Annotated in this window: 59 protein-coding genes, 1 tRNA gene, 1 pseudogene and 1 riboswitch (1 of these 62 cut by a window edge); of the genes and pseudogenes, 17 read left to right on the forward strand and 44 right to left on the reverse strand. The window is 74.4% G+C overall.

The features are described from left to right. Positions 1-174: 174 nt before the first annotated feature. Positions 175-1173 carry a tyrosine-type recombinase/integrase gene (locus ACFY3U_RS23970; protein ID WP_387205570.1) on the forward strand — a complete coding sequence of 333 codons (999 nt, stop codon included), beginning with the start codon at positions 175-177 and terminating at the stop codon, positions 1171-1173. A gap of 33 nt (positions 1174-1206) precedes the next feature. Continuing rightward, a complete protein-coding gene (locus tag ACFY3U_RS23975; RefSeq protein WP_387205572.1) occupies positions 1207-2052 on the forward strand; it encodes an LLM class flavin-dependent oxidoreductase in 846 nt (281 codons plus the stop codon). Positions 2053-2151: 99 nt separating this feature from the next. Here ACFY3U_RS23975 and ACFY3U_RS23980 read toward each other — a convergent pair whose 3' ends face one another. Both ACFY3U_RS23980 and ACFY3U_RS23985 read right to left on the reverse strand, forming a co-directional pair. Then, entirely contained in the window at positions 2152-3351 is a 1200-nt protein-coding gene (locus tag ACFY3U_RS23980) for a hypothetical protein (protein WP_387205574.1), read from the reverse strand. Between the two features lie 12 nt (positions 3352-3363). Next, positions 3364-5070, reverse strand: a complete 1707-nt coding sequence (locus ACFY3U_RS23985) for an acyl-CoA dehydrogenase family protein (RefSeq protein ID WP_387205576.1) — start codon at positions 5068-5070, stop codon at positions 3364-3366. Positions 5071-5181: 111 nt separating this feature from the next. On the opposite strand from ACFY3U_RS23985, the gene ACFY3U_RS23990 reads away from it, so the two are divergent. Beyond that, the gene (locus tag ACFY3U_RS23990) at positions 5182-5640 is read left to right on the forward strand and encodes a hypothetical protein (RefSeq protein WP_387205578.1); all 459 of its coding nucleotides are present in this window, start codon (positions 5182-5184) and stop codon (positions 5638-5640) included. Between the two features lie 15 nt (positions 5641-5655). Here ACFY3U_RS23990 and ACFY3U_RS23995 read toward each other — a convergent pair whose 3' ends face one another. The 5 genes from ACFY3U_RS23995 to ACFY3U_RS24015 form a co-directional block, all read right to left on the reverse strand. Continuing rightward, positions 5656-6372 (reverse strand): thymidine kinase, encoded by a 717-nt coding sequence (locus tag ACFY3U_RS23995; protein ID WP_387205579.1) that lies wholly within the window; start codon positions 6370-6372, stop codon positions 5656-5658. Between the two features lie 42 nt (positions 6373-6414). Further along, entirely contained in the window at positions 6415-7800 is a 1386-nt protein-coding gene (locus ACFY3U_RS24000) for an MFS transporter (protein WP_387205581.1), read from the reverse strand. A gap of 17 nt (positions 7801-7817) precedes the next feature. Next, positions 7818-8585, reverse strand: coding sequence for a glycerophosphodiester phosphodiesterase (locus ACFY3U_RS24005; protein ID WP_387205583.1), 768 nt, complete (start codon positions 8583-8585; stop codon positions 7818-7820). Positions 8586-8684: 99 nt separating this feature from the next. Next, a complete protein-coding gene (locus ACFY3U_RS24010; RefSeq protein WP_387205585.1) occupies positions 8685-9527 on the reverse strand; it encodes an SDR family NAD(P)-dependent oxidoreductase in 843 nt (280 codons plus the stop codon). A 45-nt stretch (positions 9528-9572) separates the two neighbouring features. Then, positions 9573-10343, reverse strand: a complete 771-nt coding sequence (locus tag ACFY3U_RS24015) for a lysophospholipid acyltransferase family protein (protein WP_387205586.1) — start codon at positions 10341-10343, stop codon at positions 9573-9575. A gap of 174 nt (positions 10344-10517) precedes the next feature. Between ACFY3U_RS24015 and ACFY3U_RS24020 the strand changes: the two genes are divergently transcribed. Together ACFY3U_RS24020 and cydB are read left to right on the forward strand one after the other, a co-directional pair. Further along, complete coding sequence (locus tag ACFY3U_RS24020) at positions 10518-11933, forward strand: cytochrome ubiquinol oxidase subunit I (RefSeq protein ID WP_387205588.1); 1416 nt, start codon at positions 10518-10520, stop codon at positions 11931-11933. Positions 11934-11947: 14 nt separating this feature from the next. Beyond that, on the forward strand, positions 11948-12946 hold the full coding sequence (gene cydB / locus ACFY3U_RS24025; RefSeq protein WP_387205590.1) for a cytochrome d ubiquinol oxidase subunit II: 999 nt from the start codon (positions 11948-11950) through the stop codon (positions 12944-12946). Between the two features lie 85 nt (positions 12947-13031). Here the strand turns inward: cydB and ACFY3U_RS24030 are convergent, their stop codons facing one another. The 3 genes from ACFY3U_RS24030 to ACFY3U_RS24040 form a co-directional block, all read right to left on the reverse strand. Then, positions 13032-13730, reverse strand: a complete 699-nt coding sequence (locus tag ACFY3U_RS24030; RefSeq protein WP_387205592.1) for a hypothetical protein — start codon at positions 13728-13730, stop codon at positions 13032-13034. A gap of 70 nt (positions 13731-13800) precedes the next feature. Continuing rightward, positions 13801-14253: a peroxiredoxin gene (locus tag ACFY3U_RS24035; RefSeq protein ID WP_387205594.1), complete on the reverse strand. Its 453-nt coding sequence runs from the start codon at positions 14251-14253 to the stop codon at positions 13801-13803. 56 nt (positions 14254-14309) lie between these two features. Then, complete coding sequence (locus ACFY3U_RS24040) at positions 14310-15143, reverse strand: patatin-like phospholipase family protein (protein ID WP_387205596.1); 834 nt, start codon at positions 15141-15143, stop codon at positions 14310-14312. Between the two features lie 79 nt (positions 15144-15222). Between ACFY3U_RS24040 and ACFY3U_RS24045 the strand changes: the two genes are divergently transcribed. Next, positions 15223-15951 carry an SDR family oxidoreductase gene (locus ACFY3U_RS24045; RefSeq protein ID WP_387205598.1) on the forward strand — a complete coding sequence of 243 codons (729 nt, stop codon included), beginning with the start codon at positions 15223-15225 and terminating at the stop codon, positions 15949-15951. A 52-nt stretch (positions 15952-16003) separates the two neighbouring features. On the opposite strand, the gene ACFY3U_RS24050 is transcribed toward ACFY3U_RS24045, so the two are convergent. The 3 genes from ACFY3U_RS24050 to ACFY3U_RS24060 all read right to left on the reverse strand — a co-directional run bounded on the left by ACFY3U_RS24050 (position 16004) and on the right by ACFY3U_RS24060 (position 18296). Then, positions 16004-16129, reverse strand: coding sequence for a hypothetical protein (locus tag ACFY3U_RS24050; RefSeq protein WP_387205600.1), 126 nt, complete (start codon positions 16127-16129; stop codon positions 16004-16006). Beyond that, positions 16126-17541, reverse strand: coding sequence for an OFA family MFS transporter (locus tag ACFY3U_RS24055; RefSeq protein WP_387205602.1), 1416 nt, complete (start codon positions 17539-17541; stop codon positions 16126-16128). Before ACFY3U_RS24055 ends, ACFY3U_RS24050 begins: the two co-directional genes overlap by 4 nt. A gap of 182 nt (positions 17542-17723) precedes the next feature. Continuing rightward, positions 17724-18296 (reverse strand): GNAT family N-acetyltransferase, encoded by a 573-nt coding sequence (locus ACFY3U_RS24060; protein ID WP_387205604.1) that lies wholly within the window; start codon positions 18294-18296, stop codon positions 17724-17726. Between the two features lie 84 nt (positions 18297-18380). Between ACFY3U_RS24060 and ACFY3U_RS24065 the strand changes: the two genes are divergently transcribed. After that, positions 18381-19376: a tyrosine-type recombinase/integrase gene (locus ACFY3U_RS24065; protein ID WP_387205606.1), complete on the forward strand. Its 996-nt coding sequence runs from the start codon at positions 18381-18383 to the stop codon at positions 19374-19376. Here the strand turns inward: ACFY3U_RS24065 and ACFY3U_RS24070 are convergent. Further along, positions 19373-20401, reverse strand: a complete 1029-nt coding sequence (locus tag ACFY3U_RS24070) for a beta family protein (RefSeq protein WP_387205608.1) — start codon at positions 20399-20401, stop codon at positions 19373-19375. The two genes, ACFY3U_RS24065 and ACFY3U_RS24070, sit on opposite strands and share 4 nt — an antisense overlap. A 244-nt stretch (positions 20402-20645) precedes the next feature. Here ACFY3U_RS24070 and ACFY3U_RS24075 point away from each other — a divergent pair. Next, positions 20646-20843 (forward strand): annotated as a pseudogene (locus tag ACFY3U_RS24075) (bifunctional 5,10-methylenetetrahydrofolate dehydrogenase/5,10-methenyltetrahydrofolate cyclohydrolase); the annotation flags it as partial. 9 nt (positions 20844-20852) lie between these two features. Here the strand turns inward: ACFY3U_RS24075 and ACFY3U_RS24080 are convergent. Further along, positions 20853-21632, reverse strand: coding sequence for an endonuclease/exonuclease/phosphatase family protein (locus tag ACFY3U_RS24080; protein WP_387205610.1), 780 nt, complete (start codon positions 21630-21632; stop codon positions 20853-20855). A gap of 190 nt (positions 21633-21822) precedes the next feature. On the opposite strand from ACFY3U_RS24080, the gene ACFY3U_RS24085 reads away from it, so the two are divergent. Then, the gene (locus ACFY3U_RS24085) at positions 21823-22596 is read left to right on the forward strand and encodes a sulfite exporter TauE/SafE family protein (protein WP_387205612.1); all 774 of its coding nucleotides are present in this window, start codon (positions 21823-21825) and stop codon (positions 22594-22596) included. A gap of 31 nt (positions 22597-22627) precedes the next feature. Here the strand turns inward: ACFY3U_RS24085 and ACFY3U_RS24090 are convergent, their stop codons facing one another. Next, positions 22628-23242, reverse strand: a complete 615-nt coding sequence (locus ACFY3U_RS24090) for a malonic semialdehyde reductase (RefSeq protein WP_387205614.1) — start codon at positions 23240-23242, stop codon at positions 22628-22630. A 93-nt stretch (positions 23243-23335) separates the two neighbouring features. Here ACFY3U_RS24090 and ACFY3U_RS24095 point away from each other — a divergent pair, with 93 nt between their 5' ends. Both ACFY3U_RS24095 and ACFY3U_RS24100 read left to right on the forward strand, forming a co-directional pair. Continuing rightward, positions 23336-23692, forward strand: a complete 357-nt coding sequence (locus tag ACFY3U_RS24095) for a winged helix-turn-helix transcriptional regulator (RefSeq protein WP_387205616.1) — start codon at positions 23336-23338, stop codon at positions 23690-23692. A gap of 3 nt (positions 23693-23695) precedes the next feature. Beyond that, on the forward strand, positions 23696-24484 hold the full coding sequence (locus tag ACFY3U_RS24100; RefSeq protein ID WP_387205618.1) for a GNAT family N-acetyltransferase: 789 nt from the start codon (positions 23696-23698) through the stop codon (positions 24482-24484). Between the two features lie 16 nt (positions 24485-24500). On the opposite strand, the gene def is transcribed toward ACFY3U_RS24100, so the two are convergent. Further along, positions 24501-25010: a peptide deformylase gene (gene def, locus ACFY3U_RS24105; RefSeq protein WP_387205620.1), complete on the reverse strand. Its 510-nt coding sequence runs from the start codon at positions 25008-25010 to the stop codon at positions 24501-24503. An 11-nt stretch (positions 25011-25021) separates the two neighbouring features. Next, positions 25022-26254, reverse strand: a complete 1233-nt coding sequence (locus ACFY3U_RS24110; RefSeq protein WP_387205622.1) for a chorismate-binding protein — start codon at positions 26252-26254, stop codon at positions 25022-25024. 123 nt (positions 26255-26377) lie between these two features. Here ACFY3U_RS24110 and ACFY3U_RS24115 point away from each other — a divergent pair, with 123 nt between their 5' ends. Continuing rightward, positions 26378-26578, forward strand: coding sequence for a DUF5999 family protein (locus ACFY3U_RS24115; RefSeq protein ID WP_088962150.1), 201 nt, complete (start codon positions 26378-26380; stop codon positions 26576-26578). Positions 26579-26697: 119 nt separating this feature from the next. On the opposite strand, the gene gcvP is transcribed toward ACFY3U_RS24115, so the two are convergent. Next, a complete protein-coding gene (gene gcvP / locus ACFY3U_RS24120; protein WP_387205624.1) occupies positions 26698-29523 on the reverse strand; it encodes an aminomethyl-transferring glycine dehydrogenase in 2826 nt (941 codons plus the stop codon). A gap of 77 nt (positions 29524-29600) precedes the next feature. Next, positions 29601-29693: riboswitch (glycine riboswitch) on the reverse strand. Positions 29694-29743: 50 nt separating this feature from the next. Then, positions 29744-30631, reverse strand: a complete 888-nt coding sequence (locus tag ACFY3U_RS24125; protein ID WP_387205626.1) for an NAD-dependent protein deacetylase — start codon at positions 30629-30631, stop codon at positions 29744-29746. 97 nt (positions 30632-30728) lie between these two features. On the opposite strand from ACFY3U_RS24125, the gene ACFY3U_RS24130 reads away from it, so the two are divergent. After that, entirely contained in the window at positions 30729-31382 is a 654-nt protein-coding gene (locus ACFY3U_RS24130) for an SDR family oxidoreductase (RefSeq protein WP_387205628.1), read from the forward strand. Here ACFY3U_RS24130 and ACFY3U_RS24135 read toward each other — a convergent pair. The 15 genes from ACFY3U_RS24135 to ACFY3U_RS24205 form a co-directional block, all read right to left on the reverse strand. Continuing rightward, positions 31379-32032: a hypothetical protein gene (locus tag ACFY3U_RS24135; RefSeq protein WP_387205630.1), complete on the reverse strand. Its 654-nt coding sequence runs from the start codon at positions 32030-32032 to the stop codon at positions 31379-31381. The two genes, ACFY3U_RS24130 and ACFY3U_RS24135, sit on opposite strands and share 4 nt — an antisense overlap. Further along, positions 32029-33258 carry a globin domain-containing protein gene (locus tag ACFY3U_RS24140; protein WP_387205631.1) on the reverse strand — a complete coding sequence of 410 codons (1230 nt, stop codon included), beginning with the start codon at positions 33256-33258 and terminating at the stop codon, positions 32029-32031. The genes ACFY3U_RS24135 and ACFY3U_RS24140 overlap by 4 nt, the downstream gene beginning before the upstream one ends. 2 nt (positions 33259-33260) lie before the next feature. Beyond that, a complete protein-coding gene (locus tag ACFY3U_RS24145) occupies positions 33261-34454 on the reverse strand; it encodes a nitric oxide synthase oxygenase (protein WP_387205633.1) in 1194 nt (397 codons plus the stop codon). A 359-nt stretch (positions 34455-34813) separates the two neighbouring features. Further along, positions 34814-35407, reverse strand: coding sequence for a MerR family transcriptional regulator (locus ACFY3U_RS24150; protein WP_387205635.1), 594 nt, complete (start codon positions 35405-35407; stop codon positions 34814-34816). Between the two features lie 185 nt (positions 35408-35592). Next, positions 35593-36057 carry a bifunctional nuclease family protein gene (locus ACFY3U_RS24155; protein WP_387205636.1) on the reverse strand — a complete coding sequence of 155 codons (465 nt, stop codon included), beginning with the start codon at positions 36055-36057 and terminating at the stop codon, positions 35593-35595. 169 nt (positions 36058-36226) lie between these two features. Continuing rightward, a complete protein-coding gene (locus tag ACFY3U_RS24160; protein WP_387205800.1) occupies positions 36227-36925 on the reverse strand; it encodes a MerR family transcriptional regulator in 699 nt (232 codons plus the stop codon). A 50-nt stretch (positions 36926-36975) separates the two neighbouring features. Beyond that, positions 36976-37428, reverse strand: coding sequence for an FHA domain-containing protein (locus tag ACFY3U_RS24165; protein WP_088962138.1), 453 nt, complete (start codon positions 37426-37428; stop codon positions 36976-36978). A 217-nt stretch (positions 37429-37645) separates the two neighbouring features. After that, positions 37646-38023, reverse strand: a complete 378-nt coding sequence (gene gcvH / locus ACFY3U_RS24170) for a glycine cleavage system protein GcvH (RefSeq protein ID WP_387205638.1) — start codon at positions 38021-38023, stop codon at positions 37646-37648. A gap of 58 nt (positions 38024-38081) precedes the next feature. Beyond that, entirely contained in the window at positions 38082-39089 is a 1008-nt protein-coding gene (locus ACFY3U_RS24175; RefSeq protein WP_387205640.1) for a DUF881 domain-containing protein, read from the reverse strand. Between the two features lie 10 nt (positions 39090-39099). After that, positions 39100-39432 carry a small basic family protein gene (locus tag ACFY3U_RS24180; protein WP_387205642.1) on the reverse strand — a complete coding sequence of 111 codons (333 nt, stop codon included), beginning with the start codon at positions 39430-39432 and terminating at the stop codon, positions 39100-39102. Next, positions 39429-40397, reverse strand: coding sequence for a DUF881 domain-containing protein (locus ACFY3U_RS24185; protein WP_387205644.1), 969 nt, complete (start codon positions 40395-40397; stop codon positions 39429-39431). The genes ACFY3U_RS24180 and ACFY3U_RS24185 overlap by 4 nt, the downstream gene beginning before the upstream one ends. Then, positions 40394-41023, reverse strand: a complete 630-nt coding sequence (locus tag ACFY3U_RS24190; RefSeq protein WP_387205646.1) for a CDP-alcohol phosphatidyltransferase family protein — start codon at positions 41021-41023, stop codon at positions 40394-40396. The genes ACFY3U_RS24185 and ACFY3U_RS24190 overlap by 4 nt, the downstream gene beginning before the upstream one ends. Positions 41024-41306: 283 nt before the next feature. Next, positions 41307-41777: a MarR family winged helix-turn-helix transcriptional regulator gene (locus ACFY3U_RS24195; RefSeq protein WP_387205647.1), complete on the reverse strand. Its 471-nt coding sequence runs from the start codon at positions 41775-41777 to the stop codon at positions 41307-41309. Positions 41778-41825: 48 nt separating this feature from the next. Further along, the gene (locus ACFY3U_RS24200; RefSeq protein WP_387205649.1) at positions 41826-43010 is read right to left on the reverse strand and encodes a PP2C family protein-serine/threonine phosphatase; all 1185 of its coding nucleotides are present in this window, start codon (positions 43008-43010) and stop codon (positions 41826-41828) included. A gap of 76 nt (positions 43011-43086) precedes the next feature. Beyond that, positions 43087-43833, reverse strand: coding sequence for an SAM-dependent methyltransferase (locus ACFY3U_RS24205; protein WP_387205651.1), 747 nt, complete (start codon positions 43831-43833; stop codon positions 43087-43089). Positions 43834-44009: 176 nt separating this feature from the next. On the opposite strand from ACFY3U_RS24205, the gene ACFY3U_RS24210 reads away from it, so the two are divergent. From ACFY3U_RS24210 to ACFY3U_RS24220, 3 genes are all read left to right on the forward strand, one after another. Beyond that, the gene (locus ACFY3U_RS24210; RefSeq protein ID WP_387205653.1) at positions 44010-44891 is read left to right on the forward strand and encodes a universal stress protein; all 882 of its coding nucleotides are present in this window, start codon (positions 44010-44012) and stop codon (positions 44889-44891) included. 61 nt (positions 44892-44952) lie between these two features. Then, entirely contained in the window at positions 44953-45162 is a 210-nt protein-coding gene (locus tag ACFY3U_RS24215; protein WP_387205655.1) for a phosphatidylethanolamine-binding protein, read from the forward strand. Continuing rightward, a complete protein-coding gene (locus ACFY3U_RS24220; protein ID WP_387205657.1) occupies positions 45159-45635 on the forward strand; it encodes a hypothetical protein in 477 nt (158 codons plus the stop codon). The genes ACFY3U_RS24215 and ACFY3U_RS24220 overlap by 4 nt, the downstream gene beginning before the upstream one ends. Here the strand turns inward: ACFY3U_RS24220 and ACFY3U_RS24225 are convergent. After that, complete coding sequence (locus ACFY3U_RS24225; protein ID WP_387205659.1) at positions 45632-45883, reverse strand: hypothetical protein; 252 nt, start codon at positions 45881-45883, stop codon at positions 45632-45634. The two genes, ACFY3U_RS24220 and ACFY3U_RS24225, sit on opposite strands and share 4 nt — an antisense overlap. Before the next feature lie 84 nt (positions 45884-45967). On the opposite strand from ACFY3U_RS24225, the gene ACFY3U_RS24230 reads away from it, so the two are divergent. Then, complete coding sequence (locus ACFY3U_RS24230; RefSeq protein ID WP_387205661.1) at positions 45968-46624, forward strand: hypothetical protein; 657 nt, start codon at positions 45968-45970, stop codon at positions 46622-46624. A gap of 4 nt (positions 46625-46628) precedes the next feature. Here the strand turns inward: ACFY3U_RS24230 and ACFY3U_RS24235 are convergent, their stop codons facing one another. From ACFY3U_RS24235 to ACFY3U_RS24270, 8 genes are all read right to left on the reverse strand, one after another. Beyond that, positions 46629-46802 (reverse strand): amidophosphoribosyltransferase, encoded by a 174-nt coding sequence (locus ACFY3U_RS24235; RefSeq protein ID WP_387205802.1) that lies wholly within the window; start codon positions 46800-46802, stop codon positions 46629-46631. A gap of 83 nt (positions 46803-46885) precedes the next feature. Beyond that, complete coding sequence (locus tag ACFY3U_RS24240; protein WP_387205663.1) at positions 46886-48151, reverse strand: hemolysin family protein; 1266 nt, start codon at positions 48149-48151, stop codon at positions 46886-46888. Between the two features lie 50 nt (positions 48152-48201). Further along, positions 48202-48399: a hypothetical protein gene (locus ACFY3U_RS24245; protein ID WP_387205664.1), complete on the reverse strand. Its 198-nt coding sequence runs from the start codon at positions 48397-48399 to the stop codon at positions 48202-48204. 59 nt (positions 48400-48458) lie between these two features. Further along, positions 48459-50222 (reverse strand): selenocysteine-specific translation elongation factor, encoded by a 1764-nt coding sequence (gene selB, locus ACFY3U_RS24250; RefSeq protein WP_387205666.1) that lies wholly within the window; start codon positions 50220-50222, stop codon positions 48459-48461. 1 nt (position 50223) lies between these two features. Next, entirely contained in the window at positions 50224-51516 is a 1293-nt protein-coding gene (selA, locus tag ACFY3U_RS24255) for an L-seryl-tRNA(Sec) selenium transferase (protein WP_387205668.1), read from the reverse strand. A 24-nt stretch (positions 51517-51540) separates the two neighbouring features. Further along, positions 51541-51636 (reverse strand) — tRNA-Sec (locus tag ACFY3U_RS24260). Positions 51637-51681: 45 nt separating this feature from the next. Then, positions 51682-52974, reverse strand: coding sequence for an NrfD/PsrC family molybdoenzyme membrane anchor subunit (nrfD, locus tag ACFY3U_RS24265; RefSeq protein ID WP_387205669.1), 1293 nt, complete (start codon positions 52972-52974; stop codon positions 51682-51684). Further along, positions 52971-53932 carry the 3' portion of a 4Fe-4S dicluster domain-containing protein gene (locus ACFY3U_RS24270; RefSeq protein WP_387205671.1) on the reverse strand. The gene runs 181 nt beyond the window's last position, so only the last 962 of its 1143 coding nucleotides appear in the window; its start codon lies off the right edge, out of view; the stop codon is at positions 52971-52973. The genes nrfD and ACFY3U_RS24270 overlap by 4 nt, the downstream gene beginning before the upstream one ends.

Raw genomic sequence — 53932 nt, forward strand, 5'->3', positions numbered from 1 at the left:
CCGGGGGGCCCCCCCCGCGCCGGCCCCCCGCCCCCCCCGCCCCCCCGCCCCCCGGCCCCCCCCCCCCCCCCCGGGCGCCGGCGGCGGGGGCCCCCCCCGGGCCCCCCCCCCCCCCCCCGGCGGCCCCGGCGCGCCTGGTGGCCAATCGGCGCGCCGACTGAGAGCCTTTCTCACATGCTTCGCTCCGACGTCCCGGTCCTGTCACGCGCGCCCGGCCGGCCCGCCCTGCCCAGCGCCCCGGTCGACTTCACCGAGGCGTGGCTGCGTAACCGGAGGCTGTCGGAGCACACCCGCGACGCGTACCGGCGGGACGTCGCCGGCTGGCTGGCCTGGTGCGACGGCCTGCGGTTGGACCCGCTGGCCGCGAACTTCCTCGACGTCAACGCGTACGCCCGGCACCTGGAGTCCACGGTGGGCGCCCGCAGCGGCCGGCCGCTCACCCCCGCCACGGTGGCCCGCAAGCTTTCCGCCCTGTCCAGCTGGTACGAGTTCCTGGTCAAGCTGCGGGCCGTCGACGCGAACCCGGTCTCCGGCGCGGACCGGCCCCGCATCGACCGCGACCACTCGGCGACGGTCGGGCTCACCCCGGAGGAGGTGGACCGGCTGCTGGCCGCGGCGGAGGCCGACACCGGCCCGACCGCCGCCCGCAACCGGGCCGCCGTCGCCCTCCTCGCCGACCTGGGCCTGCGCGTCGGTGAGCTGGTCTCGCTCGACCTCGACGACCTCGGCGCCGAGCGGGGGCACCGCAGCGTCCGGTTCGTCGGCAAGGGCGGCAAGCCCCGCCGCCGCGCGCTCACCCCCGGCACCGCGTACGCAGTGGACGCGTACCTCGCCGACCGGGCCGCCGCCCAGGGCGTCGGGGTGGACGCGCTGACCGGGCCGCTGCTGGTCACCACCACCGGCGGGCGGCTCGACCGGCACTCGGTGTTCCGGCTGGTCCGCCGGTTGGCGCTGGCCGCCGGCATTCCCGCCGCGGCGAAGCTGTCCCCGCACTCGCTGCGGCACGCCTTCGCCACCACCGCCCGCGCCGAGGGGGTGCCGCTGGAGGACGTGCAGGACGCGATGGGGCACGCCGACCCGCGCACCACCCGCCGGTACGACCGGGACCGGCACAACCTCGACCGCGACCCGGCGTACGTGATCTGGGCGGCCCGGGCCCGTCGGCGCGGCTGACGGCTGTCGGTGCCCGCCGCTACGGTGGCCGGCGTGCGACACGGACTGGAGATCTGCTGCGGCGGCCCCGGGATGACCGCGGCCTTGCTGGTCGAGCTCGGCGAGCTCGCCGAGCGGTCCGGCTGGGACGGGGTGTTCTTCGAGGACTACCTGATCCACTACGACGGCGACGACCCACCGACCTACGACCCGTGGCTGCTGCTGGCGACCATCGCGGCGCGGACTGACCGGGTCATGCTCGGCACCACGGTGACCGGCCTGCCCCGGCGTCGGCCGGCGAAGCTGGCCCGGGAGGCACTCACCCTCGACCACCTGTCGGCCGGGCGGGCACGCGTCGCCGTCGGCGTCGGTGACCCCGGCGACCGGGGGATGGCCGCGTTCGGCGAACAGACCGACCTGAAGACCCGGGCGGCGATGCTCGACGAGGGCCTGGACGTGCTGGTCGGCCTGCTCTCCGGCGAGCGGGTGGCGCACGTCGGTGCCCACTACCGCGCCGACGGGGTGGCGCTGCGGCCCGCGCCGGTGCAGTCGCCCCGGGTGCCGGTGTGGGTGGGCGGGAGCACCCAGGCGAAGGCGGTGCTGCGCCGGGCCGCCCGGGCCGACGGCATCGTGCCGTACAAGCTCACCGACACCACCGACTGGGCCGACCTCACCCCGGACGAGGTGCACGACCTGGTGGTGGCGCTGCCGGCGACCCGGGCCGACGGTGAGCCGTTCGACGTGGCGGTCGGCGGCCGGCGGCGCCGCGCCGACGAGCGCGCCGAGCGGGCCCACCTGGCCGCTGTGGCGCAGGCAGGGGCCACCTGGTGGTTGGAGTTCGTCAAGGCCGGCGACCCGGCGGCGATGCGCGCCGCGGTGGCCCGCGGCCCACTGCGCTGACCCCGGTCGACCCGCCGGCGCGACGGACACGGAGGCGCGCCGTGGCCGACAGCCTGCCGACGCCGCCCGGGGTCGGTGAGGCGTTGAGGCCGGCCGGGGTCAGCGGCGGGTCGGGGCCGACCAGGAGGTCGGGGACCACAGCGCCACCCGGCCGCCGGGCGCCCGGCAGACCAGGCCGGCCGGCACCGCCCGGCAGCCGGTGGCGCCGGCCGGCAGCACCCCGCCGACGCGTACCCCGGACCGGTCGGCCACCGCGACGAGCCGCCGGTCGCCGTCGGCGGCGGGCCGCAGCAGCAGCGCCGGGCCCGGGTGGTCGGGCCGGGCGGGCGGGACGGCCCGCCACATCCCACCGGCCGGCCACGTCCACGCAGGCGCGCCGGTGCCGGGCAGCAGCGCCCGCCGGCCCTGCTGGTCGTGCACGCAGACCAGCCCGTCGCAGCCGGACACGGTCACCTCGCCGGCGCCGACCGGCGCCTGCCAGCGGCGGGTCAGCCCGGGCAGGTCGTACCCGGCGACGACCGGCCCGCCGGGCGTCGGGTGGCGCAGCACCAGCCGGCCGCCGATCACCTGCGGGTTGTCCGGCGCGTAGTCGGCGGGTGGGAGCCGCCCCTGCGCCACCGGCGCGCCGTCGCGCAGGTCATGCAGCCGCACCACCCCGCTGTCGTGCACCACCAGCAGCCGCCCGGTGCCCGGTGGTAGCTGCACCACGGCCGTCGACGGGATCGGCATGGTCCAGCGGTTGCGCCCGTCGGCGAGGTCGACGCCGCGGACGGCGCCCTCGACCCGCCGGCCCGGGTCCAGCACGCTGCGCGACTCGGTGACCCCGACCGCGCCGCCGTCGGACGCGTGCACCCGGTCGGCGCGCCGCCAGCGGGCGTCGCCGGTGCGCGCGGAGCGGGCGGTGGTGGTCAGCACCCGGCCCAGCGCGTCCCGCTCGCCGATCAGCAGCAGGTCACCGGCGGCCTCGGCGACCCAGCCGCCGGCCGGGGCGACCCGGTGACGCCACCGGGGCGGCCCGTCGGGCGCGGTGACGTCGTACGCGGACATGGTCGGCGGCGCGGTGGCCGGGTCCACGACCAGCAGCGTCGCGTCGGTGACCAGCAGGCTGCCCCCGGGCGGCACCGGCGGCCCGGCGACGGTCGCCGGTACGGCGGGCGGGGCGGAGCCGGCGAGCAGCGCGCAGGCCAGCAGCACGCTCAGCAGCCGCACCCACCCGCCCGGCGCCCGGTGGGGCGGCGGGCGGCGTCGGGGCTGGGGCTCGTCCCGGGTGTCGCCCAGCTCGATCAGCGGCTCGGTCATCGCGCCGGTGGGTCAGCCGAGCAGGTCGAGGTGGTGGTGCGCGTCGACGGCGACGTCCTCGTGCCGCAGCCACCGCCGCGCCCACAGCCGGGCGGCCAGCTCGGCCTGGTCGTCGCCCCACGCGGCGTGCTCGACCAGCAGCGCCGCCGCGAGCGCGTACGCCATCCGCAGCGCCAGCCCGCGGGCGCCGGCCAGCACCGCGCCGGTTCCGGGGTCGGCGGTGACCTCGGCGAGCGCGTCCCGCAGCTGCCCGGTGACCTCGGCCAGGGTGTCGGCGAGCGCCGGGGACAGCGGCCGGGCCAGGTCGGTGGCGGCGGCCAGGCGGCGCAGCAGCGGCCGGCCGGCGTCCTCCCGGGCCACCGCGCGCAGCACGTCCAGGGCCAGCACGTTGGTGGTGCCCTCCCAGATCGGCAGCACCTGGGCGTCGCGCAGCAGCCGCGGCACCCCGGTGTCCTCCACGTAGCCGGCGCCGCCGAACGCCTCCACGTACTCGGCGGCCGAGGACACCGCGAGCCGCCCGGTGGCCAGCTTGGCCAGCGGCGCGACGATCCGCAGCTCAGCCACCGCGTCCGGGTCGGCACCCACCTCGACCCGGCCGAGCAGCGCGAACGCGTGCCCGGCCAGAGCGAACGCGCCGGCCGCGTCGACCGCCAGGGCGCCCAGGGTGGCCCGGTGCAGCGGGTGGTCGGCGAGCGCCCCGCCGGCGACGTGCCGGGCCCCCGCGTACGCCCGGGCGTACGCGAGGCCGCGGCGCATCCCGGACGCCGCGGCGGACGCGTTGTGCACCCGGGTCACCACCACCAGGGTCATCGCCCGCGCCAGACCGGGCACGGCGGGGTCGCCCAGCGGCAGCGCGTACGCGTCGCGCAGCCCGATCTCGGCGGTGGGCAGCGCTCGGGTGCCGAGCTTGTCCTTGAGCCGGTGCACGGTCACCCCGGGGGCGGGGGAGTCGGCGGCGGCGCTCGCCCCGGCCAGCGGTGAGTCGGCTGCGTAGCGGGGCACCAGGAACGGGGCGAGCACCCGGCTGCCCCGGCCGGCGCCGTCGGGCCGGGCCAGCGCCACCGCGATCGGCGCGTCGGCGGCGGAGCAGAACCACTTCTCCCCGGTCAGTCGCCACGACCCGTCGGCGGCGGGCCGGCCGGTGGTGGTGGAGCGGGACAGGTCGGAGCCGCCGGTCGACTCGGTCATCCACTGGCCGCTGACCACCGCGGTGTCCGGGTCGACGCTGGTGAGCCGGGGCAGCCAGGCGTCCCGCACGCCCGGGTCGACCTCGGGCAGGCTGAGCAGGGCGGCGGCGCCGTCGGCCATCGCCACCGGGCAGGAGAAGGTGGCCGACTCCGGGCCGTACAGGTGCAGCAGGGCGTGCTGCACGACCCGCGCGGCGGCCCCCCAGGTGCCGCGCGCGTCGGGCAGGTAGGGCAGCGCGACCACCGCGTGCCGGGCGGCGGCGGCCCGCTGGGCCCGCCAGCCGGCGGAGGTGTCGATCCGGTCGACCCGGGCGCCCCAGCCGTCGTAGCGGAGCAGGGTGGGCGGGTGCGCCTCGGCGTCGGCGTGCGCGGCGCGCAGCGGCCCGGTCACGTCGGCGGCCAGGTCGGCCAGCCGCCCCTTGGCGGCGGCGTGCCCGTCCGGCCCGAGCTGCCGGTCCAGCCAGGAGCGCAGCAGCGGGTCGGCGGTGTACGGGTCGTCCAGGGTCGGTACCGGCTGCACGTAGCGGCTCATCGCTGCTCCTCGGGGGGGCTCTGTGCGCCGACGGTAGACGATGCCGGGCCGGCCGCGACAGGGGGCGATGTTCCTGCGCGTTGGTCGGTGCGGCGCTTACCGTCGGGGGTGATGGGTGGGGACGGGGGGTGGCGCCGGCCGGCCCGGCGTGGCCGGCCGGTGCGGACCGGCCTGCTGCTCGGTGGGCTGGGGATGATCATGTGCCTGGTGGGGGTGGCCGGGTTGGGCGTGTACAACGCGCAGGTGATCACCCAGGCCAGCGGGCCGGTGCGGGAGACCGCCGACGGGTTCTTCCGGGAGCTGTCCGCCGGGGAGGTGGATCAGGCGTACGAGCGGTTGTGCGCGCAGGCCCGCAGCCGGTGGAGCCAGGTCGGCTTCGCCGGGTGGGTGCGCACCCCGCCGGTGGTCAGCGGCTACGAGATCGTGGACGTGTCGGTGCGCACGAAGGCCGGCCGGCCCAACGGTGAGGTGGTCGTGCGGGTCACCCGCGACGGCGGGGCCAGCGAGCAGCGCACCCTGCCGGTGGTGCGGGAGAAGGGCGGCTGGCGGGTCTGCGGCGACCCGTTCTGACCCGGGCCGGCGCGTTCAGCCGCGGGGGCCGAGGTCGCCGGAGCGGTAGTGCCGGCGGCAGAGCACCTGGTAGCGCACGTCGGCGGTGTCGGCGGTGTCGCCGATGACGACCTGCGCGCCCTCGCGGACCACCCGGCCGTCGACGACCCGGGCGTTGAGCAGGCCCTCCCGGCCGCACCAGCAGAGCACCTCGATCTGGATCCGGGCCACTTCGTCGGCGAGCTCGAACAGCCGCTGCGCGGCCGGGAACAGGCAGGACCGGAAGTCGGTGGCCAGGCCGAACGCGTACACGTCGACGTCGTAGTGGTCGACCAGCTCGGCCATCTGCTCGACGTGCTCCACGTTGTAGAACGACGCCTCGTCGCAGATCAGGTAGTCGACGCGGACCCCCTCGGCCCAGGTGTCGCGCACCAGCGTCCGCAGGTCGAGTGCGTCGGTGACCTCGACGGCGGTGTGCGCCAGGCCGATCCGGCTGGTGACCTGCGGGCCGAGCGACCGGTCGATGCGGGTGGTGACCAGGCCGCGGCGGCCCTGCCGGGCGTGGTTGTAGTTCATCTGCAGGGCCATGGTGGATTTGCCGCAGTCCATCGGCCCCCAGAAGAACTTCAGCGCGGCGGCGTGCAGCGGCCGCCCGTCGACGCCGCGGGCGGCGGCGCAGCCGACCCCGCCCTCGTGCGGGCCCGGGAGCGGGCGGGCCAGGCAGGTGGGGGTGGCAGCGTCGTCGTCGGTCACGTCGGGGCAGCCTAGTCCATCGAGGCGCCCCGATCGGCCGGGTCAGAGCACCCGGGGCGGGGTGTTGCCGGCGGCAACGATCGCGCGGCGGATCGGCACGGCGGCCAGCAGCGCGAACCCGACCACGAAGAAGATCAGCAGGGAGACCAGGCCCACCCGGTAGGAGGCGGTGAGCTGGAACACCAGGCCGAAGGCGAGCGGCCCCAGCCAGCTGGTGCCCTTGTCGCTGATCTCGTAGAAGCCGTAGTACTCGCCCTCCCGGCCGGCGGGGATGAGCTGGCTGAACAGCGACCGGCTCAGCGCCTGGCTGCCGCCCAGCACCAGGCCGATCGCCCCGCCGAGGATCATGAACGGCAGCGGCGCCTCGGCGGGCAGCCGGAACGCGGCGAGGATCACCCCGGTCCACAGCACCAGCGACAGCAGCACCGTCTTCCAGGCGCCGATCCGCCGGGCCAGCGCGCCGAGCGCCAGCGCGCCGCCGAAGGCGAGGAACTGCACCAGCAGGATCGTCACGATCAGGGTGCTCTGCCCGAGCCGCAGCTCCTCGGTGCCGTACTGGCTGGCCAGGGTGATGACGGTCTGGATGCCGTCGTTGTAGACCAGGAAGGCGAGCAGGAAGAACAGCGTCAGCGGGTACGCCCGGATCTCCCGCAGGGTCCGGCCGAGTTGCCGGAACCCGTCGGTGAGCACGTTCCCGCCGCCGGCCAGCGCCACGGTGGAGGGGTGTTCCCGCAGCCAGCGCAGCGGTACCAGGGTGAACACCGCCCACCACACGCCGGCGGACACGATGGACCAGCGGGCCAGGTCGAGGGTGCGTTGCGGGTTGCCGTCCTCGCTGAGCAGGGTGACCGCGACCAGGTTCAGCGCCAGCAGCAGGCCGCCGCCGAGGTAGCCGATGGCCCAGCCGCGGCTGGACACGGCGTCCCGCTCGTCGGGGCCGGCCAGTTGCGGCAGGAACGAGTTGTAGACGACGATCGCCGCGCCGAAGCTGATGTTCGCGACCAGGAACAGCGCCCCGCCGAGCAGGTACCGCTCGCCGGTGACGAAGGCGAACGCGACGGTGGCGGCGGCGCCGGTGAACGCGGCGGCGGCCAGCAGCCGCTTCTTGTGCGCCGACCGGTCGGCGACCGCGCCGACCACCGGCAGCACGAAGACGGTGAGGAACACCGACAGGGAGATCAGGTACGGGTAGAACGAGCCGGCGGCGACCCGTACGCCCAGCGGGCGCACGTACCCGTCGCAGGTGTCGGCGCCGAGCTGGCAGCCGGCGGCGAGTTCGGTGACGGTGGTGAGGAACGGGCCGAGGAAGACCGTGATCACGGTGGTCTGGAACGCCGAGTTGGCCCAGTCGTAGAGGTACCAGCCGGTGCGTTCCCGGCGGGTGCTGGTCGGCGCGTCGGCGGTGGTGGGGGTGACCGTGTCGGCCATCGCGGTCCTCGGTGGGCTCAGGCGGCCCAGTGGCCGCGGCTGCGGTAGACGTCGCGCAGCACGCCGACGTGATCGGTCATGATGCCATCCACACCGAGGTCGAGTAAGTCGTGCATCTGGTCGGGTTCGTCGATCGTCCAGACATGCACCTGCAGGCCGAGGCGGTGGCAGTAGTCCAGGAACCGGCGGTCCACCACGGGCACCCGACCGTAGTGCGGCGGGACCTGCGCGGCGACCACCGACTCCGGCAGCCGCATCGGCCGGCCGTGCAGGGAGGCCAGCCGCAGCCGGGCCACCCCGCGCATGCCGAGGCTGGTGGCGACCCGCCCCTCGGTGAGGGTCCGCATCCTGCTGAGCCGGGCGTCGCTGAACGAGGCGAGCAGCACCCGGTCGGCGGCGCCGGCGCGGGTCACCGTCCGCACGGTCGGCGCGACGCCTCCGTCGGCCTTGACGTCGATGTTGAATCGGACCTGCGGCCAGGCCTCCAGGATCTCGTCGAGCCGGGGTACGACGGCGGCGCCGCCGACCCGCACCGAGGCGAGGTCGGCCCAGCGTAGGTCGGCGATCCGGCCGCGTTCGCCGGTGACCCGGTGCAGGGTGCTGTCGTGGAACACCACGGCCACCCCGTCGGCGGTGCCGTGCACGTCGGTCTCCACGTACCGGTAGCCGAGGCCGACCGCCCGGGCGAACGCCTCGGCGGTGTTCTCGTCGCCGTCGGCGGCCCCGCCGCGGTGCGCGAAGGCCAGCGGGGCGGGGCCGTCGAGGTAGGCGTATCGGGTCGGCACGCCGGGCAGTATGCCGGCCGGTGGTGACCGGCGGGTGACCGGCGGGCGATCTGCGCCCGTCCGGTGGTCGTCGCCGCTCGGGCCGGCCCCAGCCTCGGGTCAGCTCAGCCAGCCGCCGGTGAGCCGGGTGACGGCGCTGCCGTCGAGGTCGGCGAGTTTCACGCCGACGAACTGCCGCGCGGAGTCGGAGGTCTGCAGCCGCGGCGGCGGGGTGGGCCCGGTGACGGCGGTGACCACGGTCGCGGCGGCGTCGGCGGAGGACTGGGCGGCGGCGAACGCGCCGGCACTGCGTTCCAGGTACGCCCGCATGGCCGGCCCGTACGCCCCGGCCCGCTCGACGGCGGTGTCCCGGTCGATCCGGACGTTGGCGACGAACTCGCTGGCCACCGCGCCGGGCTCGACCAGGGTGACGGTCACCCCGACGGTCGCGGCGAGCGGCGTGAGCGACTCCATGAACCCCTCGACGGCGAACTTCGCCGCGCAGTACGCCTCGTTGAACGGCTGCCCGACCACCCCGCCGACGCTGCTGACGGTGACCAGTCGGCCCCCGGCGGCCCGCAGGTGCGGCAGGGCGGCGCGGCTGACCTGCAGCACCCCGAAGAAGTTGACCTCCATGACGGCGCGGATGTCGTCGAGGGTCTCCTGTTCCAGGGTGCCGACGTGCCCGGCGCCGGCGTTGTTGACCACCGCGTCGAGCCGCCCGTACGCCTCGACGACTCCGCCAACGCAGTCGGCGACCTGGCCGGCGTCGGTGACGTCGAGCCGGCGTACGTCGATCAGGTCGCCGACCCCGGCGGCGTCGGCGGCCTCGCGTAGGGTGCCCGCCCGGCCCGGGTCGCGCATGGTGGCCACGGTCCGCCAGCCGGCCTGGGCGCAGCCCAGGGCGATCTCCAACCCGATGCCGGTGGACGTGCCGGTGATCAGTACGGTCTGCTCGCTCATGCCGCGACGGTCTCACATCCGGCCGGTCGGGGCGGCGGCAACCCGTCAGTCCGGCCGGTGCCGGTGGTGCTGCCGGCTGGTGTCGACCGGCCGGCCGGGGTCGACGTGCCGGGGCCGGTCGGGTTCGTCGGCGCGCAGCGGCGCCAGGGTGTCGGTGATCGCGTCGGTGATCCGGTCGGTGCCGCGCCGGGCGGCGCCGGGGGCGTGCCGGTCGAGGTCGTGCAGGTCCAGCGGGGGACCGAAGCGGACCCGGACCACCGGCCGGCGGCGGATCGCCCGGGCGACGCCGCGCAGCAGTCCCTGGGGCGCCCGGTAGGGGAGCACCTCGTGGGAGCCCCACTGGGCGACCGGCACGATCGGGGCGCCGCAGGCGATGGCGAGCCGGGCGGCGCCGGTCTTGCCGCGCTCGGGCCACAGGCCGGGGTCGAGCCCGATGCGGCCCTCGGGGTAGACCAGCACCACCGAGCCGGCGGTGACCGCGGCGGCGGCGTCGTCGAGGGCCCGGTGCACGGCGGCGGTGCCGCGGTCGACGCGCAGGTGCCCGGCGCGGCGCATCAGCGACCCCAGCACGGGGGCGCGGAACAGACCACCGGTGGCCATGAACCGGGGCGCGACGCCGCGGGCCCGGCAGGCGGCGGCGAGCACCACCGGGTCGAACGGGCTGATGTGGTTGGCGGCCAGGATCAGCGGCCCGCCGCGCAGGTGCGCCGGCACGTCGCCGCTGACCTCCAGCCGGGCGAGCGCGCCGACGAGCAGCCGGGCGAGGGCCTGGGCGGCCCGCCAGAGCGTCGGCGGTCGCCATCCGGTGGTGTCCATCAGTGCTAGATCGTGCCACGCCGGCCGCTCGGCGCGCGGTCCCGCGCCGGGGCCCGCGGGGGTGATCAGGGTCATTGGTCCCGAGCCGGTTCGGGCCCGGAGACCCTGCCGCAATCTCTACGACGAGCAGTAGTATTTACTACGTCCCGTAGTACCAATGGTTGGGGGTTTCAGGTGGACGCGTTGGACGTCGCCCGCTGGCAGTTCGGTGTCACCACCGTCTACCACTTCCTGTTCGTGCCGCTGACCATCGGCCTGTCCGTGCTGGTCGCCATCCTGCAGACCCGCTGGCACCGCACCGGCGACGAGAAGTACCTGAAACTCACCAAGTTCTACGGCAAGCTCTTCCTGATCAACTTCGCGATGGGCGTGGTCACCGGCATCGTGCAGGAGTTCCAGTTCGGCATGAACTGGTCCGACTACTCCCGCTTCGTCGGTGACATCTTCGGCGCGCCGCTGGCCATCGAGGCCCTGGTCGCGTTCTTCCTGGAGTCGACCTTCATCGGGCTGTGGATCTTCGGCTGGGACCGGCTGCCCAAGAAGCTGCACCTGGCCAGCATCTGGGCCGCCGCGATCGGCAGCAACCTGTCCGCGTACTTCATCCTCGCCGCGAACTCGTTCATGCAGAACCCGGTCGGCTTCCGGATCAACCCCGACACCGGTCGCGCCGAACTGACCGACTTCGTCGCCGTGCTCACCAACAAGGTCGCCCTGATCACCTTCCCGCACACCCTCGCCGGGTCGTTCCTGGTCGCCGGCGCACTGGTCACCACCGTCGGCCTGTGGCACGTCATGCGCCGCCCCGCCGGCCCGGACACCCCGGCCTACCGGACCGCCACCCGGTTCGGCGCCTGGGTGGTGCTCGTCGCCTCCACGCTCGTGCTGATCACCGGCGACATCCAGGGCAAGATCATGACCCAGGTGCAGCCGATGAAGATGGCCGCCGCCGAAGGCCTCTACACCACCGAGAGCCCCGCCTCGTTCTCCGTGCTCACCGTCGGCAGCCTCGACGGCAGCCGCGAGGTCTTCGCCATCAAGATCCCCTACCTGCTGTCGTACCTGGGCACCGGCGACCCGAACGGCACCGTGCACGGCATCAACGACCTGCAGGCCCAGTACGCCAGCCAGTACGGCCCCGGCAGCTACACCCCGATCATCCCGGTCACCTACTGGAGCTTCCGCTTCATGATCGCCTTCGGGCTGGCCGCCGCCGCGATCGCCCTGCTGGTGCTCTGGAGCCAGCGCAAGGGCCGCACCCCCACCAACCGGTGGTTGCTGCGCGCCGGCCTCGCCATGCCGGTGCTGCCGCTGCTGGCCAACTCCTTCGGCTGGATCTTCACCGAGATGGGCCGCCAGCCCTGGATCGTCTTCGGCGAGATGCTCACCCGCAACGGCGTCTCCCGCAGCGTCTCCCTCGCCGAGGTGCTCACCTCGTTCACCGCGTTCACCCTCATCTACGCCACCCTCGCCGTCATCGAGGTCAAACTGCTGCTGCGCTACGCCCGCGCCGGCGTACCCGACGTCACCACCGACACCACGCCCACCGACGACAGCGACGACGCCGAGCGTCCGCTCGCCTTCGCCTACTGACCCCGGAGCCTCCCGTGGAACTGACCACCATCTGGTTTCTGCTCGTGGCCGTGCTGTTCACCGGCTACTTCATCCTCGAAGGCTTCGACTTCGGCGTCGGCATGCTGCTGCCCGTCCTCGGCCGCGACGACCGGGAACGCCGCGTCCTGATCAACACCATCGGCCCGGTCTGGGACGGCAACGAGGTCTGGCTGATCACCGCCGGCGGCGCCATGTTCGCCGCCTTCCCCGAGTGGTACGCCACCCTCTTCTCCGGCTTCTACCTGCCGCTGCTGCTCATCCTGCTCGCCCTGATCGCCCGCGGCGTCGCCTTCGAATACCGCCACAAGCGCCCCGAGGCCGCCTGGAAGCGCCGCTGGGACGCCGCCATCTTCTTCGGCTCGCTGCTGCCGGCGTTCCTCTGGGGCGTCGCCTTCGCCAACATCCTGCGCGGCGTGCCCCTGGACGCCGACCACGAGTACGTCGGCGGCCTGCTCGACCTGCTGCACCCGTACGCCCTGCTCGGCGGCCTGACCACCCTCGCTCTCTTCCTCACCCACGGCGCGGTGTTCATCGCCCTGAAGACCACCGGCGACATCCGTGAGCGCGCCGGCGCCCTGGCCGTCAAGCTCGGCGTCGGCACCGCCGTGGTGGCGGTGGCCTTCCTGACCTGGACGCTCACCATCCGCTCCAGCGCCGCCGCCGTCGTGCTCGCCGTCGGCGCCGCCCTCGCCCTGGTCGCCGGCCTGGCCGCCGCCCGGGTACGCCGGGAGGGCTGGGCGTTCACCGGCACCGCCGTGGCCATCGCGCTGGCCGTGGCGACCCTGTTCGCGGCGCTGTTCCCCAACGTCATGCCCTCGACCCTGGACGCCGCCGGCACGCTCACCGCCACCAACGCCGCGTCCACCCCGTACACCCTGAAGATCATGACCTGGGTGGCCGTGGTGTTCACCCCGATCGTGCTCGCCTACCAAGGTTGGACCTACTGGGTGTTCCGCCGCCGAATCGGGGTACAGAACATCCCGCAGCACTGATTGACGCGCATGAGGGGCGCGAGGGGAAGCGGGGCCGGTGCGAGGGGGTCGCACCGGCCCCGCTGGGCGTCCGCGGCAGATCACCTCAGCGGGCCTCGCGCAGCTCCGCCAGGCGCGCCTCGATCTCCGCCAACTCCGCGCGCAACTTGTCCGCCTGCTGCTCCGCCTCCGCCCGCTCCGCCGACAGGATCTGCTCCACCGCCTCCTGCACCCCCGGCACGTCCACCAACGCCACCATCCGCAACGCCTCCGCCGGCTTCACCACATACGGCTTCGCCAACGCCTTCGCACCCTGCTGCGCCGCCACCGTCCACTCACCGTCCGCGTACGCCAGGGTCACCGTCAACCCCGCCGGACCCTTCGGCTTCACCGCCTTCACCGCCCGCCGCGCCGCCGGCTTCGCCTCCGCCTGCTGCTCCACCCTCGGCTCCTCCCGACGCGGCGCCGGCACCCGCGGCGTGTCCAACACGAACTCCGGCTCCGCCGGCGCGGCCGGCGCGGCCGGCGCGGCCGGCTCCTCGGCCACCGGCTCCGGCGCCGGCTTACGACCCGCGCCCCGCGGCGCCACCGCCACGTCGGCGGGGGAGAACGGCAACTCGTCCCGACCGAACCGCACCACCACGAACTCGTCCGACACCTCCGGATCGGTCAGCCCCACCACCTGACCCACCTGCCCGGCCACCTGACCCGCCGAGGCGGTGAACACCACCCGGGGCTTACGACCCGCCGCCAGCGCCTCCCGGATGCTCCGCACCTCGTCAGTGGACAAACCCTGGCCCGCCATCACAGCCCTCTTCCGTCGTACACCTGTTTGATTCCTGCCTTGATACCAGGCCGCCACCGCCGACGGAAGATCAACCCCCGAGGATCCGCAACGCCTGATCCGCGTGACCGTTCATGTCCAACTCGCTGTGCACCACCCCGAGCACCCGCCGATCCGAACCGATCACGAACGTCATCCGCCGCATGCTCAACGGCCCCAACGGCAACCGCCGCCGCACCCCGAACGCCTCCGCCACCGACCCGTCGGAGTCCGACAACAACGGAAAGTCGAACCCGTGCCGGCGCGAGAACTCCGCCTGCTTCGCCACCGGATCCCGACTGATCCCCACCCGAGACGCACCCACCGCCGCGAACTCCGCCGCCAGATCCCGGAAATGACAACTCTCCGCCGTACACCCCCGGGTCATCGCCGCCGGATAGAAGAACACCACCACCGGCCCCGCCGCCACCAACTCCGACAGCCGCCGCGGCGCACCCGTCTCATCCGGCAACACGAAATCCTCGACCAGGTCACCCACGCTCACGCCCACCACGCACCTCCACCACCCGACCGCGAACCCGACGCGCGGAGCCTAGGCGATCACCCCCACACCGCCGCCACCTCCTCCACCGCCGACCCCGCCTGCGCGAACCCCGCCCGAGCCGCCCCCGCCCGCCGCGCCGGATCCAACACGTTCCGACCAATCGCCGCCCGCGCCGCCCGATCCGGCGACACCACCACCACCCGCGCACCCCACCGCCGCAACGCCGCCACCTGCGCCGACAACCGCGGCATCGACCCGAACGACGCCGTCGTCGGCGCCAACACCACCACCGACCCCGCACCCCGCGCCAGATCCGCGTTCACCGCCGACCGCACCCCACCATCCACATACCGGCGGTCACCGATCGTCACCGGCGGCCACACCCCCGGCACCGCGCAACTCGCCCCCACCGCATCCACCAACGACACCCCACTACCGGCGTCGAACACCACGAACCCACCCGACACCGCATCCACCGCCGTCACCAGCAACCGCCGCGCCGGCCACTGGTGCACCGGCAACCGCGCCTCGATCACCGCCCGCCGCGACGCCTCCGACGGCGTACCCGCCGCCAACGCCATCGCCCCCACCCGGGCCCGCGCCCGCACCGCGTCCCGCCCCCGACCACCCGCCCACACCAACCGCGCCACCGCCGCCACCCCGAACCGCGCCGCCAGCTCACCGTCCGCCGGCGCCAACTGCCGCTCGTACGACTCCGCCACCGGCCGTCCCGAACACAACTGCGCACCCACCACCGAACCCGCCGACGTGCCCACCACCAGCTCCGCTTCCGCCAGCACCACCCCCCGCTCCGCCAGCCCCGCCACCACCCCCCACTCCCAGGCCACCCCGGTCACCCCGCCGCCACCCAGCACCAACGCCCGTACCATCGCCGACCACCCTTCGCACACCCCGACCCGTCCCCGAGACGGTAACGTCGGCAGCCACCACAACGGGGGGAGTGGACCATTGAAACCGGTCACCGTCATCACCGGCGGCAGCCGCGGCATCGGCGCCGCCACCGCCCGCCGGCTCGCCGCCGCCGGCCACCACATCGCCATCGCCTACCGACGCGACCACACCGCCGCCGCCCGCGTCCTCGACGACCTCCGCGAACACGGCAACCAGGCCGTCGCCGTACCCGCCGACACCACCGACCCCGACCAGGTCCAGCACCTCTTCGACACCGCCGCCGAGCTCGGCCCGCTCACCGCACTGGTCAACAACGCCGGCGTCACCAGCCTCATCGGCCCCTTCACCGACCTGCGCGCCGACGACCTGCGCCGGGTCGTCGACGTCAACCTCATCGGGTACGTCCTCTGCGCCCAACAGGCCGCCCGCCGCCTCGACCGCGGCGGCGCCATCGTCAACATCTCCTCCGCCGCCGCCACCCTGGGCAGCCCGGGGGAGTACATCCACTACGCCGCCGTCAAGGCCGCCACCGACACCCTCACCATCGGCCTCGCCAAGGAGCTCGCCCCCCGCGGCATCCGGGTCAACGCCGTCGCCCCCGGCATCATCCGCACCGACATCCACGCCGACTCCGGCGTACCCGACCGCGCCGACACCGCCGTCGGCCGCATCCCACTCGGCCGCGCCGGCGAACCCGACGAGGTCGCCGGCGCCGTCGCCTGGCTGCTCGGCCCCGACGCCACCTACACCACCGGCGCCGTGCTGCGCGTCGCCGGCGGCCTGTAGACAGCACGGCGGCCCGGAGCCGATCCGCTCCGGGCCGCCGTGGCCGTCCGCCTCAGCTGGTGAACAGCTTCGCCGCCGTGATCAGCGTCTGCACCACCCCGTACCCCAACAGCACCGCCACGACCAGCCACGAGATCCACAGCCGGGCCGTCTGCCCCACCTGCCTGCCCTCGTTCACCGCGCACCCCTCTCCGCCGCAACCGGCTCCGCACCCGCACCGTCCCGGCCCGCCGCCGGCTCGTGGAAACGCTCCGGCACCGGCCGGACCAGCAGGTTCGCCACGAACCCGACCGCCAGCACCCCGACCATCGTGAACAACGCCGGCCGGTACGCCGACGCCGTCAACGTCCCCGGCTTACCCTGCGCGTCCAGGAACGCGTTCACGATCAACGGCCCCGCCACCCCGGCCGCCGACCACGCCGTCAGCAGCCGCCCGTGGATCGCACCCACCTGGTACGTCCCGAACAGGTCCCGCAGGTACGCCGGCGCGGTGGCGAACCCGCCGCCGTAGAACGACAGGATCACGCACGCCAACAGCACGAACAGCGCCGTCGCGGTCTGCCCGAACAGCGCCAGCAGCGCGTACAGCACCATGCCCACACCCAGGTACACCAGGTAGATCGGCTTGCGGCCGATCAGGTCCGAGGTGGACGACCACACGAACCGGCCCGCCATGTTGAACAGCGACAGCAGCCCCACGAAACCGCCCGCCGCGGCCACCGTGACCGCGGACGTGCCGTTGTCCCGGAAGAAGTCCTGGATCATCGGGCTGGCCTGCTCCAGGATGCCGATCCCGGCGGTCACGTTGCAGAACAGCACCACCCACAGCAGCCAGAACGACCGGGTCTTCACCGCGTTCGCCGCCGACACGTTCGCCGTGGTCACCATCGGCTTGGCCGCCACCCGCGCCGGGTCGAACCCGGCCGGCCGCCAGTCCGGCGCCGGCACCCGCACGTTGAACACTCCGAACATCATGATCAGGAAGTAGCCGACGCCCAGCGTCACGAACAGCCACACCAGCGCCGACCCGGAGGCCGTCGACCCCGCGTTCGACGGGTCGTACCCGGAGTCGAAGTACGACAGCAGCTGCCGGGACAGGGGAGAGGCCACCATCGCGCCGCCACCGAAGCCCATGATCGCCAGGCCGGTCGCCAGGCCCGGCCGGTCCGGGAACCACTTGATCAACGTGGAGACGGGGGAGATGTACCCGATCCCCAGGCCGATCCCGCCGAGCAGCCCGTAGCCCAGGTACAGCAGCCACAACTGCTTCGTCGCGATGCCCGCCGCGCCCACCAGGAAGCCGGCGGCCCAGAAGCACGCCGAGACGAACATCGCCTTGCGCGGCCCGTTCGCCTCCACCCAGGTGCCGGCGACCGCCGCGGACAACCCCAGCATCACGATCGCGATGCTGAAGATCACCCCGATCGCCGTCTGGCTGGCGTCGAAGTGCGCGATCAGCGAGTTCTTGTAGACGCTGGTCGCGTAGACCTGACCGATGCACAGGTGGATGGCCAGGGCCGCCGGCGGGATGAGCCAGCGGCGGTAACCGGGCGGCGCGACGGTGCGCTGCCGATCGAGCGCGGAAAGCATGGGCTGCTTCCTCTCCGGGATACCGAGAAACGTTCCGGTCTCTCTGCCCACCCACAAGGGCACCGGTAAACCCGACCGCGCCGGACGGTCGATCCGCTGAGCCGAACGGTCGTCCGCCGCGCCGATTCGATAATGCACATTATGTCAAGTAAGCGCTGAGAGGGGCTCCCCGACGGGCGCGGTCAGGCGTCGTACGCCAGGCGGGCGTGCAGGTGCGTGTCGTGCCAGCCGTCCGCGTGCCGGCCCTCGGCGCGCTTGGTTCCCTCCACGGCGAAACCAGCCCGGCTGGCCACCCGACAGGAGGCGGCGTTACGCGTCGAGTGGTTCAGCTCCACCCGGTGCAACCGCGCCGGTCCGAAGCACCACGCGGTCAACGTGGACAGCGCCCGCGCGGCCACCCGTCGTCCGCGCGCCTGGGGCAGCACCCAGTACGACACCTCGGTGAGCCCTTCGACGAGGTCGAGCCGGCGCAGGCCGATCTGGCCGGCGACGATCCCCTCCCGCAGCACCGCCCAGCCGGCGCCGGTCTCGGTGCGCCACCGGTGCGGCCAGCCGGCGATCCAGGCGTCTGCCTCGTCGTCGGTCATGGACCGGCAGTGCCAGCGCTGGATGGCCGGGTCGGCGTACGCGGCCACCACGGCGGCCCGGTCGGCCGGTCGCCACGGGCGCAGGGTGATCTCGTCGCCGGTCAGTTCGGGTTGGTCGAGGGCGGCCAGTGCGCCGGGTGACACGGCGGGTGCGGCGAGCATCGGCATGCGGGGAACGGTAGTGCGCGCCGGAGCCTCCGCTCCCCTGGCTCGCCATGGCCGGGAACGCGAGAATCATGCATAATATCCCTTATGCATGATAAACAGGACGAATCGGTAGGGCGGTTGATCGAGGAGTTCCTGACCGCTCGCGCCACCCGCAAGCCCTCCCCCCACACCCTCGCCGCCTACCGTCGGGATCTGACCACCGTGGCAGCCCTGGCCGCGACGGAGGGCGACGCCACTCCCCTCCCCCTCGATCAACTTCCGGTCGCCGCACTCTCCCCCCGGGTGATGCGCGCGGCGTTCGCGCGCTTCGCCGCTCCCCGCGCCGCGGCGTCCGTCCACCGTGCCTGGTCCACCTGGAACAGCCTCTTCACGTTCCTGGTCGCCGAGGGTGTCGTAGCGGGGAATCCGATGCCGGCGGTGGGGCGGCCCCGCACGCCGCTCCCCCGCCCGAAGCCACTGCGGGGCGAGGGCACGCCGGAGGAGTTGCTGGCGGCGGTGGCGCGCGCGGAGGGCCGGCAGCGCGACCCGTGGCCGGAGCGGGACCTGGCGGTGTTGGCGCTGGCGTTGTGCGCGGGGCTGCGCCTGTCGGAGCTGCTGGCGTTGCGGGTGTCGTCGGTGGCGGGCCGCGACGGTGAGCGCCGGGTGGACGTGGCGGGCAAGGGTGGGCGGCCCCGCACGGTGCCGATCGAGGCGGGTGTTGACCGGGTGTTGACCGGTTACCTGGACACTCGGCGGTTCCGGTTCGGCGCACGCAGCGTGCGCCCGGATGGGCCGATGCTGGTGGATCGGCAGGGTGAACCACTGCGCAGGGGTGGCCTGCAGTATCTGGTGGAGTCGTGTTACAGGCGGGCGGGCATCGGGGACCGGGTGCCGCGGGGGGCGCGCTTGCACGCGTTACGGCACACGTTCGCCACGCGGCTGGCCGAGGACGGGGCGAGCGCGGCGGAGATCATGCGGTTGTTGGGGCACGCGTCGTTGGCGTCGTCGCAGACGTACATCGAGGTGACGGCGGGTCAGCAGCGGGCGGCGGCGGCGGCGAACCGCACGAACCGAGCGTTGTCGGGGTTGCCCATGCGTTAGAGGGCTCGCCGGTCGGCCAGGCCGAGCTGGTCGGCGACGTACGCCAGGTGATGTGAGGTTCCCCAGGCGATCCAGTGGGTGGCGGTGCCGGCCCCGGCGTGGCCGGCAGCACGCAAGACGATCTGCTCGTCACCCCAGGAGAAATGTCGTCCGGCGGTCGGCCAGTGGTTCGCGGACACGATCGCCTGGCAGATGTCGTAGACCCCGGTGTTGCCGTTGCCGTCGCGCGTCGCGCGGTAGGTCCACCAAGCCTCGCGGTCGGTGTAGCGGATGTTCGGTGCCGGTCCCCGGCTGCCGGAGCTCATCCGGGGATGAGTGACGCCGTAGTCGGCGAACGGGATGCCGTGATCCTGAAGCCGCTGCCAAAGGTTGAAGTCGCGTCGGCGGAGCGGGGTGGCGATGTGGGCTGGCACGTGGGAGACGTTGGGGGGCATGGCTCCCGCAGCGACGACGACTGTCTTCCAGGGGTGGCGTCGGGCCCACGCGAGGTGTTTGCGGGCCAGGGGTTCGGCGCTCGTGAGGTCCTGGTCGGAGCGGACCTCGGCAAGGTCGAGGATGAGGATGCAGTCTTCGGGGCGCATGTCGGTGGCGCACAGGACGTGACTCAGTCGTGCGGCTATCTCGGCCGCGTCCAGTTGCGCGTCGTCGCCGGTGAGCCGCACGACGCCGCCGTGCGGGGCGGCGGCGTCTCGGACATCCGCCAGCTGTGCGGGGGTGTCGTGCAGGTGGGCGACGGGCAGCGCGGGGATGCCCCACTGGTGCAGGTCGCCGGCGATGTCCTGGAGCGGTCGGCGGTTGCCGGTGGTCGGCTCCGGCAGGTGGCGTACGTCGACGGCGATGACCATGTCGCGCGGGATGGTCTCCTGCGCGTACTGGCTGAAGACGTAGGCATCCTTGATCGAACCGCGGTCGGACGGTGGCACGTCGAAGATCGGGAGGATGTGCGGTGCCAGTTCATCGGGGACGTGGCTGATGGCCTGAAGTTCGGCTCTGCGGCCCTTGAGGATCGGATAGTAGCCCGCCATGGCATCGCCCCACACGATTCGACGACAGTCACTTGTATCGATGTTCCACGTTCTGTTTTCGATCGACAACCCTGCGTGCCCGAAGCGGGTGGACGGTTATTGCCGCGCTGGCAGGATCGGTTCGGTACGGGTGGGTGTGGCGCGGGCGGTGGCGGTCGGCTGGGTGCAGGAGTGGAACGCGCGCGGAACGTCGGTGCAGGGCACGCCGTTCAGCGGGTCGACGGTGGATGCCGGACGACGCGGAGCTGCCGGCGTCGTCGGACGTGGACGTGCCGCTGGGGCCCGGCTTCCCCGCGGCGAAATTAGGCGGGGGCGTCTGTTGCCGGATGTGGACGAGTCGTGTGCCGAGGTGGCGGGGCCGATCAGGCCGCGGGTCGGTGGGGTGGTTCCGACGACGGTGGCGATGTTGTTCCGAGACGCGGTGCGGCGGCGCGACGGCTGACGGCTTGGGTCAGCCGAGGTCGACGACGAGGGGGCGGTGGTCGGAGATGGTGGAGCGGGGGGTGGTCACGGCGGTGACCGGGGGCAGTCGGTCGATGCCGTGCCGGTCGGCGAGGACGTGGTCGAGCTGCACCCGGGGTGCCGCGGCCGGGTAGGTGGGGCGGCGGCCCAGCGGGTGCCAGCCGGACAGCAGGCGGGCGGGGCCGGCGGGCAGGTTGAGGTCGCCGAGCAGGATGCGGGGCGCGGGCAGGGTGCGCAGGGCGCGGACGGCGCGGCGTAGTTGCAGGGCGTTCCAGCCGGGCACGAAGGACAGGTGGGTGGCGGCGACGGTGAGCGGGCCGTGTGGGGTGTCGAGGACGGCGGCGAGCACGACGCGGGGTTCGTCGCGGAGCAGGACGACGCCGCCGCCGGTGCCGGGGATGTAGATGGGTGACCGGACGGGGGCGGGGCTCAGCCGGGTGACCTGCCAGGAGCGGACGGGGTGGCGGCTGATCAGGCCGATGCCGTAGCAGGGTTCGCCGTGGCCGTCGTCGTCGTGGGTGAGGGGGCGGAACTGTTCGCCGGGGGTGCCGACGACGGCGGCGGCGAAGTGGTGTTCGGGGGCGTCGAGGGCGCGGGCGGCGATGGCGGTGAGGTCGAGGTTGCCGCTGCGGGTCTGGTCGCGATCGACTTCCTGGAGGGCGAGGACGTCGGCGTCGAGGTCGCGGACGGCGGCGGTGAGTCGGTCGGGGTCGACGAGCCCGTCGGTGAGGGAGCGGCCGTGCAGCAGGTTGAAGGTCGCCAGGCGCACTCCTGCACCCTACGTGGGCCGTGGCACTGTTGCCCGATGGTGAAGGTGCTGCTGTGTTCGGTGCTGGTGTTCGTGGCGTTGGGGTCGGTGGGGTTGTGGTTGCGGCGTCATCGAGGTCGGTGAGGTGCGGCGGTGAGGTGGCCCACAGGGGGCGGCGGTGTGTGGGGGCGGGTGGGAAGAATGGCCGCCCATGGATGCCCTGTCGCTGACGACCCTGCTCACGGCGGCCGCGTTGGCCGGTTGGGTGGACGCGGTGGTCGGTGGTGGCGGGTTGTTGTTGTTGCCGGCGTTGTTGGTGGCGGCGCCGGGGGTGCCGGTGGCGACGGCGTTGGGCACGAACAAGCTGGCGGCGATCGCGGGTACGTCGACGGCGGCGGTGACGTACGCCCGGCGGACGAAGCTGGACTGGCCGGTGGCGGGGTCGTCGGCGGCGTTGGCGGTGTGTTGCGCGGGGGTGGGCGCGGCGTTGGCGGGTGCGGTGCCGGCGGGGGCGTACCGGCCGGTGGTGCTGGTGGTGTTGGTGTCGGTGGCGTTGTTCGTGGTGTTCCGGCCGCGGCTGGGGTTGGTGGCGCGACCGCGGCGGCGCACCCGGGTGCGGGTGGTGGCGGCGGTGGCGGTGGCCGGGGTGGGGATCGCCCTGTATGACGGGTTGATCGGTCCGGGTACCGGCACGTTCCTGGTGGTGGCGTTCACCGCGTTGGTGGGGGCGGAATTCGTGCACGGGTCGGCGATGGCGAAGGTGGTCAACGCGGGGACGAACCTGGGTGCGCTGGTGGTGTTCGCGGCGACCGGGCACGTGTGGTGGTTGTTGGGTGCGGCGATGGCGGTGTGCAACGTGGCCGGGTCGGTGCTGGGGGCGCGGATGGCGTTGCGGCGGGGTGCCGGGTTCGTGCGGGTGGTGCTGTTGGTGGTGGTGGCGGCGTTGGTGGCGAAGCTGGGGTTCGATCAGGTGCGGGCCGGCTGAGCGGGGTCGCCCAGCCGGCGCTCGGGTGGCGTCAGGCGTACCGGACCACGGTGTCGTGGTCGAGGCGGGGCAGCCGGGGGAACCAGGCGTCCGGGCCGGGATGGCCGATGTTGACCAGCAGCAGGGACTTCCAGCCGGTGTTGGCGAAGAACTCCTTGTCGACGCCGGCGGCGTCGAAGCCGCCCATCGGTCCGGCGGCGAGGCCGGCGGCGCGGACGCCGAGCAGGAAGTAGCCGATCTGCAGGGTGGCGTTGAACTGGGCGACGTGTTCGCGGCCGGCGGGGTCGCCGTGGAACTGGTCGCGCATGCCGGGGCGGATCGGGAAGACGGTGTCCATGTGCTCGTGGAAGTCGGTGTCGGCGGCGAGCACGGCGACGACGGGGGCGGTGGCGGTCTTGGCCTGGTTGCCCTCGGCGACGTGGGTGAGCAGCCGGTCGCGGCCGGCGCCGGGGCGGACGAACAGCACCCGCAGGGGCTGGATGTTCATCATGGTGGGCGGGTACTTGACCAGGTCGAAGATGGCGCGCAGCTGGTCGTCGCCGACGGGGGTGTCGGTGAAGGTGTTGGCGGTGCGGGCGTCGGTGAACAGCTGGGCCTGGGCTTCGGGGCTCAGGGTGATCAGGTGTTCGGGCAGGACGTCGGTCATCGGGGTTCCTCTGCTCGGTTGCCGATTGTTGCTGCGGCAAAGGTAGCAGCTAGTTTTTTCGAAGTGGCTCAGGAGCGGCGTATCCTTGGCCACATGACGGCCGACCCCCGACTCGGTGGCGAGCCCCGGACGTGCCAGCGCGGCATCACCCGGGCGTTCGCCTTTCTCGGCAAGCGGTGGAACGGCGTCCTGCTGGGCACCCTGGCCGACGGGCCGGCCGGTTTCGCGGAGCTGACCCGGGCGCTGCCCGGGATCAGCGAGTCGGTGCTGTCCGACCGGCTCGGCGAGCTGGCCCGGGTCGGCCTGGTCAGCCGCACCGTGCGGGAGGGCCCGCCGCTGGGGGTCAGCTACCAGCTCACCGACAGCGGCGCCGCGCTGGTGCCGGCGCTGGAGGCGCTCGCCGGCTGGGCCGAGGAGCACCTGCCCGGCGAGCCGGGCGGGGGCTGCTGACCGGTGCCGCCCCGCGCCGAGCACGACCGGGACGCCCTGGCCGCGCTGCTGCGCCGCGACCCGGTGCTGCACGCCTACCAGCTGGGCGACCTGGACGACTTCTTCTGGCCGTACACCTCGTGGTTCCGCCGGGACGACCAGGTGGCGCTGCTGTACCACGCGGTGACGCCGCCGGTGCTGCTGGCCTTCGCCAACCCCGCCGACACGCCGGGGTTGGCGGCCCTGCTGGCCGACCTGGCGCCGATGCTGCCGACCCGGGTGTACGCGCACCTGTCCCCCGGCCTGCTGCCGGTGCTGACCCGCTGGTACGACGTGGCGCCCGGCGGTGGCGCGCACCACCGGATGGCGCTGACCGACCCGGACCGGCTGGCGGCGGTCGCCCCGGCCGGGGAGGTGCTCGACCGGGCCGACCTGCCGGCCCTGCGTGCCCTCTACGCCGTCGCGTACCCGGGCAACTGGTTCGACCCGCGGATGCTCGACACCGGCCGGTATGTGGGCATCCGCGACGGCGGCGAGCTGGTGTCGGTGGCCGGGGTGCACGTGTGGTCCCCCACCTACCGGGTGGCCGCGCTGGGCAACGTCACCACCCATCCGCGAGTGCGCGGCCGGGGGCACGCCTCGGCCGCGGTCGCCGCGCTGTGCGCCCGGCTGCGCCCGCACGTCGACCACGTCACGCTCAACGTCAAGGCCGACAACACCGCCGCTGTACGCGTCTACGAGCGGCTCGGTTTCCGCCGGGTGGCCGAGTTCGGCGAGCACCTGCTGACCGCGACCCGGCCGGCCCGACCCTGACCGGGTCGGGGCGGAGTCAGCGGCGGCGGGTGGGTGAGTCGAAGCGGCCGGCGCGGATCTCCCGCAGCGCCCGCCGCCGGGTGTCCCCGGTGAGGGTGTCGACGTAGAGCCGGCCGGCGAGGTGGTCGGTCTCGTGCTGCAGGGCCCGGGCCAGGAACCCGCTGCCGGCGATGGTCAGCGGCTCGCCGTGCCGGTCGAAGCCGCGCGCGGTGGCGTGCATCGCCCGTGGGGTCGGGAAGTGCAGGCCGGGGATGGACAGGCAGCCCTCGTCGTCGCCCTGGAGCTCCTCGGACAGCTCGAGGGTGGGGTTGACCAGGTGGCCGCGGTGGCCGTCGGCGTCGTAGACGAACACCCGGGCGGCGACGCCGATCTGCGGGGCGGCCACCCCGGCCCGGCCGGGGGCGCCCAGCAGCGTGTCCATCAGGTCGTCGACGAGTTTCCGCAGTTCGGCGTCGAAGCTGGTCACCGGGTCGCAGGCGGTGCGCAGGACGGGGTCACCGATGATCCGGATCGGGCGTACGGTCATGGACGCCAAGGCTATCCGTCCGTTACCCCAGCGGTGTGCCGGACCCCGCCCGGGTCGGCGAGCAGGGCGCGCAGCGGGGCGGCCTTCGCGGCCGCCTCGGCGACCTCGGCGGCTGGGTCGCTGTCCCAGGTGATGCCGCCGCCGGCCCACACGTGCAGCCGGTCGGCGTCCGCCGCCGCGGTGCGGATGGTCAACCCCAGGTCGACCCGGCCCGCGGTGACCCACCCGAAGCCGCCCATGCTCGCGCCCCGACCGACCGGCTCCAGGGCGGCGATCCGGTCCAGGGCGGCGCGCTTGGGCGCCCCGGTGACCGACCCGCCGGGGCAGACGGCGCGCAGCAGGTCGGCCAGGCCGCACCCGGCGGCCAGGGCGGCGGAGACGGTCGACTCGGCCTGCCACAGGTCGCACCAGCGGCGCACCGTGAACAGCTCGTCCACCCGCACCGACCCGGTGCGGGCCACCCGGGCCAGGTCGTTGCGCTCCAGGTCGACGATCATCACGTGTTCGGCGCGTTCCTTGGCCGAGGCGAGCAGGCCCCGCCGCCCGGCGGGGGTGGCCGGGCGGGTGCCCTTGATCGGGCGGGTGACGGCCCGGCCGGCGGTGACCTCGATCAGGGTCTCCGGCGACGCGCACCCCAGCGCCCAGCCCGCCCCGTGCAGGGTGCCGCCGTAGCGGGCGCCGGGCAGCGCGCCGAGCCGGGCGAGCGCCGGGCGGGGGTCGCCGGTGTACGGGGCGGCCGCGTGCCCGACCACGTTGACCTGGTACACGTCGCCGCGGCCGATCGCGGCGCGGACCGCCTGGACGGCGTCGGCGTGCGCGCGGGGCGTCCAGCTGTCCCGCCAGGGGCCCAGCCGCCAGCCGCCGTTGCTCGGCGGCGGTGGGTCGGGGAGGTGCGGGCGGGCGTGGTCGTAGACGACGACGGCCACGTCGGGCAGGGCCGGGATCGGGGTGGGCGGGCCGGGGTGGGCGCCGGCCATCGCCGTGCCGGCCGCGGCGGAGACGAACAGGGCCGCCCCGCACGGGCCGTCGGGGTGGTGGCCGCCCGGCCGGGCCAGGTCCGCGAGATCGAGCCCGTGCTCGGCGAGGTACGCCTGGATCAGCGCGGCCGGGTCGCCGCCGTCGGTGACCCGCCATTCCCACCGGTCCCGCTCGACCAGCACGCTGCGGCACGACGTGGGGACTCCCGGTACGTCGACCAGGGGGTGTGGGAGCGTTTCCAGGCCGTCCGGTCCGAACCTGCTCATCCGTTCAGCGGATTTCGGGTGAACAAGACGGATGCCTGCTCGATCCGGTGCGCCTGGGCTTGGTACTGTGCGTCACTGGTCATGTGAACCATGACACAGTGCCCCCACAGTCCGGAGAACCCGATGTGTCAGCACCAACCCACCTGCCCCTCCGCCGAGGCGACCGACCGGGAAGCCGCCCGGGTCATCGCCTGCTTCCGTGAACAGGGCTGGAGCCTGCTCTGCAATGGTGTCATCGTCTTCGAGGACACCGGCGAGCTGCTCCCCGACGGCAGCACCATCGCCCCGCACCGCGGCCCCGCCCGACACGCCCTCGTAGCCTGACCGGTCACGGTCGGTGACAACGACTGGTCACCCGGCCTCAGGCTAGTACCCCCGCCGGCGTCGCCGCCGGCCAGGTCGGCCAACCGGGGCGGCGTCGACGCCGCCCCGGCCGGCGATCCTCACTGCTCCTGGAACGCCTCGGGCGACGGGCACGAGCAGACCAGGTTCCGGTCGCCGTACGCGCCGTCCACCCGCCGCACCGGCGGCCAGTACTTCCCCGCCCGGTCCACCCCGCCCGGGTACGCCCCGACCGACCGCGGGTACGGGTGCGGCCACTCGTCGCCGGCCACCATCGCCGCGGTGTGCGGCGCGTTGGCGAGCGGGTTGTCCCCCGCCGGCCACTGTCCGGCCCCCACCTTGTCGATCTCCGCCCGGATCGCGATCATCGCCTCGCAGAACCGGTCCAGCTCGGCCAGGTCCTCGCTCTCGGTGGGCTCCACCATCAGCGTCCCCGCCACCGGGAACGACATCGTCGGGGCGTGGAAGCCGTAGTCGATCAGCCGCTTCGCCACGTCGTCCACGCTCACCCCGGTCGCCTTCGTCAGCGGCCGCAGGTCCAGGATGCACTCGTGCGCCACCAGGCCCTTGTTGCCGGCGTACAGCACCGGGAAGTGGTCGCGCAGCCGCGTCGCCACGTAGTTCGCCGCGAGCACCGCCACCCCGGTCGCCCGGGCCAACCCGTCCGCGCCCATCATCCGCAGGTACGCCCACGGGATCGGCAGGATGCCCGCCGACCCGTACCGGGCCGCGGAGATCGCCGGCCGGCCGTCGTCGTGCGCGCCCAGCGGGTCGCCGGGCAGGAACGGCGCCAGATGCGCCCGCACCGCCACCGGGCCCACCCCCGGGCCGCCGCCGCCGTGCGGAATGCAGAACGTCTTGTGCAGGTTCAGGTGCGACACGTCCGCCCCGAACTGGCCCGGCTTGGCGAACCCGACCAGCGCGTTGAGGTTCGCGCCGTCCACGTACACCTGGCCGCCCGCGTCGTGGACCTTCGCGCACAGCGACGCGATGCCCGTCTCGTACACCCCGTGGGTCGACGGGTACGTCACCATGATCGCGGCGAGCGTGTCCCGGTGCTTGTCGATCTTCGCGTCCAGGTCGACCAGGTCGACGTTGCCGTCGGCGTCGCAGCCGACCACCACCACCCGCATCCCGGCCATCACCGCCGACGCGGCGTTCGTGCCGTGCGCCGAGGACGGGATCAGGCACACGTCCCGGTGCCCCTCACCGCGGTCGCGGTGGTACGAGCGGATCGCCAGCAGGCCGGCCAGCTCACCCTGCGAACCGGCGTTCGGCTGCACGCTGACCGCGTCGTACCCGGTCACCTCGGCCAGCCACCCCTCCAGCTGACCGATCAGCTCCCGGTACCCGGCGGTCTGCTCCGCCGGCGCGAACGGGTGCAGGTGCGCGAACTGCGGCCAGGTCACCGGCTCCATCTCGGTGGTCGCGTTGAGCTTCATCGTGCACGAGCCCAGCGGGATCATGCCCCGGTCCAGGGCGTAGTCGAAGTCCGCGAGCCGCCGCAGGTAGCGCAGCATCGCCGTCTCCGAATGGTGGGTGCGGAACACCGGGTGGGTGAGGAAGTCCGACTCCCGGGCCAGGTCCGCCGGCAGGGCGACGTCCCCGTCGCCGTCGACACCGGCCACCCCGAACGCCGCCCACACCGCGGCCAGGTGCGCCCCGGTGGTCGTCTCGTCGCAGGAGATCCCGACCCGGTCGGCGTCGACCAGCCGCAGGTTCACGTTCCGCGCCGCGGCGGCCGCGACCACCTCGGCCGCCCGGCCCGGCACCGTCGCGGTGACCGTGTCGAAGAACGCCACGTCCGCGACGGCCACCTGACCGGCGCGCAGGCCGGCGGCGAGCCGCGCCGCCGCCGCGTGGGTACGCCGGGCGATCTCCCGCAGCCCGTCCGGGCCGTGGTAGACCGCGTACATGCCGGCCATCACCGCCAGCAGCACCTGCGCGGTGCAGATGTTGCTGGTCGCCTTCTCCCGCCGGATGTGCTGCTCCCGGGTCTGCAACGCCAGGCGGTACGCCGGGTCACCCACGGCGTCCTTCGACACCCCGACCAGCCGGCCGGGCAGCATCCGCTCCAGGCCCGAACGCACCGCCAGGTAGCCGGCGTGCGGCCCACCGAAGCCCATCGGCACCCCGAACCGTTGGGTGGTGCCGGCGGCGATGTCCGCGCCGATCTCCCCCGGCGGGCGCAGCAGGGTCAGCGCCAGCAGGTCCGCGGCGACGGTCACCAGCGCCCCGGCGGCGTGCGCCGCGGCGACCAGCGGCGCGTGGTCGCGGACCGCCCCGGACGCCCCCGGGTACTGCAGGTGCAGGCCGAAGAACTCCGCCGGCAACTCCTCGACGGTCAGGTCCAGCACCCGCACCTCGATGCCGAGCGGCTCCGCCCGGCTGGCGATCACCGCGACGGTCTGCGGCAGCGCGTCCGCGTCCACCACGTACACCGGGCTCTTGCTCTTCGACGCGCGGCGGGCCAGGGTCATCGCCTCCGCCGCGGCGGTGCCCTCGTCGAGCATCGACGCGTTCGCGGTGGCCAGCCCCGTCAGGTCGGTGACCATGGTCTGGAAGTTCAGCAGCGCCTCCAACCGGCCCTGGCTGATCTCCGGCTGGTACGGCGTGTACGCGGTGTACCAGGCCGGGTTCTCCAGCACGTTGCGGCGGATCACCCCGGGGGTGTGCGTGCCGTGGTACCCCAGGCCGATCATCGACACGGCGACGGTGTTGCGGGCGGCCAGCGCCCGCAGCTCGTCCAGCGCCTGCCGCTCGGTCGCCGGCGCCGGCAGGTCCAGGGCGCCGTGCCAGCGGATCACCTCGGGGATCGCCGCGTCCATCAGCTCGTCGACCGAGCCGTAGCCGACGGCCTCCAGCATCCGGCGCTCGTCGGCGGGACCCGGACCGATGTGCCGGTCGGCGAACTGCTCTGCGGTCATGGCGGCGCTCCTTGCGGGGTGGGGCGAGGTCGACACGTCGGCCTCCCCCTGAGTCACGCCCGCGGCGCTCCACAGTGCCTGCCCACACGGTCCTTCTGCCTGAGAGGTTCCGGGGAGGAAGCTGCCCCTTCGGCGCCGCCCGGCTGGGCGGTCTCTCCCGCGTGGGTGGTACGGCAGTGCCAACGCTACCAGCGTCGGCGGTCGCCGCGGATGTACCCCGTCAGCGGCCCGGCGGCGCCACACCCGCCGGCACCGCGCCCGGCCCGGCCGGACCGGCGTCGGGCGCGCACACCCGGTCGGCCAGCGCCGGCAGCAACCGGCCCAGCGGCGCGTCCACCGTCAGCCGCGCGTACCCGTCACCGCGGGTCGGCCCCTGGTTCGCGATCACCACCGGCACGCCCGCCTTCGCCGCCCGCAGCACGAACCGCCGGCCCGACATCACCGTCAGCGACGAGCCCAGGACCAGCAGCAGCCGCGCCCCGTCGACCATGCCGAAGCAGCGCGCCACCCGCTGTGGCGGCACCGTCTCGCCGAAGAACACCACGTCCGGCTTGAGCATGCCGGTGCCGCAGAACCCGCAGTCCACCACCCGGAACCCGGCCGCCTGGGCGTCGTCGAGCTCCACGTCGCCGTCCGGGTTCACCGCCCCGGCCGCCGCGTGGAAACCCGGGTTCGCCTCCCGCAGCCGCCGGTCCACCTCCTCCCGGGAGGTGTGGTTGCCGCAGTCCAGGCAGACCACCTCGTCGAGCCGGCCGTGCAGCTCCACCACCCCGGCGCTGCCCGCCGCGGTGTGCAGGCCGTCCACGTTCTGGGTGATCACCCCGTCGACCAGGCCGGCCGCGGCCAACCGGGCCACCGCCCGGTGCCCGTCGTTCGGCGCCGCCCGGGCGATCATCCGCCACCCCAGGTGACTGCGCGCCCAGTACCGCCGGCGGGCCACCGGGTCCCGGGTGAACGTCTGGTACGTCATCGGGCTGTGCCGGCGCGCCGCCCCGCTCGGGCCCCGGTAGTCGGGAATGCCCGACTCGGTGGACAACCCCGCACCGCTCAGCACCACGACCCCGCCGCCGCCCACCAGGGCGGCCAGCGCGTCGAGAGTCTCCGTCACCCGTCCATGCTGCCTCAGCGATCGCCCGACGGCGACCCACCCACCGTGACGCCCGTCGCCGCCCCCGGTGCCGGGGGCGGGGGCTAGGTTGGCAGGTATGCGCGTCGTCATCGCCGGAGGACACGGCAAGATCGCCCAACTGGTCGAACGGGAACTCGCCGGCCGCGGCGACAACGCCGTCGGCCTGGTCCGCAACCCCGACCACACCGCCACCCTGCGCGCCCTCGGCGCACACCCGGCGCTGGTCGACCTGGAACACGCCGGCGTCGACGAGGTCGCCGGGCACCTGGTCGGCGCCGACGCGGTGATCTTCGCCGCCGGCGCCGGCCCCGGCAGCGACGCCGCCCGCAAGGACACCGTCGACCGGGCCGCCGCGGTGCTGCTCGCCGACGCCGCCCAGGCCGCCGGCGTCCGCCGCTACCTGCTGGTCTCCTCGATGGGCGTCGGCGACGCGCCCGCCGCCGACACCGGCGACGTGTGGGCGGCGTACCTGCGGGCCAAGAAGGCCGCCGAGGACGACCTGCGCGGCCGGGACCTCGACTGGACGGTGCTGCGCCCCGGCCAGCTCACCGACGACCCACCCACCGGACGCGTCCACCTCGCCGACACCGCACCCCGCGAGGCGGTCACCCGCACCGACGTCGCCCGGGTCCTCGTCGCGCTGCTGCACCACCCCGGCACCGCCGGGCGGACCCTGGAGCTGGTCGGCGGCAACACCCCCATCGCGGACGCCGTCGCCGCCGTGAGCTAACCGCCCAGCACCGCCCGCAGCGGCGCGCCCGCCGCGCCGACCGCCGCCGCCTCGGCGCGCAGCTGCTCCCCCTGCGCCGTCAGGAACGCCTGGCAGCGGGCCAGCTGCTGCTGCGCCGCCGCGACCGCAGCCAACGCCGCCGCGTGCCGCTCCTCCAACTCCTGCACCCGCCGCTGCAGCTCCGGCGCCGGCCGGCCCTGCTGACCCGGCCCGTTCACCGCCCCGGCCCGCCGGTGCGCCTCGGCGAGGATCTCGTCGGCCTGCCGGCGCGCGTCCGCGATGATCTCCGCGCCCTCCGCGCTGGCCTCCCCGATCGTCCGGTTCGCCTCGTCCTGGGCGCGCATCGCCAGCTCCACCACCATCGGGTCCGGGCCCTGCGGCGCCGTGCTCGGCAACGTGCCGTGCCGCAGCATCTCCACCTGAGCGACCAGACCCTGATGCTCCCGCCGCTGCCGCTCCATCTCGTTGACCAGCAGGGCGATCCGGTCGTCCGCCGAGCGGATCACCGAGGTGACCTCGTCCGCCGACAGCCAGTGACTGCCCCGGAACCGCCGCGCCTCCAACCCGGCCAGCTGACGGGCAATCTCACCCTGCGGTGGGGCGGCGGCGATCGGGGTCATCGGGAAGCGGTCGGTGTGGTCGATGCTCATCGGGCACCTGTCCAGCTCAGGTCGCGCGGGGCAGCGGCGCCGGCCTCGGCGAGGGGCGGGTAGAGAGAATGATCGTAACTCTCGGTCAGGATCCGCTCGGGCTGCACACCCGAGCGCAGCAGGATGGTCATCGTCTCCCGGGTCATCTCCGGGCTGCCGCAGATCAACACCTCGGTGTCCGTCCACGGCCCCAACCGCACCGCCGTGTCACCCGCCCGGCCGATCGCGCCCTGCCAACCCCACCCGGTCTCCACCGTCGGGACGTACCGCAACCACCCCGTGTTGCCCTGCTGCCACGCCGCCGCCGGCGGCATCGACGCCAACTGCGCCAGCGCCGTGTCGTCGTACAGGTCCTCCGGGGTGCGCCCGCCCACCACCAGGGTGGTCCGCCGGCCCACACCCTGCTGCAACGCCTCCACCACCGCGCGCAGCGGCGCCAGCCCCGTGCCGCCGGCGATCAGCAGCAACGGCGACTGCGGCGACCGGTCGTACGACGACAGCGCGGTGCCCGTCGGATGCCCCAACAACAGCCGGTCCCCACCGCGCAGCCGGCGCACCAGATGGGTGGAGAACCGGCCGGTCGCCCGCACGTGGAACTCGATCGTCCCGTCCGCGCGCGGCGCGTTCGCCGGCGACAGGTAACGCCAGGTGCGCAACTGCGGCACCTGCACCGGCAACGACTGCCCGGGCAGGTAGTTGCACAGGTAGTTCGGGCGGACGGTGAACACCGCGATGTCGGAGCGGCGGCGCTCGCAGCCCAGCACCTCCGCCTCCCAGTACGGCGGTGAGGTCAGCTCCGCCTCCGCCGCGCCGGCCAGCATCAACGACACCACCGCGTCGTACGCCGCCGACCACTCCGCCCGCAACGCCGGCGTCCACTGCGGACCGAGGAACCGCTCCAGGGTGCTCAGCAACGCCTGACCCACCCAGGTGTAGTGCTGCTGCCCCAGCATCACCAGGTTGCCCCGCTGGTCCTCACCGTGGAAACGGCGGTGGTCGGCGCCCAACCGCTGCGCGAACATGCTCAACGTCGCCGGGTCGTCCAGGCTGGTGATGATGTGCCCGAGCGCCTTGAGCAGCTTGTCCTCCTGGTACTGCATATTGGTCGGGAACATCGACCGCGCCTCCGGCGCCACCACGAACAGGGTGGCGTAGAAGTACTTGGCCGCCTCCGGACCCGCCGCGGAGAACTGGCTCCAACTTCGGCGCAGCGCAGCGTTGTCCATCGTCAGTCCTCCTGCGCGCGGGCGATGTCGTGCCGCTCCCGCAAAGTCAGTTCCACCACGCCGGCCGGGTCGTAGGCGCGGTCAGTCTGCCAGAGATTCGGATTCGGCACCCGGGTGTCGTAGTAGCGGTGGTGCACCGCGTGCAACGCCGCCCACCCCACGCTGCCGTTCAACCACGACCAGTCGCCGTGCACCGGCCGACCCACCCGCTCCTCCTGCGCGCAGAACTTCATGAACAGGTCCGACTCGGTGTGCGGATCCGACACCCGCACACCCGCCTGCTTGAACGAGTGCAGCACCGCCTGGTTGATCACCAGCGCGGCGTGCTCCCGCCACAGGGTGTCCTCCCGGGACGTGTCCACCCCCAACGCCGTCGCCACCACCCGCAGCTGGTCGTATCGCTCCCGGTCACCCATGTTCCGGGTGCCGATCTCGTCGCTCAGATAATGCCCGTTGAACGGGGCGCAGCTGTAATCCACCCCACCCACCCGCATCCGCATGTTGCTGATCACCGGCAACGCGTGCCAGCGCAGCATCAGATCGGCGAACCACGGGTAGCTCGGGTGGGTCAACGCCACCTCCCGCACCAGCTCCCGCGGCACGTCCACCACCGTCGGATCCTCACCGGCCGTCTCGATCACCCACGGCAGCAGGTCGAACCGGCCCGGCACCGGCGGCGGACGCCACCCCAGCCCCTTCGCCGCCTCCGTCATCCCCACCTGCGCCGGGTCACCCAGCACCGTGCCGTCGTCGAGCCGGTGCCCGCAGTAGCGCACCAACTGGTCGTTCCAGATCCGCGCCCGCGGACCCACCCCCGGCCGGTCCGGCGCGAACACCGTGATCACCGACTGGATCCGGCCCCCGTTGTCACCGGCCGCCAGGTGCGCCGACAACTCCCGGGCGATCCCCTCGACCGTCGTCACGTGCCGCCGGTCCCGGACCTTCAACCCCGCCCACCGGATCCGACCCACGCACCGCGCCGACTGCCGCCAGGCCACCTTCGCCCCGTACGTCAACTCCTCGCGGGTGTGCCGGTACGACCCGGTCAGCGCGATCTCCTCGCGCACCTGCGCCAACCGGTCGGCCAACCCCGGCAGGTTACGCTCCCGGTGGTACAGCTCCAGGAACTCCTCCGCCTCGACCGCGACGTCGGCGGCGGCGACCGTCTCGGTCAGCGACTCGGGACCGGTGGTCACGCCGGTGACCGGGCACCCTGCTGCCGGACGGTCCGCGGCGACGCTGCCGACCCGTGCCGAGCGCCGGCCGACGGAATGGTCAATGTGCACTCTGGCTCGTTCCCTATCCCCGGTCAGGCTCCGGCGCGACCCTCGCGCCGACCCCGCCGACCAAGGCCGGTCACCCACCGGTGGTCACTGACAGTAACCGACCGGTGGCCGAGCCATGATCGCCTGGGACAGAATTCCTGGGAACAGGGGAACTGTCAACTACCCGACTATGTCCCCGGAGGTACACAGCCGACACTCCGGTGAAACACCCATGAACACCACGACGCCGCGGACCAGACAGCCCGCGGCGCCCACTGCTCGAAACGCCCTCAGCCCGCCCGACGACGCGCCCGCCGAGCCGCCAACTCGTCACCCACCACCTCGGACACCGGCCCCACCGGCTCGGTGCCGGCCGCCGCCGCCGGCTCCGCCGGCAGATGCGACAACGAACCCTGGATCTCCTTGAACGCCCCACCGATCGCGATGCCGAACACACCCTGGCCACCCTGCAACAGGTCGACCACCTCCTCCGGCGACCGGCACTCGTACACCGTCGTGCCATCCGAGATCAGCGTGATCCCCGCCAGGTCGTCCACCCCACGCGACCGCAACGCCTCGATCGCCCGCCGGATGTTCTGCAGGGACACCCCCGCGTCCAACAACCGCTTGACGACCTTCAACACCACCAGGTCGCGGAACGAGTACAACCGGGACGTCCCCGAACCCGACGCGTCCCGCACACTCGGCACCACCAACGCCGTACGCGCCCAGTAGTCCAACTGCCGGTAACTGATCCCCACCGCGTGGCACGCCGTCACACCGCGGTAACCCACCGAACCATCACCGTCGGGCGCCTCCGGCGGCGGCACCGCACCCGGCCCGCCACGCTCCACACCCGGTTCAGGATCCCGCGGCTCGTGCATCCCGACAACCTCCCCGTCAGTGCGGTGACGCGTCGTTCCGCCAACGCGCACCCCTCGACACGGCAACCCTATCCCCGTACACGGGAGTTACCGCGGAGAAACCGTCGCGACACGCCGCCCCGCGGCGCCACCCACGACACACCACACCGGAACGTCACCCACCGTGACCTGGCGGGCCACCGAGGTCAGCCGGCGAAATCCTCCGGACGCACCTGGTCCAGGAACTCGCGGAACTTCTCCACCTCGTCCTCCTGCTCGTCGGGAATCACGATCCCCGCCTCGCTCAGGACCTGCTCCGCACAACGAATCGGCGCACCCACCCGCAACGCCAACGCGATCGAATCGCTCGGCCGGGCCGACACCCGCACCCCGTCACCGATCAACAGATCGGCGTAGAAGACGTTCTCCTTGAGCTCGGTGATCTCCACCGCCCGCAACGGCGCCTTCAACGCCGACAACACGTCCCGCAACAGATCATGCGTCAACGGCCGGGCCGGCTTCACGCCCTGCTGCTCGTAGGCGATCGCCGTGGCCTCCACCGCCCCGATCCAGATCGGCAGGTAACGGTCCCCCTCGACCTCCCTGAGCAGGACGATCGGCTGGTTGCTGGGCAGCTCCACCCGAACTCCGACCACGCTCAGCTCGCGCACCGCCGCCTCCGTGTCGTCGTCACCTACGCACCGCGCCCTCACCTTGCACGGTACACGGACCGCGACACGGCCGTCCCGACCGCACCAGCACCACGCCCGCGCCGGCAAGGGGTTACCCCGGCAAGCCTACGGCACGCTTCCCGAGGAAGATCCGTCCGCACGGCCACCCTCACCGGCCCAACGTCGACCGCAACCCCACCCGCACCAACGCCGCGTGCAACTGCTGCGACAACGCCACCAACTCCCGCGCCGTCTCCGCCGCCCGCGCCCGCGCCCCCGGATCACTCTGCCGCGCCAACGGCGCCACCAACTGCGCGAACAGGCCGACCTCACGATCCGCCGCCGACCGGTACGCCCGCAGATGCCGCGGCTCCAACCCGTACGCCGCCAACCCCGCCACCGCCCGCGCGATGATCAACGCGTCCGCGTCGTACCAACCCGGCGGATCCGACACCAGCACACCCAGCCGCTCCAACTCCCCCAACGTCGAGGAGTCGATGCCGCTGCGCGCCACCAACTCGGCCCGCCCGAGCCGCACCTGCGACGACTCGGGCTCCTCCGCCGACCGGCCCGGCACCTCACCACCCGGACCCACCGCCACCAACGTCGGCCGCGGCCGCTCCGGCGCATCGGCACCGGAATCCCACTCCGCCAACTGGTCACGGATCACCCGCAACGGCAGATACTGGTCCCGCTGCGCCGTCAACACGAACCGCAGCCGAGCCACATCGTCCCAGCTGTACTTCCGGTAACCCGCCGCCGTCCGCTGCGGCTCCACCAGCCCCTCGGCCTCCAGGAACCGCAGCTTCGAGATCGTCACGTCCGGGAACTCCACCCGCAACTGACCCAGCACCTCGCCGATGCTCATCAGCGGGTGGGACCGGGCCGCACCGGGCGGCATCGAGGCCGCAGGCTCGTTCACCCCCGGCCGGCCTCCTCCTCCGGGCGCGGACCGGCGATGAACACCACCCGGAACTTGCCGATCTGCACCTCGTCGCCATTGCTCAGCGTGGCCGCCTCGACCCGCTCCCGGTTCACGTACGTGCCGTTCAGGCTGCCCACGTCCCGCACCGTGAACGTCCCACCGTCCCGGTGGAACTCCGCGTGCCGCCGCGACACCGTCACGTCGTCGAGGAAGATGTCACTGTCCGGGTGCCGGCCACTCGTCGTCACATCGTGGTCCAACAGGAACCGGGCGCCCGCGTTCGGACCCCGCCGGACCACCAGCAGCGCCATCCCCGGCGGCAACGAGCCGGACATCCGGCTCGGCACCACGTCGGTGTCCGGCCCCTCCAGCACTTCGTCCAACGAACCGAGATTGAGCGTCGAAGTGACGTCGAGCGGGGGGAACTCGTCGCCTGGGCGCGTCATGGGACCACCTCACGGATCAGTTCGGTCAGCGTCGGGGTAATGGCGGGTCTGGCCGCCGGGACGAAACACACCCGGCGGCTGGCTCCCCGTGCCCGCAAAGGCAACTTACACAACGCTCAACACTTGGGTTCTCGGTCGACTGGGCGAGCCTAGCCAGCGCCGAAATGCAGGGCAACCGGACGCGCGCGAAACATCACCCGCGCCCGGACAGGCACACTCAGCTCTCGGTGAGCTCGCGGTACGCGTCCGCCGTCAACAGGCCGTCCACCGCCGCCGGATCATCCGGCGTGATCTCCAACAACCAACCCGCACCGTACGGATCCGAATTGATCACCTCAGGAGTGTCCGACAACGCCTCGTTGCGAGCCGAGACCCTCCCGCTCAACGGCGCGTAGATCTCCGACACGCTCTTGGTCGACTCGATCTCACCCAACGGCTCGCCCGCGGCCACCACCGCGCCCTCGTCGGGCAACTGGACGAACACGATGTCACCCAACGCGTCCTGCGCGAAGTGCGTGATACCGACCCGGACGGCGCCGGAGGCGCCCACCACCCACTCGTGCTCGGCGGTGTACCGCAGATCCTCAGGAATCACCAGACGCGTCCTTCATCCCATCCTTGCACCGGGCGGCAACCCGGCGCGGCCGCGCCGGTCAGGAGACCGGACGGGCGTGTTCCAGCTTCATCGGACCGTGCAGCGCCGACACCTCGGCAACCTCACGATCCTCGGGGAGCACGTTACCGCCATCACCCCGCACCACCGCGATCACCCCGCCCGGAATGCTCAACGCCGTCCGCATCGTCTCCGGATCACCGATCACCGTGATCGTGAACGGACCCCGCATCGCCCGCCCGTCCACCTGCAACGCCCCGTTCTGCCCGTCCAGGAAGTACGTCGAGGCGATGATCCGCACCGGCGCCCCGTCCGCGCCGGCGATCTGCATCGCCTCCGCGCCCGCGCCCCGCAACTCCTCCACCGCGTCCAGGATCCGGTCCGCCCGCAACCCCTTCGGGCCCGGCTCGAACCGCACCGTCAACCCCGGCCCCTTCGCCGGCAGCGTCCCCGCCAGGATGCCCAGCTCGTCCGCCCGCCGGGTGGCCTCCTCCAACGCCGCCTGCCGACCCTGCTCCCCCGAGCGCAACTGCCGCTGGCTCTCCTCCAACCCGGCGATGTCCTGCTGCAGCCGCTTCTCCCGGGAATCCAGATCCGAGAAGATCCGGACCAGGTCCTCCTGCCGGGTCGCCGCCAACGTCGGATCCGTCGAGGTCGTCTTCAACTGCACCACCAGGGTGAACCCCAGCAGGGCCAGCAACACCGCGATCATCACCCCGGCCGAACTGACCCGCCGGGCCGGCCGCCGCCCGTCGCCCACCGGATCGCCGGCCGTCGGCTCCGCCAAGGCCACCGTCGGCTCCGCCAGCGCCGCCGTCGGCTCGTCCGACGGATGCTGCCCGCTCAGCCGGGACAGGTTCACCGTCGCCCCGTCGTCGGCCCGGGCCGACTCCTCGCCCGCCGGCTCCTCCGGCGACGCCAGCGGACTCAACTCGTCCGGATCCGGCGCGTCCGGCCGCGGATCCGGCTCACCCGCCGGCCCCGGAGGCCGAACCGGTTCCGCCGGCGCCGGCCACCCGGTGCCCGTCTCCCGATGCTCGTCGCTCATCGCCACAAACCTACGCCCGGAACAGGTGCCGGCGAATCGCCGCCACGTTGCCGAAGATCCGCACCCCGAGCACCACCACCACGCCGGTGGACAACTGCCCGCCCACCCCCAACTGGTCACCCAGGTACACGATCAGACCCGCCACCAGCACGTTCGAGATGAACGACACCACGAACTGCTTGTCGTCGAAGATCCGGTCCAGCTTCGCCCGCACCCCACCGAACACCGCGTCCAACGCGGCCACCACCGCGATGGGCAGGTACGGCTGCAACGCCGACGGCACCGTGGGATCGAGATAGATCCCCAGAACCACACCGGCGAGCAGCGCCAGCACCGCGATCATCGGACACCTCCGGAGGGGCGGGGAGACGTACCCGGACCGGACGGCCCGGGACTGGCGCGACGGTCGGACACCAACCCCGACGGCGACGGTGACCCGGGCGGCGACGGACTCGGACTGACCGACGGCTGGGCGTAGCGTAGCCGCGGCTCCGGAGCCGCCGGCAGGGTGAGGTCATCGGCCGCGCGGAACCTGAACGACAACCCGGTCGACTTCGCCACCCACCGCATCAGGGCCGCCGACCGGCTGGCGTCGTAGTCGTCCCGCATCGAATCCGGCCCGATCGCCACCACCTGGTACGGGCTCGTCACCGGCCGGAAGTCGACCAGGATCGCCGCCCCCGCCGACCGGATCGTCGACGTGGCCGTCAACCGCTGACCGTTGATCGCCACCGCCTCCGCGCCCGCCGCCCACAGGTCGTTCGCCACCTTCTGCAGGTCCGAGTAGCCGACCGTGTCCGGGCCCACGTCCGGCTTGTCGACCACCGCGCCGTCGTCCTTGGGCGGCGCGTCCGCCAACTCCACCACCACGCCGTCCCCGCGCACCCGGCCCAGGCCCGTGCCCGCCTCCAGATTGCGCAACCGGGCCGCCTCGGAACCGCTCAACGCCGCGTCCCGCTGCCGGCTGACCTGCTCCCGTAGCGCGTCGGCGCGCGCGCTCAGCCCATCGGTGTCCGCCTCGCGCTGCTTGATCTGCGAGATCAGCTCCGCGCGCGCCTGGTTGCGGCTCGGCTCCTCCGCCACCGTCTCCCGGTACGCCACCGCGAACAGGAAACCCACCGCCACGACCACCGCGGTGGCCACCACCCGGGCGGAACCGCCCCGCCAACCGGCCGGCGGCGGCACGGCCCGACGCCGGGCCGCCGCGTCGGCGTACCCGGGATCGAGCGGGTTGCGGAACAGCTCGGTGAGAAAGTCCGGGGCGTACGACCTGGTGGCCCGGTTCTCCCCGCCCTGGGCGGCCGTCATGCCGTCACTCCTGCGGAACGCTCGCGTACGGCCCGGACCAGCCGGGTGGTCTGCACCACGTACATCGCGCCGGCCACCCAGTACAGCACCAACCCCCACCAGGCCAGTCCCCAGCCGATCGCGCCGGCCACCGTGGCCGCGCCCGGCGACGCGGCGGCCAGCAGCAGGATCGGGAACGCGGCGAGCAGCAGGAAGGTGGCGGACTTGCCGACGTAGTGCACCGGCGGCGGGCCGTACCCGTGCCGGCGCAGCACCACCAGCGACCCGGCCAGCAGCAGCTCCCGGGCCAGCAGCGCGGCGGTGAACTCCCACGGCACCACCTCGCGGGCGGTGAAGGCGAGCAGCGTGGCGAGGATGTAGAGCCGGTCGGCGAACGGGTCCAGCAGCTCGCCCAGCCGACTGACCTGGCCCAGGCGGCGGGCGATCCAGCCGTCGACCCAGTCGGTGGTGCCGCCGACGGCCAGCACCACCACCGCCGCGACGTCCGCCTTCAGCACCAGGAACAGCCAGAGGAACAGCGGTACGCCCAGCAGCCGGACGAAGCTGATCACGTTCGGCAGCGTCCAGACACGATCCCGCGCGGTCGAACCCCGTGGCTGCTCCGAGCGAGCCGGGCGACGCGACACCGAACCTCCCTCCGCAGCACGATCCGGGCGCCGGTCGGGCGCCACGGTGGCGTGCGTGTTACCTGGGCCGGCCGGGCCGGCGTGATCCCGGGCCGGGACCTCCCCCTGACGCGGCCCGGGGACGTCGCGGTCCCGGGCCGGTGCGTTGCGCAGCCACTATATCGGGCTCACGTCCGGTCTTCGGTTTCCCGTGTTCGTCGTGGGCCTGGTGGTTCGGTGTGTGCCGGGTCACCACCGCTAAAGCATCCTAGGATACTAGTGGGAGCGGGAAGCGGCGATCGGGTCAGGCGGTGCGGGCGGAGGCGTCGCCGCGCGGCGCCGGGGCCGCCGCCTCGACGGCCTGACCGAAGGCGCCCAGCGCCAGCAGGAGCTCGTGCTGTTGGCGCTGGGGCATCCGGTCCAGCACCGCCTGCACGGCCCGGTGCCGGCGCTGGGTCAGCTCCCCCAGCAGCGCCTCGGCCGCCGCGGTCGGCACCAGCCGCACCTCCCGGCGGTCCCGCGGGTCGACCACCCGCCGCAGCAGACCCGTCGCCTCCAGCCGGTCGCACAGCCGGCTCGCCGAGGACGGCACCACGTCCAGCAGCTCGGCCAGCCGGTTCACGTTCGTCTCCGGCCGCTGGCTGATCAACGCCAGCACCCGCAGCTGGGTCGGCGGAACGGAGACCTGGTGCCGGGAGGTCGCCGACTCGAGCACGCCGACGAGCGCCTCGGCCGCGGTCGCGATCGCCGCCGCGAGGTTCGGAGGTCGCTCCACCCGGTGTCCTCCGCCGTCGTCGCGCTGTCGATCCGGTGCGCCGTCCACCTACCGGTCCCGACCGCTGATCCCGCGCCAGTCCAGGCAGACGACGACAGCGTCGTCGCGCAGATCGGTGTCGGCGTGATAGGCGAACAGCTCTCGCATCACCGTACCAACCGCCTCGGTCGCCGGCTGCAGCCGCGTGGACCGCATCGACCGGGCCATCGCCCGCTGCCCGTACGCCTCCCGGCCACCGGGCTGCGCGGCGTGCACGCCGTCGGTCACCACGAACAGCCGGTCCCCCGGCGCCAGGTCGAACTCCTGCACGGCGTACCGGGTCTCGGGGAACATGCCCAACGGCAGCTGCTGTTCCAGCTCGATCCTGCTCACCGTGCCGCCGCGCAGCCGCAGCACCCGCGGCGAACCGGCGTCCACCGCGCGTACCCGGCCGGTGCCGGTGTCCACGGCGAGCAGCAGCGTGGCCACGTGCCGCTCGCCGCGGTGGGTGTAGAAGATGGTGTCCGAGGCCAGCTCCGCCTGCTCCACCAGGCCGCCGCCGGAGCGGCGGGCGTTGCGCATCGCGTTCACCGTCAGCGCGGTGAGCATCGCCGCGGCGAGGCCGGTGCCGGCGCCGTTGAGCACGGTGAGGGTGAGCCGGTCACCGTCCACCGACCAGTCGAAGTGGTCACCGCCGACGGTGTAGGCCGGCTCGAGCTGGCCGGCGAGCAGGAACGCGTCGTGGTCGACGCTGCGCCCGGGCAGCAGGTCCCACTGCAGCTCCGCGGCCATGCTCAACCGCTCCCGGCGCCGCGCCCGACGGTAGCGGTCGGTCTCCCGGTCGGCCGCCCGTAGCGCGGTGGCCAGCTCCCCGGCGATCTCCTCCAGCCGGCCCAGCACGGCGTCGTCCGGGCTGCCGGCCAGCTCGACCAGGAACACGCCCAGCCGCTCCCCCCAGCTGGTCAGCGGCGTCCAGACCCGGCAGGCGCCGTCGTCCCGGGCGTCCAGCACCGGCCGCTGACTGCTGAAGCAGCGCTGCGCGGGCCCCTGCAGGCCCAGCTGACCGCCGTGGTCGGCGTCCGCCAGCTGAGGGTCGAGCACCGGCCAGAGGCCGCTGATCCGGTAGTCGGCGAGGAACGCGTCGACCCGGGACGCGGCCACGGTGGACCGGACGATCCGGTCGGCGGCCTCGATCAGCTGGTCCGGCGGGGCGTCGCGCAGCGCGCGCATGGCCGCTGCGGGCGCGTCCGGCATGGTGGTCCTTCCGAGAGATTCTCTTGCTACAGAGCAAGCATCATACGAAGGGCCCCGGCGGCCGGCGCACCGGCCGTCAGTCCGCCGGTCGCACCGCCAGTCCGCCGTAGAAAGCGTCCGGCACCGCCGCCGGGGAGACCGCCGGCCGCCAGTGCGCCACCGGCACCACGCCGTCCGAGGTCGGCGCCCACCGGCCGAGCAGGGCGCCGAAGGATGCCGGCGGGCGCATCCGGAACGCCGGCCCCATCATCGCCAGCGCCCGAGGGTAGCCGGCCAGCTCCTCCGTGTCGAAGTCGAACGCCAGCATGCTGCCGGGCGCCACCGCGCGGTACAGCTCGTCCAGGGTGCGGGTCACCGTCGCGTCGTTGAGGAACGCGGCCAAGCCGAGGAACACCACCCCCACCGGCCGGCGCCCCCAACCCGGCACGAACCGGTGCAGCTGGGCGCGGTCGACGGTGCCCAGGTCGGCGGCGTCGCCGTAGCCGTAGCCGGCCCGCTCGTCGCCGGAGAGGATCTGCTGCCCCAGCCGGACGGTGACCGGGTCCACGTCGGTGTAGAGCACGGTGGCCCCGGTGGCCACCTCGTGCACGTTGCCCCGGGTGGGCAGGCCCGCGCCGAACACCAGGAAGCCGTCGATCCCGGCCTCGGTCATCGCGCCGACCGCCCGGCCGAGGAACGCCCGCAGCTCCCGGAAGATCGCCGCGCACGGCCCGTACGCCTCCTCGAACGCCCGTGCCGCCGCCACGTCCACCGGAGAGTGGTGCGTGCCCCCCAACCAGAAATCGATCATGCGAGCGGTGCTCGGCTCCGCCGGCTCGGCCATCGACGACGCTCCCTCCCTGCGGTTGGCCGCCAGCGTAGCCACCGCCGCCGGGCTGCCGGTATCGCCCCGGCGACACCCCGCCGCCCGGAATACTCGCCGGCAGGAGGTGGGCTCGGCGAGCCCGAGGAGCTGGCCGGGGTTGCCAGCCCCGCAGTGGCGAGCGGAAGGTGACACAGGTGAACTCGGCGAACGGCGCGGCCGTGGTGGTGGGCGTGGACGGCTCGGAGCCGGCGCTGCGCGCCGTCCGGACGGCCGCCGCGGAGGCGGCCGCCCGACACCGCGCGCTGCGGGTGGTGCACGCGTTCATCTGGCCGCTGCTGCACACCCCGGTCGACCCGCTCGCCGGCGAGCCGCCCGGTGGTGGGCTGCGCGCGCAGGCGGAGAAGCTGGTCCGGGAGGCGGTCACCGAGGCCGAGCGGGCCACCCCGGGCCTGCGGGTGAGCGGGGAGATCATCGACGGCGAGGCCTCGGCCGTGCTGCTCGGCGAGGCGCCGACCGCGACGATGATCGTGCTCGGCGACCGCGGGCTGGGCGGGTTCACCGCGCTGGTCGTCGGCTCGGTCGCCGTCCAGGTCGCCACGCACGCCGACTGCCCGGTGCTGGTGGCCCGCGGCGCCGACCACCCGGGCGGGCCGGTGGTGGTCGGGGTGGACGGCTCCGCCGCGTCCCGCGCCGCGGTCGAGTTCGCGGTCGAGCACGCCGACGTGCACGGGGTCGCGCTGCGGGCGGTGCACGCCTACACCCATCCCACGTCCGCCGGCCCCGGCGACATGCAACCGCTGGTGCACGAGGAGTCGCAGCTGCGCGGCGAGGAGGACCGGGTGCTCGTCGAGTCGCTGGCCGGCCTCACCGAGCGGCACCCGGACGTGTCGATCGCCCGCGAGCTGGCCCGGGAACGGCCGGTCGGCGCGCTCACCGCCGCGTCCCGGTCGGCGCGCCTGGTGGTGGTCGGCGGCCGCGGCCACGGCGAGCTGACCGGGCTGCTGCTCGGCTCGGTCAGCCACGGCGTGCTGCACCACGCTCAGTGCCCGGTGGCCGTCGTGCGCACCCCCGACTGAGCGTGCGGTTGGCTCGTCCCCTGGCGGGTAGACGGCGCACAACAGCGACCGAGGAGGCGACATGCCAGGACCACGGCCGGGAAGCAACGCGTACGACAAGGAACGCGCGCGGCTGCGCGACCTGATCGAGCAGTCCGGGCGGGCGGCCGACCAGGAGGCGAACCAGGTCGCCAACCGGATCCTGCAGGAGGATCGCGGACAGCGCGGCGTGGTACGCGGCGAGCGGACGTACGGCCCGAAGGGTGAGCGCGAACTGGGCGACCCGAAGTGAGAGCGGCCGGCCTGGTCGACGGCGCGATCGCCGGTGCGGTCGGCAGCGCCGCGTTGAACGTGGTGAGCTACCTGGACATGGTGGTCCGGGCCCGGCCGGCGAGCAGCACCCCGGAGGAGAGCGCCCGTCGGCTGGCCGGGGTGGCGCACGTGGACCTGGGGTCCGAGGACCGGGCGGCCAACCGCCGCTCGGGCCTCGGCCCGCTGCTCGGCTACGGCATCGGGGTGGGCGCCGGCGCCGCGTTCGGCCTGCTCGCCGGCGACCGGCGCTGGCCGGTGCCGGTGGCCGCGGTGCTGCTCGGAGGGGGCGTGATGGCCACCTCCGACGGCTCGCTCACCGTGCTCGGGGTCTCCGACCCGCGGACCTGGCGACGCGCCGACTGGCTGGCCGACGTCGTCCCGCACCTGGCGTACGGCGTGGCGGCCGCGGCCACCTGGAACCGGCTGCGGCCGCCCCACCGTCGGGGTGGTTAGCCCCGGTCGGAGCTGCGGTCGTCGGCGGTGTCGCCGCCCGGCCCGTACGGCGAGGCCTGTCCCTTGGGGACGGGCCGGCCCTGGTCGCCGGTCGAGTGACCGCGGTTGGCCGGATGGCCGGACACCCCGGGGCCCTTGCTGTCCTGGCTGGTGGCGCCCTTGTCGTTGCGCCGGAACTCCTCCTGCTGCGGTTGCACCACGGCGGTCTCCTCCCGCTCGTCGGGGCCCGGCGTACGCCGTCCCCTCATCGGCGGTGGGTTACCCGCGCGGGTGCTCCGCATTCGAGCGCCGCCGGACGGGCTGATCCGCGCCACGACGGGTACTCCCCCGGGATGGGGAACGACCGACAGGTGGCCAGGGTCCTGCTGGACCGGCAGGGACGCACGTACGCCGAGGAGGCCGGCATCCGACTGACCGACCGGCCCGGGCCGCTCTACCAGCTGCTGGTGCTCACCACACTGCTGAGCACCCGGATCCGGGCCCAGGTCGCGGTGGCCGCCGCGCGGGAGCTGTTCGCCGCCGGCTGGCGTACCCCGCAGGCGATGGAGGCGGCGGGCTGGCAGGAGCGCGTGGACGCGCTGGGCCGTGGCCACTACCGGCGGTACGACGAACGGACCGCCACCATGCTCGGCACCGGCGCCCGGCTCTGCCTGGACCGGTGGCACGGGGACCTGCGGCGGCTGCACCGCGAGGCGGACGACGACCCGGCCGGGCTGCGCCGGCGGCTGACCGAGTTCCCCGGGATCGGCCCCACCGGGGCGGACATCTTCCTCCGCGAGGCGCAGGCGGTCTGGCCCGACGTGCGCCCGTACGCCGACCGGCGGGCGCTGGCCGGGGCGAAGCGGCTCGGCCTGCCGGCGAACCCGCGCGGCCTGGCCGGCCTGGTGAGCGAGGCGGACTTCGGGCGGTTGGCCTCGGCGCTGGTGCGGGTGGCGCTCGGCGAGGAATCCGCGGGCGAGGTGAACCGGACCGCGGCGGCGGCCCGGTGAGCCGTCACTTCGCCGCCTTGTCCCCCGGTCTGGTCAGGTACCACACCAGCAGCGACGCGGCCACGGCCAGCAGCACCACCCCGCCGGAGAGCCCCTGGCCCTGCTCAGTGGCGCCGCGCCCGGTCACCCCGAAGTAGATCACCGCGAGCCCGGCCAGCACCGCCAGGAATGTCCGTATGCCACGATCTCTCACCCCCCGCACGGTAGGGGTGGGCCCCCGCCGCGCACCGGCGCTTGCGGTGGAATTCCCCCGTCCGGGGGTCAGCCGAGCGCGGAGCCGCGCAGCCGGACCCGGCGGATCGCCCGGTCGGCCACCGTCACCACCTCCACGTCGAGCCCGGGCAGCCGGACGGTCTCCCCCGGCCCGGTGGGCAGCCGACCTAGCCGGGTCAGCACCAGCCCCGCCACGGTGGTGTAGTCGCGGCTGAGCGGGAAGGTCAACCGCACCCCCACGTCCGGCAGGTCGTGCAGCGGGAAGTCGCCGGGCAGCAGCAGGGCGCCGTCGGGCTCCCGCACCACCCCGGTCACGTCGCGGTCGGTCTCGTCGTACAGCTCGCCGACCACCTCCTCGAGCAGGTCCTCCATGGTGACCAGGCCGTCGATGCCGCCGTACTCGTCGACCACCAGGGCCAGCTGCTCGTGGCGCTGGCGCAGCTGGCGGATGGCGTCGGCCACCGGCAGGGTGCCGGGCAGCAGCACCGGCTCCCTGGCGCGTCCGCCGACCGTGGCGCCGTCGGCGTCGACCAGGTCCCGGATGTGCACCGTGCCGCGGACGTCGTCCAGCCCGCCCGGGCCGACGACGGGGGCCCGGGAGCGACCGGTCCGGGCCATGATCCGCATCGCCTCCGCCGCGGTCAGCGCGGCCGGCAGCGCGGTCACGTCCCGCCGGGCCACCAGGATCTCCCGCAGCGTGCGACCGGCGATGTCGAACGCCCCGGTCAGGATCTCCCGCTGCTGCGCGGAGATCCCGCGGTGACCCACCAGCAGCTCACGCAGCTCCTCCTCGGTGACCTCCTCCCGGCTGGCCCGCGGATCCCCGCCGGCCAGCCGCACCAGCAGGTCGGTGACCCGGCTGAGCAGCCACACCGCCGGGCGGGACAGCCGGGCGGCCAGGTCCAGCGGCGTGGCGCTGAGCAGCGCCCAGCGTTCCGCCCGCTGCATGGCCAGCCGCTTCGGGGCGAGTTCGCCCACCACCAGGGTGACGAAGGTCAGCGCGATCGTCACCAGCAGCACCGCGGCCGGGTGGGCCGCGCCGCCGAGGAAGCGCAGCGGGCGCACCAGCGGCTCGGCCAGCGACACGGCGGCCGCCGCCGAGGCGAGGAAACCCGCCAGCGTGATGCCGAGCTGGACGGTGGCCAGGTAGCGGTTCGGTTCCCGGGCGAGCCGGACCAGCCGCGCACCGGTCCGGCCGGTCCGCCCCAACCGGCGCAGCTGCCCCTCGCGCAGCGTCACCATGGCCATCTCGCTGCCGGACAGCGCGGCGTTGACCAGCACCAGTACGCCCACCACGGCGAGCTGACCGACCATCGCACCCCCTGCCGACCACTCAACCGCAGCCCGGCCGCCCACGGGGCCGGTCAGTCGTTTTCCAGGTCGTCCAGCGAGATCGCGTGGGTCATCAGCCAGCGGGCCAGCGCCGCCATGCCGAACAGCCACAGCGGCGCCGACTCGGTGGGCCCGTTCGTGGCGAAGATGGCGAACCGCAGGTCGGGCGCCCGGTACGCCTCGATCCGCCACTGGTGGTTCCGGTCCCGCCAGACCGCCGAAGGGTCCATGGCGTCACGGTAGGCGACCCGACGCCGCCCGCCGGCCCGATCGGCGCAGGCGACCGCGCTCAGGCCGGTGGGGTCACGACCTCGCGGGCGTCGTCCGGCAGCCGGCGGGTGGCGCCCCGCCGGTCGAGCAGCTCCAGCAGCGGCACCGCCACCCGGCGGGTGGTGTCCAGCGCCCGGCGGGCGGCGCTGAGCGTGAACGGCTGCGGCAGCCCGGCCAGCACCCGCACCGCGTCGTCGACCGCGTTCGGCAGCAGCACCACGTTCTCGGCGAGCCGGACCAGCGCGCCGGCCCGTACCGCCGCGCCGATCTCCCGCGGGCCCAGCCCGAGGCCGGCCAGCCGCTCCGCCTCCGGGGCGCGGAACTGGTGGGCGGCGTACTCGGCGCGGACCCGGTCGACCGCCCGGGCCACCGGTTCGGGCAGGCCGCCGGCGCCGGCGGTCAGCACCCGGCCGGCGCGCAGCGCCAGCGGCGGGCCGGCCAGCGCCTCGACCAGCGCCCGGTCGGGCAGGCCCAGCCGGTGCCGCAGCACCTCCACCGGCACGCCGGGCTCCAGCGGGTGCTCCCGGGCGTACCGGGTGGTCTCCTCGACCAGCCGGGCGCGCAGCCGCCGCCAGTGGTCGGGGTCGGCGAGCCAGTCCCCGGCCACCGGCGCGACCGTGCCGGGCACGCCCATCCGGGCCAGGGCGCCGGCCCGGACCAGCTGCCGGCGGCGCAGCTCGCCGGCCAGATCGGGCCGCCCGTCCAGGTCGGCCAGCAGCGCGGCGCGGGCGGCCGCGGCGCCCCGGCGGCGCAGCGGCGGCGGGTCCACGTCGAGCACGGTCAGGCCGCCGGCCACGTGCCGCCGGCCCGGGTCGCGCAGCAGCGCCCGGTCGCCGAGCAGCAACGGTAGCGGCCGGTCCAGCCGCAGCCGGACGGTGTCCGGGCCGAGCGGCCGGACCCGGGCGGTCACCGCGGCCGAGCCGACGTGCAGGGTGAGGGTGGCCGGCAGGTCGCCCGCCGGATCCCCGGCCAGCCGGGCGTCCAGCAGGTCGGTGCGGTGGAAGCGGCCGGGGCTGAGCAGCGCGTCGCCGCGGGCCAGCCGGTCCTTCGGCACGCCGCGCAGGTTCACCGCCACCCGGGCGAGCGCGTCCACCCGGTCGTGGGCGGCGCCGAGCGACTGCAGGCCGCGGACCCGGACCGGCTCGCCGGTGCCGGCCAGCTCCAGCTCGGCGCCGACCGCGAGCCGTCCGGCGCCGAGGGTGCCGGTGACCACCGTGCCGCTGCCCCGGATGGTGAAGGACCGGTCCACCCAGAGCCGCACCGGCTCGTCGATCGGCGCCGGCGGCAGGCCGGCCACCAGCCGGCCCAGGGCGGCGCGCAGCTGCGGCAGGCCGGCGCCGGTGACCGCGCTGACCGCGACCGCCTCGACGTCGCCGAGCGACGTCTCGACGATCCGGTCCCGGGCGTCGGCCAGCACCGACGCCGGGTCGGCCAGGTCCGCGCGGGTCACCACCAGCAGGCCGTACGACACCCCCAGCGCGTGCAGCGCGGCCAGGTGCTCGGCGGTCTGCGGCATCCAGCCCTCGTCAGCGGCGACGACGAGCAGCGCGGCCGGCACCGGGCCGATGCCGGCGAGCATGTTCGGCACGAACCGCTCGTGGCCGGGCACGTCGACGAAGGCGACGGTCCCGCCGGCGGGCAGCGTCGTCCAGGCGAACCCCAGGTCGATGGTCATCCCCCGGCGGCGCTCCTCCGCCCACCGGTCGGGTTCCATCCCGGTCAGCGCGCGGACCAGGGTGGACTTGCCGTGGTCCACGTGCCCGGCGGTGGCGACGACGTGCATCTCAGCCGGCCACCCGCAGCACCGCGTCGCGCAGGGTGGCGTCCGCGGTGGCCGGCACGCAGCGCAGGTCCAGCAGCAGCCGGCCGCGCAGCACCCGGCCGAGCACCGGCGGGTGGCCCAGCCGCAGCGGCTCGGCGTACCGCTCGGGCAGGCTCAGCGCCCACGAGTCCAGCTCGACGCCGGGTGCGCCGCCACCGCCGACCACCGCCGCGCTGGGCACCACCTCGGCCTTGCGGCCCTCGGCGCCGAGCGCGTCGCGCAGCCGTTCCACCCGCTCCCGCAGCACCACCGGGTCGGCGTGCAGCGCCGCCCGGGTGGGATTGTCCGGGCCGTGCAGGGTGGCGGCGAGCGCGGCCAGGGTCAGCTTGTCCACCCGCAGCGCCCGGGCCAGCGGGTGCCGGCGCAGCCGCTCGACCACGGCGGCGTCGCCGAGCAGCAGGCCGGCCTGCGGCCCGCCGAGGAGCTTGTCGCCGCTGGCGGTGACCAGGGTGGCCCCGGCGCGCAGGGTGCTGGCCGCGTCCGGCTCGTCGGGCAGCGCCCGGTCCGGCGCGAGCAGCCCGGAGCCGATGTCGGCGACCACCGGCACCCCGAGGCCGGCCAGCTCCCGCACCGGCACGGACGAGGTGAAGCCGGTGATCGCGAAGTTCGACGGGTGCACCTTGAGCACGAAGCCGGTCCGCGGCCCGACCGCCGCCGCGTAGTCCGCCAGCGTGGTGCGGTTGGTGGCGCCCACCTCGCGCAGCCGCGCGCCGGTGCTCTCCAGCAGGTCGGGCAGGCGGAAACCGTCACCGATCTCGACCAGCTCGCCGCGGCTCACCACGATCTCCCGGTCGGCCGCCAGCGCGGTGGCGGCCAGCACCAGGGCGGCCGCGCCGTTGTTCACCACGTGCACCGCGGCGGCGTCCGGCACCGCGGCGGCCAGCGTGTCCATGGCGTCCCGGCCGCGTCGCGCCCGCCGGCCGGTACGCAGGTCCAGCTCCACGTCGGTGTTGCCGGCCGCCGCCACCACCGCGTCCACGGCGGCCGGTGACAGCGGGGCGCGCCCGAGGTTGGTGTGCAGCACCACGCCGGTCGCGTTCAGCACGGATCGGGGCGCCGGGGCGGGCAGCGCGGCGAGCGCGGCGTCGCGTACCCCCTCGGGGGCGATCTCACCCCGGCGGGCCCGGTCCTGCGCCGCGACGACGGCGGCCTTGACCCGGTCCCGGCCGAGCGTGACCGTCGCGGCGGCGAGCCGCGGGTCGGCGAGCAGGGTGTCCGTCCGCGGCACCCGCCGGCGCGGGTCGGCGTCACCCATGCGCGTCATCTCCCCGGGAATGCGTGGCGGAGACGGACGGGAATCGAACCCGCCTGGCCCGGATCCCGGACCACACCGGTTTTGAAGACCGGGAGGGGCACCAGCCGCCTGAACGCCTCCGCGAAGGAGTCAATCACAGGCCGGTGGGAGCCGCGCGGCGAGGTGTCAGCCCTCGCCGGCCTCCCGGCGGCGGACCCGCTCGCGCTGCGGCACCACCGTGTACCTCGGGTCCTTCGCCGAGGCGACCCCGCCGTAGAAGATGCCGAACCGGGTGGCCACCGACGCGGCGAGCAACGCAGCGCCGGAGAGCCCGGAGAGGGTCCGGCTACGCCGGCCGGCCAGCGCCCCGACCACGCCCGCGGCGGTCAGCGCCCGGCCGGCGCGCAGCAGCCGCCCGGGACCGCCCGTGCGGTACGGCTCGCTGAGCAGCCCGAGCCGGGTCTCCACCGAGTGCGAGCCCCACAGCTCCAGCGCGGCCCCGGCCACCGCCATCCGCCGGGCCGGGCCCGCCTGCCCGGTCGGCGCGGCGAGCAGGCCCACTCCGGCACCGCTGGCCAGCGCGCTGCCCGCGAAGATGGTCGGCAGTTCCGGGTACGCCTCGTGCCACGACGGCACCGCCGTGCCGGCCAACAGCACCCCGGTGTACGTGGCCAGCGCCGGCGCGGTGGCCGCGGCGGCCAGCCCGGCGGCGTGCCCGACCGGGGGCAGCAGTCGGCGGCCCAGCCCGAGCAGCCCGTGCTCGGGCAGCCAGGGTGCCGCCTCGGCGACCGCGGCGATGCCGGCGGCCGGGCCGAACGCGCTGAGGATCCAGGTGCCCACCGACATCGGCGAGGTCGGCTTCGCCACCCGCAGCATGTGGTGGAAGCGCGCCGGCCGGCCCAGGTCCTTGATCAGGAAGAACGCGCTGGCGGTCACCGCGCCGAGCGCGGTGACCCGGCCGGCCCGCCGCAGCGCCGGCCGGCCGGTGAGCTGCCCGCCGGCGGCCAGCAGCGACGACCCGGCGGCCAGGCCGCCGGTGAACAGGTACGCGGCGATGTCCCACTGCCACACCGGCGCCTTGAGGATCGGCCGGCCGTAGTACGAGGTGAAGGTGGCCTCGGGGACCCGCAGCTCCTCGCCGCCGCCGCGCCGGCCCCGCTTACCGCCCCGGCGGCGGTCCACCGGCGGGACGTCCCGCGGTGGGTGCGGGGCGAGGTCGGCCCCGGCCGCGTCGGAGTCGGTCCGGGCGACGGCCGCCGGACCGGCGCCGGCGTTCGGCGGTGAACCGGCGTGCTGACGCGAGCCCGCGTCCGACCCCGGGCCGCCGCCACCGGGGTGCCCACCGCCGGTCACCTTGGCGCCATGGCCGAGCTGCGCCGACGCCCGGCCCGGGCCGGCGATCCGATCCGGGCCGTCCTCGGCGAGGCGGTCGCGGAAACGGCGGAACAGGGCGCCGACCGGGGCGCGGTCCGGACTCACGAGGAACCTCCGACGAACGCGGCGACGGCGGCCGCCGTCATGGCCAGGGCGGCCAACCCGGCCCGCCGCCACATCCGCGGCAGGTCCCGCGTGGTGACCACCGGGTCCGGGGGCAGGCCGTACACCTCCGGCTCGTCGAGCAGAAGGAAGAACGCGCCGTCGCCGCCCACCCCGTCGGTGGGGTCGTTGCCGTAGAGCCGGGCCTCCGGGACGCCCCGCTCGTGCAGGGTGGCGACCCGCTGCGCGGCCCGCTCCCGCAGCTCGTCCAGCGGCCCGAACTGGATGGACTCAGTGGGGCAGGCCTGCGCGCAGGCGGGCGTCATGCCGGCGCCGAGTCGGTCGTAGCAGAGCGTGCACTTCCACGCCCGGCCGTCGTCCTTACGCTGGTCGATCACCCCGTACGGGCAGGCCGAGATGCAGTAGCCGCAGCCGTTGCAGATGTCCTCCTGCACCACCACCGTGCCGAACTCGGTGCGGAACAGCGAGCCGGTCGGGCAGACGTCCAGGCAGGCCGCGTGGGTGCAGTGCTTGCAGACGTCCGACATCATCAGCCAGCGGAAGTCGGTGCGCTGCTCGGCGCCGGTGCCCCGGCCCGGCGGCTGCGCGCCGGGCATCCCGAGGAACTGCCGGCCGCCCGCCGGGGCGGCGGTCGCGCGGTCGCCGGCGGTGGCGAGGCCGGGCGCGGAACCGTTCTGCAGGGCGCCCAGCACGTCGGCCGGGGCGTCCGCGCCGCGGGTCATCCGGGCGGCGGCGTCGGCCGCGCCAGGGGCTACGCCCGGGTTGGTGCCGCTGGAGCCGCCGGTGCCGGCCGCCACCGCCGCCGACGCCGCGCTCACCGAGCCGCCCGTCGGGGTGCCCGCAAACGGCGGGGTACGGTGCCCCGCCGGCACCGGCTGCTCGATGAACGCCACGTGCCGCCACGAGTTCGCGGTCAACGCGCCGGTGTTGTCGTACGACA

The organism is Micromonospora sp. NPDC000089 (assembly GCF_042899365.1).
GTDB lineage: Bacteria > Actinomycetota > Actinomycetes > Mycobacteriales > Micromonosporaceae > Micromonospora.

What these genes read in the sequence shown, in the direction of transcription:
- ACFY3U_RS24230 (WP_387205661.1), top strand. Translation starts at nt 45,968, where the DNA reads ATGGGGAACGACCGACAGGTGGCCAGGGTCCTGCTGGACCGGCAGGGA.
- ACFY3U_RS23990 (WP_387205578.1), top strand. Translation starts at nt 5,182, where the DNA reads ATGGGTGGGGACGGGGGGTGGCGCCGGCCGGCCCGGCGTGGCCGGCCG.
- ACFY3U_RS24150 (WP_387205635.1), bottom strand. Translation starts at nt 35,407, where the DNA reads ATGCACGAGCCGCGGGATCCTGAACCGGGTGTGGAGCGTGGCGGGCCG.
- ACFY3U_RS24160 (WP_387205800.1), bottom strand. Translation starts at nt 36,925, where the DNA reads ATGAGCATCGGCGAGGTGCTGGGTCAGTTGCGGGTGGAGTTCCCGGAC.
- ACFY3U_RS24000 (WP_387205581.1), bottom strand. Translation starts at nt 7,800, where the DNA reads ATGGCCGACACGGTCACCCCCACCACCGCCGACGCGCCGACCAGCACC.
- ACFY3U_RS24015 (WP_387205586.1), bottom strand. Translation starts at nt 10,343, where the DNA reads ATGGACACCACCGGATGGCGACCGCCGACGCTCTGGCGGGCCGCCCAG.
- ACFY3U_RS24040 (WP_387205596.1), bottom strand. Translation starts at nt 15,143, where the DNA reads ATGGTACGGGCGTTGGTGCTGGGTGGCGGCGGGGTGACCGGGGTGGCC.
- ACFY3U_RS24030 (WP_387205592.1), bottom strand. Translation starts at nt 13,730, where the DNA reads ATGGCGGGCCAGGGTTTGTCCACTGACGAGGTGCGGAGCATCCGGGAG.
- selA (WP_387205668.1), bottom strand. Translation starts at nt 51,516, where the DNA reads ATGGGTGACGCCGACCCGCGCCGGCGGGTGCCGCGGACGGACACCCTG.
- ACFY3U_RS24060 (WP_387205604.1), bottom strand. Translation starts at nt 18,296, where the DNA reads ATGCCGATGCTCGCCGCACCCGCCGTGTCACCCGGCGCACTGGCCGCC.
- ACFY3U_RS24140 (WP_387205631.1), bottom strand. Translation starts at nt 33,258, where the DNA reads ATGGACAACGCTGCGCTGCGCCGAAGTTGGAGCCAGTTCTCCGCGGCG.
- ACFY3U_RS24010 (WP_387205585.1), bottom strand. Translation starts at nt 9,527, where the DNA reads ATGAGCGAGCAGACCGTACTGATCACCGGCACGTCCACCGGCATCGGG.
- ACFY3U_RS24135 (WP_387205630.1), bottom strand. Translation starts at nt 32,032, where the DNA reads ATGAGCATCGACCACACCGACCGCTTCCCGATGACCCCGATCGCCGCC.
- ACFY3U_RS24200 (WP_387205649.1), bottom strand. Translation starts at nt 43,010, where the DNA reads ATGCCGGACGCGCCCGCAGCGGCCATGCGCGCGCTGCGCGACGCCCCG.
- gcvP (WP_387205624.1), bottom strand. Translation starts at nt 29,523, where the DNA reads ATGACCGCAGAGCAGTTCGCCGACCGGCACATCGGTCCGGGTCCCGCC.
- ACFY3U_RS24240 (WP_387205663.1), bottom strand. Translation starts at nt 48,151, where the DNA reads ATGGTCGGTCAGCTCGCCGTGGTGGGCGTACTGGTGCTGGTCAACGCC.
- ACFY3U_RS23970 (WP_387205570.1), top strand. Translation starts at nt 175, where the DNA reads ATGCTTCGCTCCGACGTCCCGGTCCTGTCACGCGCGCCCGGCCGGCCC.
- ACFY3U_RS23980 (WP_387205574.1), bottom strand. Translation starts at nt 3,351, where the DNA reads ATGACCGAGCCGCTGATCGAGCTGGGCGACACCCGGGACGAGCCCCAG.
- ACFY3U_RS23985 (WP_387205576.1), bottom strand. Translation starts at nt 5,070, where the DNA reads ATGAGCCGCTACGTGCAGCCGGTACCGACCCTGGACGACCCGTACACC.
- ACFY3U_RS24245 (WP_387205664.1), bottom strand. Translation starts at nt 48,399, where the DNA reads ATGGACCCTTCGGCGGTCTGGCGGGACCGGAACCACCAGTGGCGGATC.
- selB (WP_387205666.1), bottom strand. Translation starts at nt 50,222, where the DNA reads ATGCACGTCGTCGCCACCGCCGGGCACGTGGACCACGGCAAGTCCACC.
- ACFY3U_RS24115 (WP_088962150.1), top strand. Translation starts at nt 26,378, where the DNA reads ATGTGTCAGCACCAACCCACCTGCCCCTCCGCCGAGGCGACCGACCGG.
- ACFY3U_RS24180 (WP_387205642.1), bottom strand. Translation starts at nt 39,432, where the DNA reads ATGATCGCGGTGCTGGCGCTGCTCGCCGGTGTGGTTCTGGGGATCTAT.
- ACFY3U_RS24085 (WP_387205612.1), top strand. Translation starts at nt 21,823, where the DNA reads ATGGATGCCCTGTCGCTGACGACCCTGCTCACGGCGGCCGCGTTGGCC.
- ACFY3U_RS24055 (WP_387205602.1), bottom strand. Translation starts at nt 17,541, where the DNA reads ATGCTTTCCGCGCTCGATCGGCAGCGCACCGTCGCGCCGCCCGGTTAC.
- ACFY3U_RS24165 (WP_088962138.1), bottom strand. Translation starts at nt 37,428, where the DNA reads ATGACGCGCCCAGGCGACGAGTTCCCCCCGCTCGACGTCACTTCGACG.
- ACFY3U_RS24070 (WP_387205608.1), bottom strand. Translation starts at nt 20,401, where the DNA reads ATGGCGGGCTACTATCCGATCCTCAAGGGCCGCAGAGCCGAACTTCAG.
- ACFY3U_RS24175 (WP_387205640.1), bottom strand. Translation starts at nt 39,089, where the DNA reads ATGAGCGACGAGCATCGGGAGACGGGCACCGGGTGGCCGGCGCCGGCG.
- ACFY3U_RS24205 (WP_387205651.1), bottom strand. Translation starts at nt 43,833, where the DNA reads ATGGCCGAGCCGGCGGAGCCGAGCACCGCTCGCATGATCGATTTCTGG.
- ACFY3U_RS24130 (WP_387205628.1), top strand. Translation starts at nt 30,729, where the DNA reads ATGCGCGTCGTCATCGCCGGAGGACACGGCAAGATCGCCCAACTGGTC.
- ACFY3U_RS24185 (WP_387205644.1), bottom strand. Translation starts at nt 40,397, where the DNA reads ATGACGGCCGCCCAGGGCGGGGAGAACCGGGCCACCAGGTCGTACGCC.
- def (WP_387205620.1), bottom strand. Translation starts at nt 25,010, where the DNA reads ATGACCGTACGCCCGATCCGGATCATCGGTGACCCCGTCCTGCGCACC.
- ACFY3U_RS24065 (WP_387205606.1), top strand. Translation starts at nt 18,381, where the DNA reads ATGCATGATAAACAGGACGAATCGGTAGGGCGGTTGATCGAGGAGTTC.
- ACFY3U_RS24090 (WP_387205614.1), bottom strand. Translation starts at nt 23,242, where the DNA reads ATGACCGACGTCCTGCCCGAACACCTGATCACCCTGAGCCCCGAAGCC.
- ACFY3U_RS24110 (WP_387205622.1), bottom strand. Translation starts at nt 26,254, where the DNA reads ATGAGCAGGTTCGGACCGGACGGCCTGGAAACGCTCCCACACCCCCTG.
- ACFY3U_RS24215 (WP_387205655.1), top strand. Translation starts at nt 44,953, where the DNA reads ATGCCAGGACCACGGCCGGGAAGCAACGCGTACGACAAGGAACGCGCG.
- ACFY3U_RS24095 (WP_387205616.1), top strand. Translation starts at nt 23,336, where the DNA reads ATGACGGCCGACCCCCGACTCGGTGGCGAGCCCCGGACGTGCCAGCGC.
- ACFY3U_RS24225 (WP_387205659.1), bottom strand. Translation starts at nt 45,883, where the DNA reads ATGAGGGGACGGCGTACGCCGGGCCCCGACGAGCGGGAGGAGACCGCC.